Genomic DNA, 54652 nt, shown 5'->3' on the forward strand with positions numbered 1-54652 from the left:
CGAGCGCAGCCCGTAGTCGGCGATGATGTCCCAGCAGCTCATGCGCCCGCCCTGCGTTTCGCATCGCCGCCGCTGATGGCCTGTCCGACCGACAGGCGGCGCATCAGGCGATCGAGCACGATCTCGGATATCCGGGTGAACACGAGGTAGAAAACCAGAAGCGCGAGGAAATACCACATCCGCCAGTCGCCGTGCGGGTAGTCGGTGAAGCGCGGGGTTTTCGCGCCGCCCAGATCGCGTGCCCAGTAGACGATATCCTCGACCCCCAGAAGAAAGAGCAGGGGCGTGGCCTTGATCAGCACCATCCACAGGTTCGACAGCCCCGGCAACGCGTAGATCCACATCTGCGGCACCAGCACGCGCCAGAAGGTCTGCCGTTGGGTCATGCCGTAGGCGGCGGCGGTTTCAAGCTGATCGTGCGGCACGGCGCGCATGGCCCCGAAGAGCACATTGGCGGCAAAGGCGCCGAAAACGATGGCGAAGGTGATCACCGCCAACGCAAAGCCATAGGTTTCGTGCAACCACTGCGGCGCGCTGCCGGGGGGCACCTTGGCGGCCTGACAGACGATGAAATCGCTGCCCTGGCGGATTGGCTCATCCCACTCGGGGCATTTCGCCTTGTGCATGAGCCATTCCAGCGCCTGATCGAGCGCGATGACGAAGAAGAGGAAGAAGGCGATGTCGGGCACGCCGCGCACCAGTGCGATATAGGTCTTGCCCAGAAGCGAAGCGGGCAGGAAGCGCACCCGCGCCAGCATCGCGCCGCCGAAGCCGAACAGCAGCGCCGTGGGCGCGGTGATCGCCAGCAAAAGCAGCACGGTGCCGAAAGAGCCATAGAAGGCCATATGCTTGCCCGTGGTCAGGTAGCATGACAGCCATTTCAGGCCGAACAGCATTTCGGGGTTGGCGCAATAGCTGAAAATCGCGGGCCTCGTCGGGGTGATGCCGGAGGTCGGAAGGCGGGCCGGGCGCGGTTTGGGCGCCCGGCCCCGGGATCATCGGTGATCAGAAGGTGGAGGACACCTCCCACTTCCGGATCAGTTCATTGAGGCTGCCGTCGTCCTTCATCGACTGGATCGCCGCGTTGAAGGTTTCACGCAGCTCCGGATCGGATTCGCGAATCCCCATGCCGACACCCCCGCCAAGCGGCACGTCGGGACCGACGAACATCAGGTCGGGATCTTCCTCGGCCAGCGGCGCGAGGTAGGATTTGTCGGCGAGCACCGCGTCCGCCTCGCCGTTGCGGACGGCGGCGATGGTTTCCTCGGGCGTGGCGAACTCCACCAGCGTGGCGCCGGAGTCGGCCACATAGCCTGCCTGAATCGTGCTGGCCTGCGCGGCGATCACGCCGCCCTCAAGGTCCACGCCGTCCGACAGGGCCAGATAGGCCGACGGGTCGGGCGGGGTGTAGTTCTGGGTAAAGTCGATCACCTGATCACGCTCGTCGGTGATCGACATGCCGGCGATGATCGCGTCGTAGTTGCCGGACACCAGGTTGGGGATGATCGAATCCCAGTCGTTGGTGACCCATGTACACTCCAGTTCGGCGCGGCGGCACAGTTCATCCCCGAGGTCCTTTTCGAAGCCGTCGATGTCTCCGGCGTCGTTGATGAAGTTCCACGGGGGATAGGCGCCCTCGGTGCCGAGGCGGACGGTATCGGCGGCAGAGGCCGTGGCGGCCACGGCCAGCGCGGCGGCGGATAGCAACAGTTTTCTCATGGGTATGCTCCCTGTCAGTTTGATTGTCATGCTTGGACGGTCGAGCTCAGAAATTGCCGCAACCGTTCCGATTTGGGCGCGCCGAAGAGATCCTTGGGCGCGCCTTCCTCCTCGATCAGCCCCTGGTGCAGAAACACCGTGTGGCTCGATATGTCGGCGGCCATCTTCATGTCATGGGTGACGATGAGCATGGTCCGGCCTTCGGCCGCGAGATCCTTGATCACGCGGATCACCTCCTGTTCCAGCTCGGGATCGAGCGCGGAGGTGGGTTCGTCGAACAGAAGCGCCTCCGGCTCCATGCAGAGGGCGCGGGCGATGGCGGCACGCTGCTGCTGTCCGCCGGACAGCTGCGCGGGGTAGGCGTCGTGTTTTTCGCCGATACCCACCTTGTCGAGATAGGCGCGGGCGGCGGATTCGACCTCCGCGCGCGGGCGGCGCAGGACGGTGAGCGGCGCCTCCATCACGTTTTGCAGGATGGTCATGTGGGACCAGAGGTTGAACTGCTGGAACACCATCGACAGGTTGGTGCGGATGCGCAGCACCTGCCCGAAGTCGGCGGGGTGGCGGTGCAGCCCCGTGCCCCTCCATTTCACCGGCTCGCCCTTGAAGATGATCTCGCCCTGCTGGCTGTCCTCCAGCAGGTTGGCGCAGCGCAGGATGGTGGATTTGCCCGACCCCGAGGAGCCGATGAGCGAGACGACATCGCCCTTGCGCGCGGTGATGTCCACGCCCTTGATCACCTCAAGATCGCCAAAGGCCTTGTGCAGATTGCGGATTTCGAGAACGGGTGTCGTCTCATCGGTCACGGGGGCGATTGTCCTCTTGCTGTCGGCTGTGCGCCCGGCGGGCGCGGGGTCAATGGTAATCAGGGCTGAAAAAATGCGCAAATGCAACTTTCAATCCGGGTGACGCCGGGTGAATGGGGCCAATTCGCACGGCCCCGCCGCCCGAATGGGCGCGGGTTGCGCGCGGGGCGCCTATGGGGCGGGCGGGGTCGGCACGGCCAGATAGGTGGACGCGGGGATCGTCACGATGGCGCGCAGGTGCAAGGTGTCCCGGTCAGCCGGCGACAGCGTATCCACGGCGGCAGAGAGCGCGGTGCGCAGTGGCTCCGGGTCCCGGTTGCGCGCGGTGATATAGGGCAGCGCCGGGGTGGGATCGGTGCGCGCGATCTCCACCAGATCGGCGGCAAAATCGTCGTGGCGGCGGATCATCTCCCATGTCAGCGCATCGAGCCCGGCCAGATCGGCGCGCCCCTCGGCGACCGCCCGTGCCGAGGCGCGGTGCGCGCCGGTGGGCACAAGCGTCCCCATGCGTAGCCCGGCGGCGTCCATATGCGTGCGCGGCGCGGCCCAGCCCGAATGCGACAGCGCCTCGTTATAGGCAAAGCGCGCGCCCGCAAAATCGGCAAGCGCCGCGTCCGCGCGGGTGCGGTGCGCCACGAAGACGGAAGTGTAGTGCCCCGGCGGGCAGCCCGGCAGCCCGTGGTCGGGGGTGGCCACAAGCGTGACGCGGGGGTGAAGGCGGCTACGGAAGGGCAGGCCGCAGGTCTGCGCCAGCAGCAGATCGGGGCTTTGCCATGCCTCCCAGAGGGGGGTGTCGCGGTCAAGCCGCTCCGGCCCCTCGCCCAGATGCCCGCGAATGGCGGCCCAGAAGCGATCCGTCGCGGCGGCGGTTTCGGGCCTGTCATACATCGCGAGCTGCGCGATCATCCCTCGTCTTCGACCCGCTTGCGCGCAAGGTTGCTGTCGCGGTCGTTGATGCCCAGCAGGTTGGCGGCGAGGCGGACGATCGCATCCTCGTGCGAATCGCGCTCTCCGTCGGCCAGCACCACCGCCCAGAGCGTTTCGATCACCGCCACCCGTTCCTCATGGGGGACCTTGTCCTTGATGGCGCGGGTGAAGCGGACGGTATCGGGGGCCTCGGATTCCAGCGTCTCGCCGTCATTGCGCAAACTCAGGGCATCGGTCTGTGAGAGCCCGTAGCGCGTGACGAGTATTCGCTCGATCCGGTCGGCCTCTTGCAGATCGTAGTGACCGTCGGAGCGGGCAATGCGCACCAGAAGCGCGGTGAGCGCCAGCCGCGCGTCACCGTCGGGAAGCGTTTGGGTTTCGGGGGCGGTGAGCCGTTTGAGAAAATTCGCGAACATGGGATCAATCTAGGTCAGGGAGAGGCAAAGTGCCAGAGGGGCAGGGCACCAGAGCGCCCCGCCGAGCGAAGGTCAGCGGGGGACAGGGCTATCCCCGGGGTCGATGGCAAGCGCGCGTTCGATCTCGTGCAGGGTGGCGTCCTCTTCGGGAGTATCCATCCCGTCGGCCATGATCACCCGCCAGAGCGCGTGCACCATGTCGAGCCGGTGGGGGTAATCCACGGTCTGCACGATGATTCGCGCGAAATCGGCCGTGCCGGGAGCCTGTTTTTCCAGCTTTTCGCAGGTGGCGCGCATTCTGGCGGCCTCGACCGGCTTGAGGTTGAAGGAGGCGGCGAGAATGCGGTCGATCTCACCGATCTCGGTGGCGTCATAGTGCCGGTCGGACTTGGCCACCCGCACCAGAAGCGCACCAAGCGCGAGCTGGTGATCGGGTTCGGGCAGGGCCGGGGCGGGGTTGTGTCCGCGCAGACGATTGAGCAAACCCTCCCACATCAGCCGTCATAGCCTTCGACAATGACGATGTCGCCGGTCGAGACCGGATCGCGGATCGCCTTGGCCGCCTGATACCCGTCCGAATGATAGCACTCGAGCGCGGCCTGATAGGAGGGGAATTCGATCACGACATTCCGGGCCCGGGCGGTGCCTTCGGCAAGTTCGAACGGCCCGCCGCGCACGAGAAAGCGCGCGCCGTACTCGGCAAAGGGCGCGGCGTTGGCGGCCACGTAATCCTTGTAGGTTTCGGGGTCATCCACGTCGATGCGACCGATCCAGTAGCCTTTGGGCATTGCGCGCTCCGTTGTTGTGTCATTCCGTCCGACTCCACGATAGCGGGCGCGCGGAAAATGTCATCCCGCGCGGGTGCCGGGCCGGCATTTTCCGGATGGAGTGCGCTTGCGTGCACACAGGGCGCGCCTTGTCCCGCCTTATGGGCGCGGCAAAGCCGGTGCGGCGGATCAGACGAGGCGCGAGTTGTCCTTGGCCGCGCGGATGAAGTCGCGGAAGAGCGGATGCGGATCGAAGGGTTTGGATTTCAGTTCCGGGTGAAACTGCACGCCGATGAACCACGGATGATCGGGCCATTCGACGATCTCGGGAAGGCGGCCGTCGGGGGACATGCCGGAAAACACCATGCCCGCTTCCTCGAGCTTCTCGCGGAACTTGATGTCCACCTCGTAGCGGTGGCGGTGGCGTTCGTCGACCCGCGTGCTGCCATAGATCCCGGCCACGCGGCTGCCCTCTTTCAGGATCGCGTCATAGGCGCCGAGGCGCATGGTGCCGCCCTTGTCATCGCGCAGGGAGCGTTCCACGGTGTGATTGCCCCGCACCCATTCCTTGAGATGATACACGACAGGCGTGAAGCGCTTCTCCCCGGCTTCATGGTCGAATTCCTCGGAGCCGGCGTCGTGCAGGCCGGCGAGGTTGCGCGCCGCCTCGATCACCGCCATCTGCATCCCGAGGCAGATCCCGAGATAGGGCACCTTGCGTTCGCGGGCGAACTGGGCGGCCTTGATCTTGCCTTCAGTGCCGCGCTCTCCGAAGCCGCCGGGCACGAGAATGGCGTCGAAGCCTTCGAGATAGGGGGCGGGATCCTCGGTGTCGAAAATCTCGGCATCGACCCATTCCACCTTGACCTTCACACGGTTGGACATGCCGCCGTGAGTGAGCGCCTCCGCGATGGACTTATAGGCGTCCTCGAGTTGGGTGTATTTGCCGACAATGGCGACCTTCACGGTGCCTTCGGGGTTGTAGATCCGGTCGGCCACGTCGTCCCAGCGTGTGAGGTTGGGTTTCGGGGCCGGGGCGATGCCGAAGGCGTCGAGCACCGCCTGATCGAGCCCTTCGCGGTGATAGGCCAGCGGCGCCTCGTAGATCGACTTGAGATCGAGCGCGGCAATCACCGCGTCGGGGCGCACATTGCAGAAAAGCGCGAGCTTGTCGCGTTCCTTTTGCGGAATCGGGCTTTCGGAGCGGCATACGAGGATGTCGGGCGCGATGCCGATGGAGCGCAGTTCCTTGACGCTGTGCTGGGTCGGCTTGGTCTTCAGTTCTCCGGCGGCGGCGATGAAGGGCAGAAGCGTGAGGTGGATGAAGATGCACTGTCCGCGCGGCTTGTCCTGAGAAAACTGGCGGATCGCCTCGAAGAAGGGCAGCCCCTCGATGTCGCCCACGGTGCCGCCGATCTCGCAGAGCATGAAATCGACCTCGTCCTCGCCGATAGACAGGAAATCCTTGATCTCGTTGGTGACGTGCGGAATGACCTGAATGGTCTTGCCGAGGTAGTCGCCGCGACGCTCTTTTTCCAGCACGTTCATATAGATACGGCCCGAGGAGACGGAATCGGTCATCCGGGCGGGCACGCCGGTGAACCGCTCGTAATGGCCCAGATCAAGATCGGTTTCCGCGCCGTCATCGGTGACGAACACCTCGCCATGTTCGAACGGGGACATGGTGCCGGGATCGACGTTGAGATAGGGGTCGAGCTTGCGCAGGCGGACGGTGTAGCCGCGCGCCTGCAGAAGCGCGCCGAGCGCGGCGGAGGCAAGCCCCTTGCCCAGCGAGGAAACGACGCCACCCGTAATGAAAATGAACCGTGCCATCGGCTGGCAACCCCCGTGATTGTCGTGTTTCTGCTCGCCCCGCGCCAGTGAAACGACGCAGCATCACGGGATTTGAGACATACAGGATTCGCATGACCTTGGCAACCGGACCGCAAGATGCTGTTGCGGCCCTGAAAGGTTGCTCAAGCTATGGTGGCGATCAGTCGGCGCGTGGAACGAGCGGCGTGTCGTCGCCTTCGCTCGGCGGGAGCAGATCGGAGGCGGGCGGGGCGGTGTCGCCCTCTTGCGCGGCGGGGGCGTCGCGCAGCCTGTCCACCACGGACGAGCCCGCCGATTTCTGCGCCGCCATGATCGTCAGCGCGATCGAGGTGCAGATGAAGGCGATGGCGAGAACCCAGGTCAGCTTGCCCAGGGCGGTTGATGCGGAGCGCCCGGTCGCGGCGCCGCCGCCCCCGCCGCCAATGCCAAGTCCCCCGCCTTCGGAGCGCTGCATGAGCACGATGCCGATCAGCGCCAGCGCGAGAAGAAGGTGGATGATGAGGACTACATTTTCCATGGGGACCCGTCAGTTCGCCAGTGTTGGATATATCAGCGCGCTGTGTAGGGAAGTTTGGCCGACGGGGCAAGGCGGTTTCAGGGGCAGGGCCGTGACCGGCAGGAGTGCGCGTGCCGCGCACGCCGTTTTTCCTGGCGCTCAGGCCGCTCAGGCCCCTGGGCTCTGCCCCGGACCCCGAGGTATTTCACCCGAAAAGAGGCAGCGGGGATCTGGACTTGGGCCCGGTGTCGCGGCAGGGTGGTCCCATGCCACATGATCATGACCATCCCCACGCCCTGTTGCCGCCCGACCCCGCGTTGCGGGTGAAGGCGCTTGAGACGATCCTTGTCGGCAAGGGGCTGGTCGATCCGGCCGCGCTCGACGAGATCATAGACATTTATCAGAACCGGATCGGTCCGCAGAACGGCGCGCGGGTTGTGGCGATGGCCTGGAGCGATCCCGGGGTGAAGGCACGGCTGCTGAGCGATCCGGTGCCGTTCTTGCAGGAGCTAGGCTATTATGGACGGCAGGGGGAGCATGTCACCGTGGTCGAGAACACGGCCGCGGTGCACAACATGATCGTCTGCACGCTATGTTCCTGTTATCCTTGGCCTTTGCTGGGTATCCCGCCAGGGTGGTACAAGTCCGACGCCTACCGTGCGCGGGCGGTCCGCGCCCCGCGCGCGGTGCTTGCGGAGTTCGGGGTGCGCCTGCCGGAGGGCAAGGCGGTGCGGGTCTGGGATTCGACGGCCGAGATGCGCTATCTCGTGCTGCCGGAACGGCCTGCGGGCACCGAGGGCTGGCCGGTGGAGGCGCTGGCGCGGCTGGTGACGCGCGACAGCATGGTGGGCACCGGGCTGGCGCGGGAGCCGGGGACGTGAGTATGAGCCGGCTGCATGACATGGGCGGGCGCATCGGGGATGGCGCGGTGAACCCGGCGGACGATACCCCGTATACTCAGGATTGGCAGGGGCGTGCGCTGGCGCTGACGATGGCGACTGAGGAGCTTGGGACATGGAGTATCGATAGCTCGCGCCATGCAGGAGAGCGGCTCATCCCCCACGATTACATGAATTTCTCCTATTTCGAGAAGTGGCTCGCGTCGCTGGCCGATCTTCTGGTGGCGCGCGGGCTTGTGAGCGAGGCGGAGCTGCGCCGGGGCGCGGCGGCGGGCGTGTCCGGGTTGGCGGACAGGATGCTGAAACCGGGGGATGTGGGGGCGATGGCGGCGTCGGGCGCGCCGAGCGAACGCAGCCTGAAGGCGCCTGCGCGATTTGCCAACGGTGAGCGGGTGAGAACGCGGAGACCGGCGCGAAATATCCTAGTGGATCAGGGGCATACGCGGCTGCCGTCCTATGCGGCGGGCTGCGTCGGCGAGGTGGTCAATTGCCACGGGGCGCATGTTCTGCCCGACAGCAATGCGCATGATCTGGGCGAGGCGGCGGAGCCTTTGTATTCTGTGCGCTTTGCCGCGCGGGAACTATGGGGACGGGCGGAGAATCCCGACGACGCAGTGACGCTCGACCTGTGGGAAAGCTATCTGGAGCCGGAGGCCGGGGCATGAGCCGGCTGCATGACATGGGCGGGCGGATCGGGGATGGCGCGGTGAACCCGGCCGATAACGCGATCTATGCGCGGGACTGGCACGGGCGGGCGCTGGCGCTCACGCTGGCGGCGGGGGCGCTCGGGGCGTGGAACATTGATATCTCGCGCCATGCGCGGGAGCGGCTAAGCCCCCGCGATTACATGAATTTTTCCTACTACGAGAAATGGATCGCGGCGCTTGCGGACCTGTTGGTGGAGCGCGGGCTCGTGAGCGAGGAAGAGTTGCGACGGGGCGCGGCGGCGGGAGCCTCCGAGGCGGCGGATCGGGCGCTCAGGGCGGATGATGTGGCTGCGGCGCTGGCGCGGGGCGGGCCGAGTGGGCGTAGCATCGAGGCGCCCCCGCGATTTGCCGTCGGAGAGCGGGTGAGAACGCGGAGACCGGCACGAAATATCCTGGTGGATCAGGGGCATACGCGGCTACCGTCCTATGCGGCGGGCTGCGCGGGGGAGGTGGTGATCTGCCACGGGGCGCATGTTCTGCCCGACAGCCATGCGCATGATCTGGGCGAGGCGCCGGAGCCGCTTTACGCCGTGCGCTTTGCCGCGCGGGAGCTTTGGGGACGGGCGGAGCACCCCGGCGACACGGTGACGCTCGACCTTTGGGAAAGCTATCTGGAGCCGGAGGCATGAGCGATGCGCCGGAGCCGGTTTTCGAGGCGCCGTGGCACGCGCAAGTCTTTGCAATCACTGTCTCTTTGAACGAGGCGGGGCTGTTTTCATGGCCCGAGTGGACGCAGGTTTTCGGCGCCACGCTGGCGCGGCATGGGCTGGCGAAAGAGCTCAACGGCGGGGAGGATTACTTTGCCGCATGGCTTGAGGCGCTGGAGGCGGTCCTGGCCGAAAAGGGGATCGCGGCGTCGGGGGCGGTGGAGGCGATGCGTGCAGCCTGGGAGGAAGCGTATCTGTCGACCCCGCACGGCACGCCGGTGAAATTGCGCGAATCGGGTTAATCCCCTGATTATGAAGAAAAACCCCTGTCGGTAAAACGTCGGTATCGCGTCGGTGGCGGTGTCGGGATCCTGCCCGGTTAACGGGGCGTTCGGCGCGAGAGTGTGAAGATCGGGTTACGAAACGGGTTGATCGCGTCCCCCCGGCGCGTCCGGGGGGCGGCGTGCTTGCGCGCGGCGGCGGCGTTATTCGTCCACGTCGTCCATGTCGGCCTGCCCCGAGAGCCGGCGGCGCACGTGGCTCCAGCTCAGGCCGATGCCGAGCACCAGCGACAGCGCGAAAATGCCCAGCCATGTGTTCATCTCGCGGTTGCCGAGTGTCAGCAGACCGTAGTCGTAAAGCACCCAGAGCAGCGCGGCGACCAGCGAGAGCACCAGAAACATGCCGAAACCGCCGATCGAGCGCAGCGTGGCGCGCAGGTAGATGATGTAGCCGATCATCAGCAGCAGCCCCAGAAGCACGGTCAGGGGCAGCTCCTCTGTATAGTTCACGGCGGACCAGCGGATATAGTTCCAGTCCGTCGGGTTGAAGGTGGTCGAGAGCAACCCGAATGCGAAAAGCCAGCGCAGGAAAAACCCCATTCATACCCCCCCGGGAAAAACCATGGCCCGTATTGGCGCAAAAGGGCGGTGCCTGTCCAGTGCCCGGCATGAATTTGCGGTTTCACCGGCAGGGCAAGATCGCTACAAGGGCGCGGGTTTGGCAAGGCAAGGAACCGGACATGGCCAATGTTGTCGTCGTGGGCGCCCAGTGGGGCGACGAGGGAAAGGGCAAGATCGTCGACTGGCTCAGCGAGCGGGCCGATGTGATCGCGCGGTTTCAGGGCGGGCATAACGCGGGCCATACGCTTGTTATCGACGGGGCGGTCTACAAACTGCATGCGCTGCCCTCGGGCGTGGTGCGCGGCGGCAAGCTTTCGGTGATCGGCAACGGGGTCGTGCTGGACCCCTGGCATCTTGTGGGCGAGATCGAGACGATGCGCGGGCAGGGGGTTACGATCAGCCCCGAAACGCTCATGATCGCGGAGAATACGCCGCTGATCCTGCCGATTCACGGCGAGTTGGACCGCGCGCGCGAAGAGGCGGTCGGCGTGGCCCGTATCGGCACCACCGGGCGCGGGATCGGCCCGGCCTATGAGGACAAGGTGGGGCGCCGGTCGATCCGGGTGGCCGACCTGGCCGACGACGAGACGCTGGAGCGGCGGGTGGACCGGGCGCTGGCGCATCACGACGCGCTGCGCCGGGGGCTGGGCCTTGAGCCGGTGGACCGCGCCGCGCTTATCGCCGGGCTCAAGAAGATCGCCCCGGAGATCCTGCCCTATGCGGCGCCGGTGTGGAAAGTGCTGAACGAAAAGCGCAAGGCCGGCAAGCGTATCCTGTTCGAGGGGGCGCAGGGCGCGCTTCTGGATATTGATTTCGGCACATACCCGTTCGTCACCTCGTCGAACGTGATCGCGGGGCAGGCGGCGACGGGCACCGGGATCGGGCCGGGGGCGATCGATTTCGTTCTGGGGATCGTGAAAGCCTATACCACCCGCGTGGGCGAGGGGCCGTTTCCGACAGAGCTTGACGACGACGACGGGCAGCGGCTGGGCGAGCGGGGGCATGAATTCGGCACCACCACCGGACGCAAGCGGCGCTGCGGCTGGTTCGATGCCTGCCTTGTGCGCCAGACCTGCGCCACCAGCGGGGTGAACGGAATCGCGCTGACCAAGCTGGACGTGCTGGACGGGTTCGAGACGCTGAAGATCTGCGTGGGCTATGATCTGGACGGGGCGCGGCTCGACTATCTGCCGACGGCGGCGGACCAGCAGGTGCGCTGCGTGCCGATTTACGAGGAGATGCCGGGCTGGAGCGAGAGCACCGAGGGCGCGCGCAGCTGGGCGGAGCTTCCGGCGAATGCGATCAAATACGTGCGCCGGGTCGAGGAGCTGATCGATTGCCCCGTGGCGCTTCTGTCCACCTCGCCGGAGCGGGAGGACACGATCCTCGTGACCGATCCGTTCTCGGACTGAGGGGCGGGGGTTGACCACCGGGGGCGCCCGGTTATGTCCGGCATGAGAGGGGGGAGGCGCGTGGCACTGAGCTACAAGGCGCGGCGGCGGTGGTCGCTGGTGATCCTGCTGATCGGGCTGCCGGTCTATATCGTGGTGGCGGCGACGCTGGTGGGTCTGCTCGACCGGCCGTCCCTGCTTGTGGAACTGGGGATTTATGTCGGGCTGGGCATCCTCTGGGTGCTGCCTTTCAAGGCGGTGTTCAAGGGGATCGGACAGGCGGACCCCGATGACGATGGGCCGGATCAGCCCAATCCGTAGGAGCCCAGGAAACGGTCGACCGCGCGCTCTATCGCCTCTGTCGGGTCTTCGGGGGTGGGCATCTGGTAGATGTGGCGCCGGATTCCGATGTAGACGATCCCGCCGTGCAAGTTCCAGATGTCCTCCATCTGCGGCAGCGCCGGGCCAGGGGCGCTGGCGTGGAGTTCTTCCAGCAGGGGCCGGAGAATCACCGTGCCTAGATGATGCAGGTAGCGGCGGTTCAACTCGGCCCCCGCCAGACCCGAGAACATGAAGATCCGCATCCAGTTGTATTCGAAGATCAGCCGGCTGTATTCGCGGTAGAACGTCAGAATTCGCGCGCGCAGGGGGTGCGATCTGTCGGTCAGGAAATGCGGCCAGTCGTCGGAGAGCCGGTCAAGGTAGACGTGCTCGTAGACCGCCTCCAGTATCTCTGCCTTGTTGCTGAAATAATTGAATAAAAGCGACTGCGTGATGCCCAGCCTGCGGGCGAGGTCACGGGTTGTCCCGTCCAGTCCGACATCGGCGAAAAAGGTCACCGCGCCCTCGACGATCTGGCGGCGGCGTTCGGCGGGGGGAAGCCGGCGGCGTTCCGGCGCGTCGGGCGGGGTCTGTGTGGCTCTATCGGTCATATGCGTATCTCTAACGGCAACTGCCGGAAAAATTCTACTTGCAATATCATCTAAATAATAGATCATCTGATCAATAAGGTTGATCGACTGATCAGCAAGCGCCCTGGGGAGAGGGCGGTGAACGGGAGGATTTTGCCATGAAGGCTTTGGCGGGCGGCTATGCCCAGGCCCGGGATTTGCGTCACGCGCTTGACCTGCTGGGGCAGGCGGACGGGATGGGGCGTGTGCTTGCGGGCGGTCAGAGTCTGATCGCCGCGATGAACATGCGGCTGACCAGTGGCGATTTGCTGGTGGATATTTCCCGCATCGCAGAGCTGCGTGGGGTCGCGCTTGACGGCGGCTGGCTGCGGATCGGGGCATTGACGCGCCATGCCGAGATCGGGCGCGACGCCCTGATCGCGCGTCATGCGCCGCTGCTGACCCGGGCGGTCGGGCATATCGCGCATTCGGCGATTCGCAACCGGGGCACCATCGGCGGATCGCTCGCGCATGCCGATCCGGCGGCGGAGTTTCCCGCCTGCGTGCTGGCGCTTGAGGCGGTTCTTCACCTCGACGGGCCGGACGGGCGCCGCGACGTGGCGGCGGAGGATTTCTTCCTCGGGGTTTTCGAGACTGCCATCGAGGAGGGCGAGATCCTGACCGGGATCAGCGTGCCGGTGGCGCAGGACGGGGAGCGGCATGTCCTGCGTGAGGCCGCGCGGCGGTCGGGCGATTACGCGCTGGCCGGGCTTTGCCTTCTACGCCGGACGGCGGGGCATCGCCTTGCGGCCTTCGGTGTGGGCCCGTGCCCGATTCTGGCGCGCGGCGCGATGGAAAAGCTCGATCACGGAGATATCGACGGCGCGGTTGCCGCCCTGTCGGGCGAGATCGACCCGCCCGGCGACACGCAGGCCAGCGCCGCCTATCGCCGCCATCTGGCCGGGGTGCTGTTGCGCCGCGCGCTTTCAGACCTTGAAGGAGAGCAATCATGAGCGATGCCTTCCGCGACCGTATCGACATCGCGTTGACGGTGAACGGTGAGCCCGTGGAGGCGCGGGTGCCTGCCGGCCGTCATCTGGTGGATTTCCTGCGTCTCGATCTGGGGCTGACGGGATCGCACGCGGGGTGCGAGCACGGGGTGTGCGGCGCCTGCACGGTGAAAGTGGATGGCGAGGCCGTGCGCGGCTGCCTCATGCTGGCGGCGCAGGCCGACGGGGCGGAGGTCTGGACGCTGGAGGGGCTGACGCAAAGCGGTGTGATCCGCGATTTGCAGGACGCCTTCGTGGCGCGCAATGCGCTTCAGTGCGGCTATTGCACGCCGGGGATGCTGACCTCGATCGAGGAGCTTCTCAATCGCGGCGGCGTGCCGGAGCGGGCCGAGATCCGCGAACACCTGTCGGGCAATTACTGCCGGTGCACGGGATACGAGGCGATCGTGGATGCGGTCGAAAGCGTGGCGCGCGCGCGCGCCGAAAAGGGGGCCGCATGACCATTTCCTTTGGCAATCCCGACCGTCCCAACAGCTATATCGGCAAGACGGTGCCGCGGCCCAACGCGCCGCGCCTCGTGCAGGGGCGGGGCAAATACGTGGACGATATCGTGCTGCCGCGCATGGCGCATGTCGCCTTTGTGCGCAGCCCGCACGCCCATGCGACCATCGGCGCGATCGACACCGCCGGCGCGAAAGAGGTCAAGGGGGTGTTGCGCATCTTCACCGGCGCGGAGATCGCGGAGGTCTGCACACCGTGGGTGGGGGTTCTGGCGCATCTCAAGGGATTGAAGTCGCCGCCGCAGCACGCGCTGGCGGTGGACCGGGCCTGCTGGGTCGGCGAGCCCGTGGTCGCGGTGGTCGCCACATCGCGCGCCGCCGCCGAAGAGGCCGCCGCGCTGGTCGATGTGGACTATGACCCGCTGCCAGTCGTCACCGACATGATGAGCGCGCTGGACGCCGACACGCCGGTGCTGCACGCGGATATGGGCGACAACCTCGCGTTTCGCCGCCTGCACGAGGAAGGCGATGTCGATGGGGTCATGGCCACCGCGCACAAGGTGGTGTCGGCCCGGTTCAAGACCGCGCGCCACACCGGCGTGACGCTCGAGCCGCGCTCCATCCTTGCCGACTGGAACCCCGCCGAGCAGCAGCTGACCACGTGGAACGCGACGCAGGCGCCGCATATGATCCAGACGGTTCTGGCGACGCATCTGGGCCTGCCGGAAGGGCGGGTGCGGGTCATCTGCGACGATGTGGGCGGCTCTTACGGGATCAAGGTGCATGTCTATCCCGACGAGGTGGCGACAGCGGCGATCTCGAAGATCATGGAGCGCCCGGTGAAATTCGTGGCCGACCGGCTTGAGAGTTTCAGCACCGACATTCACGCCCGCGATCACGAGATCGAGGCGAAGATCGCGGTGGACGCCGAGGGCAGGATCCTTGCCATCGATGTGGACGACTGGACCGCGATCGGGGCCTATTCGGTCTATCCGCGCACCTCGGCGATCGAGGGCAACCAGGTGGTCAACCTCTGCGGGGGCCCCTATGATTTTGCCAATTACCGGGCGCAGACCACTGTCGTGTTCCAGAACAAGACGCCGACCTGCCAGTATCGCGCCGTGGGCCATCCCATCGCCGTGGCGGTGACGGAGGGGCTTGTCGATCTGGCGGCGGCCGAGCTGGGCATGGACCCGGTCGAGATCCGCCGGCGGAACATGTATGCCGATGACGTCTATCCGGTGACATCACCGGCGAAGATGAAGTTCGAGGGGCTGTCGCATCACGCCAGCCTGAACAAGCTGCTGGAGTTGATGGACTATGACGGGCTGCGCGCGGAGCAGGCCGCCTTGCGGGGCAAGGGCATACATCGCGGCATCGGCATCGCCAGTTTCATCGAGCTGACCAACCCGTCGCCGTTCATGTACGGGATCGGGGGCGCGCGCATCTCGGCGCAGGATGGCTGCACCGTGCGGATGGACCCGGACGGATCGCTTGTGGCGCTGTCGGGTGTCACCGAACAGGGGCAGGGCACCGAGGCGATGCTGTCGCAGATCGTGGCCGAAGGCGTCGGGGTCAGCCCCGACCGCGTGCGGGTGATCACCGGCGATACGCAGGTGACGCCCTATGGCGGGGGCACATGGGCCTCGCGCGGCGCGGGTATCGGCGGCGAGGCGGCGCTGCAATCGGCGCGGGCGCTTCGGGGGGCGATCCTTGAGGTCGCGGGCGCGATGTTGCAAAGCCCGGCCGAGGCGTTGGACATCCGCGACGGTCAGGTGGTGGACGCCGCGTCCGGCGAGGTGCGGATGCCGCTGGAGGAGTTGGGGCGCATCGTCTATTTCCGGGGCGACACGCTTCCAAAGGGGGTGCCGCGCGAATTGGTGCAGACCCGGCATTTCATCACGTCCGATTATCCCTTCGCCTTCACCAACGGGGTGCAGGCGTCCTATCTCGAAGTCGATACCGAGACCGGGATCGTGACGCTTCTGAAGCATTGGTGCGTGGAGGATTGCGGACGAATCATCAATCCGCAACTTGTGGATGAGCAGATCCGGGGCGGTATCGTGCAGGGTCTTGGCGGGGCGCTGTTCGAAGAGATTCACTATGACGCGGAGGGGCAGCTTCTGAACGGGTCGATGGCCGATTATCTCGTGCCGATGGCCGCCGAGATGCCTGACATGGTCGTGGGCCATGTCGAGACCCCCACGATGGAAAGCGAGCTTGGCGCCAAGGGCGCGGGCGAGGCGGGCACCGCCGGGGCCCCGGCTGCGGTGATGAACGCGATCAACGATGCGCTGCGCCCGCTGGGCGGGCAGGTCACGGCGATGCCGTTCACGCCGGAGCGCATCCTGCGCGCACTGGGACGGATTACGGATTGAAACCACTGGGCCCCGGAGGAGGGGTCCGAACTCAGGGAGGACGACGAATGAAACATGCAACCCTTACCGCCGCCACCGCACTGGCGGTCTTTGCCGGCGGCTGGGCCGCCGCGCAGCAGAGCGTGACGGTCAACATCGGCTCCAGCCACCCGGAGGCGAACATCTGGGTCTATGCCATGAAGAACACCTTTCAGCCGGAGGTGGACCGGATTCTGGCGGAATCGGGCGAGTATGAGGTGAACTGGAACGAAGCCTACGGCGGCACGCTTTACAAGTTCACCGACACGCGCGAGGTGGTGATGGACGGGATCGTGGATGTCGGGATGGTCGGCACCGTCTGGGAAGGGTCCACAATGCCCTTGCAGAACGTGACCTATTTCACGCCCTTCGCCACGCCCGATCACAAGCTGATCATCGAGATCTTCGACGAGTTGAGCGAGGAGCTGCCGGAGTTGCGCGACAGCTGGGCGGAGAACAACATGGTGCACCTGTCGTCGCTGATCACCGACAGCTATGACATTTACGCCACCTTCCCGGTCAATACGCTCGACGATCTTCAGAACCGCAAGCTGAACGCGCCGGGCACCTCGGCCAACTGGCTGCGCGGGACGGGGGCCACGCCGGTCGACGGGGCGCTGACCACCTACTACACCAATATCCAGACCGGGGTGACGGAAGGCACGCTGTCGTTCGCGTCGGGCATCCTGCCGACCCGTGTCTACGAGGTCGCGCCGGAGCTGACGCGCGTCGGGATCGGGTCGATGTATTTCGGCGGGATCGCGGCGAACATGGATTTCTTCGACGGGCTGCCGGAGCCGGTGCAGTCGGCCTTCCGGCAGGCGGCGCAGGCCACATCTGTGGCGCACGGCGATTATGTCGAACAGCTTGCCAACCGCGCGCTTGACGAGATGCAGGAGGCGGGGCTGACCATCCATGAGCTGCCCGAGGCCGAGAAGACCGCCTGGGTCGAAGGGCTTCCCAATATCGTGGAGCCGTGGCTGGAGCAGACCGGCGAAGATGGTAAGGTCGTGCTGAGGGCCTATTTCGACGCGCTGCGAGAGCGCGGGGTCACGCCGCTGCGCAACTGGGACGAGGGACTCTGATCCATCGGCCTGAATGACGAATGCGCCCGCCCGGTTTCGGCCCGGCGGGTGCGATGTTGCAAGGGAGACGGGCAAGGGATGACTGAACAGAGCACCAACGGCGGGTCGGGCCTTCCGCCCTTTTCGCAGGCGCCGGTGGGGGCGACCCTCGGGCTTGTTGCGGCGTTCCTGTCTTCGGTTGGAACGATCTGGATCGGGCTTTTGATGTTGCTGATCGTGGCCGACGTGCTGGGCCGCAACTTTCTCAATGCGCCGATCACCGGCGTGTCGGAGATTGCCGGGCGGTCGGTCGTGGCGATCGTGTTTCTCCAGGTGTCCGCGGCGATCATGCAGGGGCGCCTGACGCGCGCCGATTTCCTGATCCGCCGGATCGGACGCTGGCGTCCCGAAGCGGTGCAGACGCTGGAAACGGTCTTTGCGCTGACCGGGGCGCTGGTTTTCGCGCTGATCGTCTGGGCGTCGTGGTCCAAGACGCTGGTGAGCTGGACGAGCGCCGAGTATTTCGGTGTGCAAGGCGTCTTTACCATCCCGACCTTTCCGTTTCGCGCCATCACGGTGATCGGGGCCGGGATCGCGGTGCTGGCCTGTCTTTACCGCACCTCCGAAACGATCAGACACTTTCGGAGCGCCGACAGATGACAACGCTCACCATTGGATTTCTTCTGATCGGGCTGCTGATCGTCATGGTCCTGATCGGGATGCAGATCGCCTATGCGCTGTTCAGCATCGCGTTTCTGGGGATCTGGCTGATCCGCGACAGTATCGGCCTTGCCTTCCGCATGCTGGAGTTGACGGCCTACAGCGGGATTGCCGATTACCTGTTCGCCACCATTCCGCTTTTCGTTCTGATGGGGCTGATCGTCAGCGTGTCGAACGTCGGGCGCGATACCTTCGAGGTGGCCGAAGAGCTGCTGCACCGGATGCTCTGCGGGCTTGGGGTCGCCACGGTGGCGGCGAACACGATCTTCGCGGCGGTCACGGGCGTTTCCATCGCCTCGGCGGCGGTGTTTACCCGCGTCGCGGTGCCCGAGATGACGCGCCACGGCTACCGGCCGGCATTCAGCGCCGGCACGGTGGCGGGCAGTTCGGTTCTGGGTATGCTGATCCCGCCGAGCCTGCTTCTGATCATCTATGGCGTTCTGGCCGAGGTGTCGATTGGCGGCATGTTCGTTGCCGGGATCATTCCGGGCATTCTGCTGGCGCTTGGTTTCGTCGTGATGCTGATGCTGATCACCCTTCTGTTTCCGAATTTCGTGTTCAGCGACGCCGAGGCCGCCCGCTCGCGCCGGTTGCAGCGCGATGGAGAGCGGATGCCTCTGAGGGTGATGATGGCCAAGCTGGTGCCGATCGTCCTGCTGGTGATCCTTGTTCTGGGCGGGCTTTACAGCGGGTATTTCACCCCGACCGAAGCGGGCGGCGTCGGTGCGTTCGGCGCGCTTGTGGTGGCGCTGGTCAAGCGCAGGCTGAACCGTCACCGGCTATGGGAAGTGATGAAGCAGACCGGCACGATTTCCGTGTCGATCCTGCTGCTGCTGATCGCGGCCAGCTTCTATTCGCGGATGCTGTCGATTGCGGGGTTGCCCAATGCGATCGCCGATCTGGTTCAGAGCGGTGGCTTCAGCCCGATGGGGTTCCTGTTTCTCTACGCGGTGATCATTCTGCTGATGGGGATGATTCTGGACAGCACGTCGATCCTTCTGATCATGGTGCCGATTGCCGCGCCGATCGCCCAGAGCCTCGGGATAGACCTGATGCAGTTCGGCATCGTCACGGTGATCGCGGTTGAAATCGGGCTTCTGACACCGCCGTTCGGGATATCGGTCTTCACGGTACACAATACGCTCGACGATGCCTCGGTGCCGGTGGAGAAGATATTTGCCGCCACCTTGCCCTTCATCGCGGTGATGCTGGTGGTTCTGATCCTCGTTGCGACGGTTCCGGCGGTTGCCACTGCATTGTTGTAGGGACAGAGGCCAGAGGCCGGCGCCGGGCGACAACTATGCCACACTTGGCGGGGGCTGCCGGGTCGTGGTTTAAGGGCGGCAAGCAGATCACGACCCCCGGCCCGAAAAGCGATCCCATATGCCCGATGCGGAACGGCCCGTCTTGCCATTGACCAAGGACGATCACCGTTCGCTGCGGCGGGTGGGCGCGCTGAACTTTGGGGCGGGTCTTCTGTGGCCGGTGCAGGCGGCGGCGATTGCCGGGGCGATCTCTGGCTGGGTACATGGCGCGCCGGAGCTGACAGCGGTTTTTGCGGTGGTGTTCCTGCTTGCCGGGCTGCTCCGGGCGCTTCTTGACCACCGTGCGGGGGGGATCGCCTTTCGCGTGGCCAACCGGATCGAGCGGGAGGCGCGCGACAAGGTGCTGAGCGCCGAGGCGCATGTGCTGCGGGACGACGTGTCCTCGGCGGAGATTGCGGCGCTGCTGACGCAGAAGATCCCGCTGCTGGCCCCCTATGTCACCCGGTACCGTCCGGCGATGCACAAGGTGCGGGTGCTGCCGCTCGTTCTTCTTGCTCTGGTGTTCAGCCAGTCCTGGGCGGCGGGGCTGGTGCTTCTGGTCTCCGGTCCGCTGATCCCGGTGTTCATGGCGCTTGTCGGTCTGGCCGCCAAGGAGGCCAGCGAGCGCCAGATGGCCGAAATCGGTGATATGAACGCGCTGTTGATCGACCGTATCGCGGCGCTGCCGGATGTGCTCTTGCTGAATGGGGCGGGGCGGTCGCGGCGGGTGTTCGAGATGGCGGCGGACCGGCTGCGGAGCCGCACCATGGCGGTCCTGCGGGTGGCCTTCCTGTCGTCCACCGTGCTGGAGTTGTTTGCCGCCATCGGGGTGGCGATGGTCGCCGTTTACGTGGGGTTCTCGCTTCTGGGAGAGATCACCATAGGCACATGGGGCGCGCCGCTGACGATCTTTCAGGGCGTGTTCATCCTGCTTCTGACGCCTGAATTCTTCCAGTATCTGCGCGATCTGGCGAGCAGTTGGCACGACAAGGCCGCCGCCGACGCGGTGCTTGCAGATCTCGACCGGCTGGAGCGCAGCCGCCCCGAGGGTATTTTCGGCGCGGCGCAGGTCGCCCCGGCGCTGGACGGCCCCGCGTGCGTGCGCGTCAGCGGCGCGTTCGTGCGCCGCGGGGCGCGCGTCCTGCGCCTTCCGGATGTGGAAGTGGGGCCGGGGCAGAGCCTTGCCGTCGCCGGGCCGAGCGGGACCGGGAAATCCACGCTTCTCGATCTGGTCGCCGGGCTGGTGCGAGCCGAGCGGGGCGAGGTACGGGTGGCCGGCCGGGTGCTGGACGAGGCGACGGCGGACCACTGGCGCGCGCGCTGCGCGCTGGTGCCGCAGATCATGCATGTGCCCGATCTGACGCTGGCGGAGTTTCTCGACCCGCATGGCACGGTGGCCGATCCGGCACCGGCGCTGGCGCAGGCCCATGCGGACGGTATCCTGCGCGCCCTGCCCGATGGCCTTGCCACACGGCTTGGTGAGGCGGGGGCGGGCGTGTCCGGCGGGGAGATGCGGCGCCTTGCGCTGGCGCGGGCCTTTCTGAGCGGTGCGGATGTGATCCTGGCCGATGAGCCGACGGCGGATCTTGACGCGCGGAGCGCGGCGCTCATCATCGAGGCGCTGCGGGCGGCGGTGGCCGGGGGGCGCACGCTGATCGTGGCGACCCATGATCCGGCGCTGATGGCGGCGATGGACCGGACCGTGCATCTGGAGCCTTCGGAATGAGCCGCCTCTGGCGCGCCACCCGGCTCTTGTGGTCGGCGGACCCTTGGGCGATGACGCGCGGTGCGGCGGCGGCGGTGGCGGTCTTGGCGATGGGGGCGGCGCTGCTGGGCCTGTCGGGCTGGTTCATCACCGCGACGGGCGCGGCGGGGCTGGCGGGCATCGGTATTGCTTTTGACGTTTTCCGCCCCAGCGCGGGGGTGCGTTTTCTGGCGCTGGGGCGGGCCGGGGCGCGCTATGCCGAGCGGCTTCTGACCCATGATGCCACCCTGCGCGCGCTCACGCGGTTGCGCGTGGTGCTGATGCGGCGGCTTGAACGCTGGCCGGTGCCGAAGTTGCGCCGGCTTCGGGGGGCGGTGGAGCTGACCCGGATCACGGCGGATGTGGACGCGCTTGACGGTCTCGTCCTGCGTCTGGTGCTGCCGCTGATGGCCGGGGCGCTGACGCATGTCGGGGTTTTCGCGGTTCTGGCCTGGCTGAGTTCGCTTCCGGTCGCGCTCACCATCGCGGGGGGCTATTCCCTCGGGGCCGCGGTCATCCTGTGGCGGGTCGCGCGGCGCGGGTTTGCCCCGTCGGCCGAGGCGGAACGCCGGATTCAGGATCTCGCACGGGAGGCGATCGGCCTGTTCCGGGGGCAGCGCGACGTGCTGTTGCAGGCGCGGTTGCCGTCGGTTCGGGGCCGGATGAACGACGTCGAGGCGAAGCTCTGCTCAGCGCAGAAGAGGCTGGACCGCCTGGACCGCGACGGAGCGCTGGCGCTGACGGGGCTGATCACGCTGGTGACAGGGGCGACACTGCTTCTGTCGGGCGTGCTGGTCGGGCAGGGGGATGTTTCGCCCGCGCTGGCCGCGCTCGGTGTGTTTGTCGCGCTGGCGCTGGGGGAGAGTGTTCTGCCGCTGCGGCGGGGGCTGGCCGAACTGGGGCGGATTCGGGACGCGGCGGACCGGGTTTTCGAGGATGCGCGGCCGTCCGCGCCGGAAGAGGCCACCAGTCCGCCGGGGCAGCCCGATCCCGAAGCGGGGCTTTGCCTGCGGGGGATCGCCATTGCGCGGGCGGGGCGGGCCGATCCCTTGCTGACAGGTCTCGACCTTGATCTAAGGCGCGGTGAGACGGTTGCCCTTCTGGGGGTGAGCGGGATGGGCAAGAGCACGCTTCTTGATGCGATTGCCGGGCTGGTCGCAGTATCGGAGGGGGGTATCTGCGTTCTGGGGCTCGATCTCGAGGACTGGCCCGGGCATGCCTTGCGCGAGCGCTTGACGCTTGTGGCCCAACGATCTGCGCTGATCGGCGGAGCGATCCGGGACAACCTTTCCCTCGCCGGGGACGATCTGGACGACGCGGCCATGTGGGACGCCCTGCGCGCAGTGCGACTCGATGGGGTTCTGGAAGGGCGCGGCGGGCTTGACGCGACGCTCGGCGAAGGCGGGCGCGGGCTTTCCGGCGGGGAGGCGCGGCGGCTCGCGCTTGCCCGTGCTCTGCTGCGGCGTCCAGATGTCCTGTTGCTCGATGAGCCGACGGAGGGGCTTGACGATGCGCTTGCGCGGCAGGTTCTGAACGGTATCCGAGATTTTCTCCCCCACGCGGCGATCCTGACCGCCTCGCATCGCAGCGCCGAAACGGATGCAGCGGATCGCGTGGTGAATCTGGAAAGATGTATTCCAAATAATGAATATAGTTGATCCAGATCAAATCGTGCGCCTAGCGTATGTAGTTACAAGGGCGAAAAGCTGAGTCTCTCAGATAGGTTTAGCTGTGCCCTGAATAGAACTCCGTGCTGCCCTATGCGCGGAGCAGCCAAAGGAGTTGGCGTCATGGAACTTGATATTGTTGAGCTGTCCCGCCTGCAATTTGCGATGACGGCCATGTATCACTTTCTTTTTGTTCCCCTGACGCTGGGTCTGTCGGTCATCGTGGCGATCATGGAGACCGTCTATGTCATGACCGGACGCCCGATCTGGCGGCAGATGACCAAGTTCTGGGGCCTGCTGTTCGGGATCAATTTCGTTCTCGGCGTCGCCACGGGGATCACCATGGAATTCCAGTTCGGCATGAACTGGTCTTACTATTCACACTATGTGGGGGACGTCTTCGGTGCGCCGCTGGCGATCGAGGGATTGATGGCCTTCTTCCTCGAAGCCACGTTCGTGGGGCTGTTTTTCTTCGGTTGGGACAAGCTGTCAAAGGTCGCGCATATGATCGTGACTTGGCTTGTCGCCATCGGGTCGAACTTCTCGGCGCTGTGGATCCTGATCGCCAATGGCTGGATGCAGAACCCGGTCGGGGCGCAGTTCAACCCCGAGACCATGCGCATGGAGATGACAAGTTTCTTCGATGTGGTCTTCAACGAGGTGGCGCAGGCCAAGTTTGTGCATACGGTTTCGGCGGGCTATGTCACTGCGGCTGTTTTCGTGCTGGGCGTGTCGGCGTGGTATCTGCTCAAGGACCGGCATGTGGAACTGGCGCGGCGCTCCATCGCGGTGGCCTCGGCCTTTGGCTTGGCGTCGGCGCTATCGGTTGTCGTGCTTGGTGACGAGTCGGGATATTCGGCCAGCCATACCCAGAAAATGAAGCTCGCCGCGATCGAGGGAATGTGGGAAACGCATAAGGCGCCCGCGCCGTTCTCTGCCATCGGTTTTCCCGACAAGGAAGCGCGCGAGACGCATTACAAGGTCGAGGTTCCGTGGGTCATGGGCCTGATCGGCACACGGTCGCTGACCGAGGAGATCCCCGGTATCAACGATCTGGTGGCCGAGGCCGAGGAGAAGATCCGCTCCGGTCTGATCGCCTATGACGCGCTGATGGCGATCCGTGCGCAGCGCGCCGAGACCCCCGAAGAGGTGCGCGCGACCTTCGAGGAACACTCCGGCAACCTTGGATTCGCGTTGTTGTTGAAACGCTATGTCGACGATCCGCGCGAGGCGACGGAGGCACAGATCGCGCAGGCCGCCGACGACACGATCCCCGGTGTGGCGCCGCTCTTCTGGGCGTTCCGCATCATGGTGGGACTGGGCTTCGGTTTCATCGCGGTGATGCTCTATTTCTTCTACCGCGCCAGTTTCCGGGCGATGCAGTTTCCCCGATGGGCGCTGCGTGGGGCCGTGATCATCATTCCGGCGCCGTGGATCGCGGCGGAACTTGGCTGGTTTGTCGCCGAGTACGGGCGCCAGCCCTGGACAGTGGACGGGGTGCTGCCGACCGCGCTTTCGGTCTCGCATCTGGGGGTGGCCGATCTTCTGATCACCCTGGCGGGGTTTGTCACCTTCTACACGATCCTGTTCATCATCGAGATGGGGCTGATGCTGAAATACATCCGCAAGGGTCCGTTTGAGGATGTCGAGGAAACGAATGCCTGGGTCGAGCGGCACGAACATCGTCTGCGCACCCACGATGGCAAGGGCCCGTTTGCGGCCAATCCGGCGGAGTAAGAGCCATGATTCTACATGAACTCATAGATTTCGAAATCCTGCGTGTGCTCTGGTGGGCGCTTCTGGGTGTGTTGCTGATCGGGTTCGCGTTGACCGACGGCTTTGACATGGGGGTGGGCGCGCTTTTGCCGTTCGTCGCCAGGACCGATGTCGAGCGCCGCGTCGTGATCAATACGATCGGCCCTGTCTGGGAGGGCAACCAGGTCTGGTTCATCCTTGGGGGCGGGGCGATCTTCGCCGCATGGCCGCCGCTTTACGCCGTCAGCTTCTCAGGCTTCTATCTTGCGATGTTCGTCATTCTCGCGGCGCTCATCCTGCGGCCGGTGGGGTTCAAGTACCGCTCCAAGCGGGAGTCCCTCGCATGGCGCAGCGGATGGGACTGGGCGCTGTTCATTGGCGGTGCGGTTCCTGCGCTTCTGTTCGGGGTCGCCGTGGGCAACGTGCTTCTGGGCGTGCCCTTCTATCTGACCGAAGATCTCATGCCGATGTATGACGGCAGCTTTTACGGGAAGTTCTTCGGCCTGTTGCGTCCCTTTGCGCTTCTGGCGGGGGTTGTGTCGATCTCGATGTTGCTGATGCACGGGGCGGCGTGGCTGAGCCTGAAGGCGGAAGGGGCCGTGGCGGAGCGCGCGCGGCGGATCGGCACCACGGCGGGCCTTGTCGCCGCCGGCGCCTATGCGCTTGCCGGTCTCTGGCTGGCCTTCGGGATAGACGGTTTTGCCCTGATGGGCGAGGTCATCCCTCACGGGCCCTCCAATCCGCTTTACAGCGAAGTCTCGCGCGGCGGAACATGGCTTTCGGCCTATGCCGAGCGGCCCTGGATCGTGATCGCCCCGCTCATGGGGTTCGCCGGGATCGCGCTTGCGGTGCGCGGGCTGCGCGCGGGGCGCGAGGTTTCGACCCTTTTGTGGTCGAAGATGGGGATTACCGGAATCATCGCCAGCGTCGGTCTGACGATGTTCCCCTTCATTCTGCCCTCCACGGTGAATCCCTCGAGTTCGCTGACGGTGTGGGACTCCTCGTCTTCGCATCAGACGCTATTCGTGATGCTGGTCATGACCGTGATCTTCATGCCGATCATCCTCGCCTACACCGCCTGGGTCTACAAGGTGCTCTGGGGCAAGGTGACAGAGGCCGACGTGACCGACTCTGACAGCGCCTACTGAGAAAGGAACGACAGATGTGGTATTTTGCGTGGCTCCTGGGCCTTCCACTGGCGGCAATGTTCGCTGTCCTCAACGCGATCTGGCTTGAGATGCGGGAGGATGCGCGGATCATCGATGAGGCCGACGAACCATAGAGCCGCGGCTGACCCCCGACACCGGCGCGCCGAAAAGGGTGGGCCCGGTCCGCCCGCGCGTCTCGAAAATCCCAACCGAACCATAGGAGACATCCATGAAACGTATTCTGACCGCGGCGTTGCTCGCCGCGACCACCCTTTCTGTGCCGGCTGCCCACGCGGAGGCGCCGAAAACGCTTGTGACCGTGCTGACCGCGCCCGAGCCGCAGACCCAGCTCATGGCGATGGTTCTGACCCTGCAGGCCGCCAAACAGGGCAAGACCCCGCATATCCTGCTCTGCGGTCCGGCCGCCGACATGGCGTTGAAGGACGCCCCGGAAAGCGCAACGGCAGGTCAGCCGCCGCGCGACATGAGCCCGCAGGGCCTGATGCGGATGATCATGGCCGAGCCGGGCGCGAAGGTCGAGGTTTGTGCGATCTACCTGCCGGGCAAGGGGGCCGATCCTTCGGTTCTGCTTGACGGTGTTGGTGTTGCCAAACCGGGAGAAATGGCCGCCGCGATCATGGCCGAAACCGCACGGGTGATGAGCTACTGATACGCCCTGCGCCCCGCCCCGATCCGGGTGGGGCGTTGCTCCGGACGCCCGCGACATCCTTGATCTGCGTCAAGGCGCAGGATGCTCGGGAAGCTCATCATCGACCATCTGCGTGGAGGACCGCTATGACCCAAGATTTCCTATTCAATTCGACGCGCCGGGGCTTCCTCGGGCTGGCGGCCGGTGCCGGTGCGCTGCTTGCGACCGGGGCCGCTCAGCAGGCGGCGGCGCAGGTCGCGACAAACGCGAATATCCTGATCCTCGGGGCCGGGGCTGCAGGCACGACGCTTGCGAACCGGCTGGTTCATCGACTTGATGGCGCGCGTATCACCCTTGTGGACGGACGCGAGGAGCATTGGTATCAACCGGGTTTCTCGCTGATCGCCACCGGGCTGAAGCCGAAGAACTACGCCGTCAGCCAGACGATGGATTGGCTCCCGTCCGGGGTGACGCTCAAGAAGGACTGGGCCGCGAGCATCGACCCCGAAACGCGCAAGGTCGCGCTGCAGTCGGGGGAAGTTCTGGACTATGATTATCTGATCGTCGCCACCGGGCTGACGCTCGATCACGATGCGATCGAGGGGTTCAGCCTCGATCTGGTGGGACGCGACGGCATTGGTGCCCTGTATGCAGGGCCGGAGTATGCCGCGCGCACGTGGCAGGCGGTGTCGGCGTTCACGGAGAGCGGCGGAACCGGGCTGTTCACCCGACCGGCAACCGAGATGAAATGCGCGAGTGCGCCGCTCAAACATGCGTTCCTGACAGATGACCTCGCGCGCAAGTCAGGCATGCGCGGTCGGATGGATCTTCATTACATGTCGAACAATGCCAGCCTGTTCGGCGTGCCCATCGTGTCCGAAAAGGTGCGGATGCTGTTCGAGGATCGCGGCATCGCGCCCGATTACAGCCATGTGCTGCGGTCCATGGACCCCGGCGCGAAGCGCGCCACCTTCGACACCCCAAACGGTCCCGTCGAGCGCGATTATGATTATATCCACGTCATCCCGCCGCAGCGTGCGCCCGATGTCATTCGCCAGTCGGGGCTAAGCTGGGCCGACAAGTGGACGGATCAGGGCTGGGTCGAGGTCGACATGCACAGCCTGCGCCACAACCGCTATCCCGAGGTGTTTGCCGTGGGCGATGTGGCCGGTGTGCCCAAGGGCAAGACCGCCGCCTCCGTCAAGTGGCAGGTGCCTGTGGTTGAAGAGCATCTTGTCGCGCAGATCGCGGGCGATACCACGGATGCGAGCTACAATGGCTACACGTCCTGTCCGCTGATCACGCGGGTCGGACGCGCGATGCTGATCGAATTCGACTACAACAACAACCTGACGCCGAGTTTCCCCGGAATCATCGCCCCGCTGGAAGAACTGTGGATCAGCTGGCTGATGAAGGAGGTGGCCCTCAAGGCGACCTACAACGCGATGCTGCGCGGCAAGGCCTGAGGAGGACACCATGAAAGAACTGACATTCGAAACCCTGATCGCCGTTTTCGAAGAGATCTTCGGGCGCGGCCTCTTCTGGGTCATGGTCGCGGTGGCGGTAGTCGTCACCCTGGCCTATCTCTATGTGCTGATCCGCGATCGCTCGGTTAGCTGGCGCAAGTTCCTCTGGGCGCAGCTTTCCATGCCTGTCGGGGCCGTTCTCGCGGTGCTGTTCGTCCTGCGCATGACGCGATCGGGTGTGTCCGACATGGGCGGGCCGATCGACGTGATCGTTCTGCTTGGGGTGGCCGCGGCCGGGGCGGTGGGGCTTGCCATCCTTGTCTATACGGTCGAATCGCTCATCCGCCCGAAGCGGGACGAAAGCTGACAGCGGCACCGGGGCGGCTATTGACGGCACATGGCCCGCACGGTTGGTGCGGGCCGTTACACGACCGCCGCCTTCTCAGCGTGCCCATTCCCCGGCGCGGAAGACCGGAACCCTTGTGCCGCCCGGTGTGATCCCGTCGATGTCCGTCTCCGGTCCGCCGATCATCCAGTCCACATGGATCATGCTGGCGTTCCCGCCGCGTTCGGCGATCTCGTCGACGCCGAGAGTCTCGCCGTCGCGGAAGCATTTGGCGTAACACTGGCCAAGCGCGATATGGCAGGCGGCGTTCTCGTCAAAGAGCGTGTTGTAGAACAACAACCCCGATTGCGAGATCGGCGAGGAATGCGGCACGAGCGCCACCTCTCCCAGTCGGCGGGCGCCCTCGTCAGTGTCGAGAAGTTCGTGCAGCACCGCCTCGCCCCGGCTGGCGCGGGCCTGTGTGATGCGCCCGCCCTCGAATGTCACCTCGATGCCGTCGATCAGGCTGCCCTGATGGGACAGCGGCTTGGAGGCGCGGGCGGTGCCCTCCACGCGCTCTGCATGGGGCGTGGTGAAGACTTCTTCGCTGGGGATGTTGGGGTTGCAGATCACGCCGTTGTTGGCGAGCGACGCGCCGCCCTGCCATTCGTGATCGTCGGCCAGCCCCACGGTCAGATCGGTGCCCGGCCCGGTGAAATGCAGCGCGGCGAACGCCTGCTCGTTGAGCCAGGCCTTGCGCAGATGGAGCGCCTCATTGTGCGCTGTCCACGCCGCGACGGGATCGTCGAGGTCTACGCGCGAGGCGGCGAAGATCGCCTTTGCCAGACGGGCCACGGCCTCCTCCTCGGGCAGGTCGGGAAACACGCGGCGGGCCCATGAGGCGCCGGGGTAGGCGGCGATTGTCCAGTTGATGTCGAAATTCGCGATCTTTTCCAGCGCAGGGCGGTAGGCGGCGGAATTGGCCTTGCCCGCGCGGGAGACATGGGCGGGATCTTCCTGCGCCAGAAGCATGGGATCGTCGCCGACAATCGCCATGCGTGCCGCGCCATCCCCGAACGCGCGCGCCATCCCGTCGTAGAGCCAGTCCGGCGCGCGGTCGAAACTTTGATCCGGGGCGTTTTGATAGCGCGCCAGCGTCACCTCCTCGTCCGAAAGCAGCGGCGTGACCAGCCCCGCCCCGGCGCGATAGGCCGCCGCGACAACCCTGCGCACCAGTGGCAGGGCGGAGGTCGGCGCGGTCAGCACCAGATCCTGCCCCGGTTGCAGGTTCAGACCCACGCGCACGGCGGTTTCGGCTAGGCGGTCGAGGTGCTGCGGGTCGATGCTCGGCTGTGTCATGGGAGTCTCCTGATTCACTGGGCGAGACGGTCAACCAAGCCGCGTGGAAGGTCAAGCCGTGGGGGCGGCCAGCGCCGCGATCTCTTCGGGCGGAAGATGGCGCACAGCGTCCCATGCCCGCGACTTGCCCATGTTCAGCAACCCCTTGGGGTCCATGCGTTTTTTCAGAGCGAGGTGACGGTAATCGGGCTTCATCCCGCCGCCTTCGATCTCATTTGTGTGGGCGTCGTAGACGGTGCAGCCGTTGGCGGCATAGAGCCTGTCGGTCTGCCGCAGATGGTCTTCGCCTTCAAACCAGATGATCGGAAGATCACTGGCTGTCACCCTGCCATCGTAGCGCGAGAATTCATGGTGCATCCAGACCCGGTCGCCCAGCTTGTCATGCAGCGCCTCGATCCCGGCGGCATCGGCGGGATCGTTGACGCCGTATTGCTGATAGGTTGCGGTCCGGTCCGCCTTCAGCACCTGAAGGGTCGTATGATTCCATGCAAATTCAAAGACATGCGGGATGTTGAGCGCCTCGCGCTCCGCCTCTTGAAGGGTCAGGTCCGGATACCCGCCCTGCGCCGCGATCAGGGTGCGGAAGGCGTCCAGATCCTCGCGCGGGACAAGACTGACGAGCAGGTGCTTGCCGGGGCGGATATGGCCGGTGAGGCGAGGGAAATAGCCGGTGATCCGGGCGTCGACCACGCTGGCCAGCTTGCGGTCGATCCGTGTGGATTCGGCTAGGGCCAACCCTGCCCGATAGGCCGCGCCGTAGCTGTCGAACGTGGCCATGCAACTGATCCAGTCGCGGCGTGGCACGGTGCGCAGCGTCACCTCCGATATCACGCCATTGAGTCCCCAAGCGTGATGAATCCGAAGCACATCGGAGCCGCCGAACACATGTTCCACGGGTCGTTCCTCAACAGAAAAAGCTTTGATTTGCAATATGTTGCCGGTTTGGCGCAGCGGGCCGTTGGCAACCGATCCGATCCCGGCGGAGCCGCCGGCGACAAAGCCGCCGATGGTAGCGATGTCCTGTGTGGAGGGGAACATCGCCATTTCCTGCCCCGCGTCCGCGAGCGCGGTGTTCACATCCGCCATCAGCGCGCCCGCCTCTGCCCGGACGAAATCCGGCCCGATCTCAAGAACGCGGTTCAGATCCGTCGTCTCGACAATCAACCCGCCATGGAGCGGAACGCTTTGCCCGTAGTTGCCGGTGCCGCCGCCGCGCAGGGTGACGGGCGCATCGTGCCGCCATGCCACGGCGAGGCAATGCGCCAGTTCTGCGCGCGTCTTGGGGCGCGCAACGAGATCGCCGAAGCACGTTCGCAGCTTTTGATTAAGAATCGGTGAATACCAGAAGAAATCGCGCGAGCGTTTCTTCACCAGCACGGGTTCGGCGATGGTCTCCACAGGCGCCAGCGCGGCGGCGAAGGCGGGCCAGTCAATGTCGGACTTGCCGGAAATGGAAGGCTGTTCGGTCATGCGAGCGGCTCTCCTGGCGGGGCCGGTTGCACGGTGGGCGGACAGCGCGATGCCGTCCGGTTCGGCCCTTGTGATCTGTGCCAGAGAATTGCCAGAAGTCTGGCAGGATCGCGTATCGGGCGCAAGACGATTGCGCGGGCGGGGCTTTTGCTTTGGTCCGCGTGGTGCCACTATGGTGAAACGGGACGCGGGGCGCATGGGGCATCAGATGATCGAAAAATCCTTTCTCACCAATCTGTTCGAGGCGGCGGTGCAGGCGGCCGACCCTTTGGAGGCGCTGCGCCCGCATATGCCCGAACGGCCCGGGGGACGCACCGTCGTGATCGGCGCGGGCAAGGGGGCGGCGCAGCTTGCCCGTGCGTTCGAGGCGCTGTGGGACGGGCCGCTTTCGGGCGTTGTGGTCACGCGCTATGGCTATGGCGCGCCCTGCGCGCAGATCCGCGTGATGGAGGCGGCGCATCCGGTGCCCGATGAAGCCGGGCTGGCCGCCAGCGAGGCGCTTTTCGAGGCGGTTTCGGGGCTGTGCGAGGATGATCTGGTGGTGGCGCTGATCTGTGGCGGGGGATCGGCGCTTTTGCCGGCCCCGCCGGAGGGGCTCACGCTGGACGATGAGCGGGCGCTCAATTCCGCGCTTCTGGCCTCTGGCGCGCCGATCTCCGCGATGAACGCGATCCGCAAACATGTCAGCCGGATCAAGGGCGGGCGGCTCGCGGAAGCGGCGCATCCGGCGCGGGTTCTGTCGCTGGTGGTGTCGGATGTGCCGGGCGACGATCCGGCGCAGGTCGCCTCCGGCCCGACGGTGCCGGATGCGGTGAGGCGGCAGCAGGCGCTTGACTTGATCAGGGCGCACAACATTGAATTGCCAGAAAAAATCATGGCCCACATCGCGCGGGAGGAGGCCGCCGCGCCGCGCCCGGACGCCTCCGGTTTCGCCCGTAACGAGGTGCGGGTGATCGCGTCTGCCGCGCTGTCGCTGGAGGCGGCGGCGCAGGCGGCGGAGGGGCAGGCGGTGCCGGCGGTGATCCTGTCGGATGCGATCGAGGGCGAGGCGCGGGAGGTGGCGCGGGTGCATGCGGCCATCGCCCGGCAGGTCGCGGCGAAGGATCAGCCCTTTGCCAAACCCGTGGTGATCCTGTCGGGGGGCGAGACGACGGTGACGCTTCGCGGGAAGGGCCGGGGCGGGCGGAACAGCGAGTTCCTCTTGTCTTTCGCACTTGAAATTCAAGGGGTTGAGGGGATCTGCGCATTGGCCGCCGATACCGACGGGATCGACGGGTCGGAGGAAAATGCCGGCGCCTTTGCCGATGGGCAAAGTGCGGCGCGGATGCGGACGGCGGGGCGCGATCCGGTGGCCGATCTGGGCAACAACGATGCCTATGGTGCGTTCGAGGGGCTGGGTGACTTGTACTCGCCCGGGCCCACGGGCACGAATGTCAATGATTTCAGGGCGATATTGATCCGTTGAGTGGGCGGCGCGCGGTATGGGCACCGCATGGGCAACGAATCAGGGTTAACGCCTTGATTTCGCTGAAAATGGCAATTCGGTAAAACGTCGGTATTTTGTCGGTATCGCGTCGGTGGCGGTGCGGCGGATCGGGCCGGACGAGGCGTGGTGAACGGGGCGGGCGTTGCTTTTGAGTATTTCGGGAACAGAGAAAGGGCAGGGCGCGGCTGGTCCGGTGCCGCGGGCGGACGGGAGCCCTTTCGGTGGCATAGCCTGGACCCGATCAGGCGCACTGTCCCCGGTGCGTCAGAACAGCACCCCGGGCAGCCATGTCGCGATGGGCGGCAGCGCCCAGATCAGGATCATGCCGATGGCCTGTAGCCCGATGAACGGGATCACGCCGCGATAGATCTGCGTGGTGCGCACCTCTTCGGGGGCGGCGCCGCGCAGGTAGAACAGCGAGAAGCCGAAAGGCGGCGTGAGGAAGCTGGTTTGCAGGTTGATGGCGATCAGGACGCCGAGCCAGATCGGATCGTGGCCCATCACGATGAGCGTGGGCGTGACCAGGGGCAGCACGATCACCGAGATTTCCACGAAGTCGAGGAAGAAGCCCAGGATGAAGATGAAGATCATCGAGAAGACAAGCGCGCCGGTGGCCCCGCCCGGAAGCTGCGACAGGATGGCGGCGACCCGCTCTTCCCCGCCAAGGCCGATGAAGACCAGCGAGAAGATGCCCGCCGCGAGAATCGTGGCGAAGATCATCGCGGTCATGGTCAGCGTCGAATTGAGCGCCTCGTGGATCACCCGCTCGCGCAGCATGCCGCGCAGGGCGAGGGCGACCGCGACAAGCCCGATCAGCGCCAGCGCGATATAGGCGGCCCCGGCGGCATAGGCGGCCGGGCTCAGGTCGCTGCGTTGCAGGCGCACCGGGAAGGCGCCCGCCGCCACCCCCAGAACGATGAGCGCGACCGCACCGGTCACGATGATCCGGGGATTGACGCCGATGCGGTGCCCGGCCATGAGCATGGCCCCCACCGCGCCGACGGAGGCGGCCTCTGTCGGGGTGGCGACGCCGCCGAGGATGGCGCCCAGCACCGCGAAGATCAGCAGCACCGGCGGCACGATGGCGCGAAACACCTCTGCCATGTCGGGGCGGGCGGCCATATCGGAGGCGGGGGGCATGTCCTGCGGGCGGATCAGGCCGCGCAGCAGGATATAGACGAGGTAAAGCCCCACCAGCATCAGCCCCGGCATCAGCGCGGCGGCGAAGAACTGCCCGACAGACAGCGTTTCGACCGAGAACTTGCCCTGTTCGTATTGCGCCTGCTGATAGGCGTTGGACATCACGTCCGCGAGGATGATCAGAAGCGTGGAGGGCGGGATGATCTGCCCCAGCGTGCCGGCGGTGCAGACGATGCCCGAGGCCACGCGCGCGTCATAGCCCGCGCGCAGCATGGCTGGCAGCGCGATCATGCCCATTGCCACCACGGTGGCGCCGACAATGCCGGTGGAGGCCGCCAGAAGCGTGCCCACCAGCACCACGGAGATACCGAGCCCGCCGCGCAGCCCGCCGAAGAGGCGGCCCATCGTGCTGAGCAACTCCTCCGCGATGCGGCTTTTCTCCAGCACCGCGCCCATCAGCACGAAGAGCGGGATGGCGATGAGCACCTGATTGCTGATCAGGCCGAAGACCCGTTGTCCCAGCGCGCCCAGAAGCGACAGGTCCATCACGCCGAGCGTCCACCCGAGAAAGGCAAAGCCGATGCCCACGCCCGCGATAGCGAAAGAGACCGGAAAGCCCGTAAGGATCGCCGCCATCAGCCCGGCAAACATGATCAGGTCGAGATGTTCGCTCATGCCGCGCGCCCTTGTCCGAGAAGGCGTATCAGCAGTGACAGCGATTGCAGGATCACCAGGACGCAGAAGGCCGGTATCAGGGATTTGAGAAGAAAGACCGCCTCGATCCCGCCGACGGAGAGCGAGCCTTCGAAGATCTTCCAAGAATTGCGCACCGAGGGCCACGACCAGTAGAGCAGCGTGGTCATCGACGGCAGCAGAAGAAACAGGTGGCCGAAAATGTCGATGCGGCGGCGGGTCTCGTCGGTGGCGCGGGAATAGAACACGTCAACGCGCACATGCTTGTCCACCAGAAGCGTATAGCCGGCCCCGAGCATGAACAGCGTCGCATGCAGGTAGAGCACGCTTTCCTGTGCCGCGATCGAATTGACACCGAAGACATAGCGCCCGAGCACGATCACGAACTGGATCAGCACCATGAACAGCGCCAGCCAGCGGATCACGGATGCCACGGCGCGATTCACGCCGTCGCACAGCCAAGTCAGCCTGTTCATCGACCTTCCCCCGAGTAGCAGACAAAAAAAGACGCGCGGGGGATCGTGTGGCCCCCCGCGCGCATGATAGCCGGTATCAGTAGCCCATGACACCCGCGCGGGCGTTCATCTGCCCATTGTCAGCATAGGTCATGTAGGCGCCGACGCTGTCACGGTAGGTGACGAAGCTTTCGGTGATGCGGCGCACCAGCTCGTCATCATCCTCACGCAGGTCGGCGATGACCTCTTTCGCGGCCTCGCCCATGGCGGCAATCACCTCATCGGGGAATTTCTTCACCTGAACGCCATGTTCGTCCACGAGGGTACGCAGCGAACGCGCGTGCTTGGTGGTGTATTCCGTCCAGACCGGGTTGTAGAGGCTTTCGCACGCGAAGCTGACCGCCTGTTGCAGGTCATCGGGCAGGTCGTTGAACACCTCCTGGTTGACGCCGCATTCCTCGGCCGAGGACGGCTCACCCACGCCGGGCCAGTAGTAGTTCTTGGCCACCTGATAGAAGCCGAGGGCGGAATCGGTCCAGGGGCCGATGAATTCGCCGGCGTCGAGCGCGCCGGTTTGCAACGCCTGGAACATGTCGCCGCCGCCCATGGCCTGCGCGGCCATGCCCAGCTTGGACGCCATTTCGGAGGCCAAGCCCGTGGTGCGGAACTTCAGGCCCTTGAGATCCTCTGCGGAATTGATCTCGTCGCGGAACCAGCCGCCCCACTGCGGGCCGGAGTTGCCGCACAGGAACGGCTTGATGCCGAAGCGGCCATACATCTCGTCGTAAAGCTCCTGGCCGCCGCCATGATAGAGCCAGCCCACCTGTTCGTCCGCGCGCAGACCGAAGGGCTGCGAGCCGAACAGCAGGATGCCCTTGGATTTGGAGCCCCAGTAGGCGGGCACCGCGTGGTACAGTTCCGCCGTGCCTTCGGACACCGCGTCGAAGACGCCCGGTCCGGGCACCAGCTCGCCCGCCGCGTAGAGCCTCACCTCGATCCGGCCGCCGGAGAGGGTTGTGATGCGGTCCGCCAGCATTTGCGCCGCGACGCCGGGGCCGGGCAGGTTCTTGGGCCATGCGGTGACCATCTTCCACTGACGCACGTCCTGCGCGATGGCAGGGGTGGCGAGTGCGGCGGCGGTGGCGCCAAAGGCGCCTGTCTTGAGGAATGAACGTCTTTGCATTGGGATACCTCCTTGTTGATCCTGTTGTCGGTCGGTCATGTGCCGATGCCGCCCCCTCCTTACGCCGTGTTGCGGGCATTCGATCGAGAGAGGGTCGGGCGACGATCGGTCATGGGTTGCTTTGCGAAAGTATGTGCATAAAATTAATATGTAGCTACATAAAATTGTCAACGGATGCTGCTGCGCGATATTTATGTATGCAAGACAGTGACTTGATCTGGTGAGACGGTCGGTCCGGGGAGGTGGGAGAGGCCGAATCGCCCGGCGCGCGGCCGATCAGGGGGCGGATGACGGTGGGAGGAGACACTGTGACAGAGGTGGTCAGGCTATCGTGGAAGGACGTGCGCGACCGGGTGCATGGCCGCGTGCTCGACGGCACCTATGCGCCGGGCGACCGTCTGCCGCGCGACGAGGATCTGGCCGAGGAGTTCGGCTGCGCGCGCAGCACGGTGCAGCGGGCGATGCAGGATCTGTCGCTGAGCGGGATCGTGGAGCGGCGGCGCAAGGGCGGCACCCGCGTGCGGCGCGATCCGGTGACGCGCGCGACGCTCGATATTCCGATCACGCGCAACGAGGTGGAAAACCGTGGCGCGGTCTATGGGTATCGGCTTATCGGGCTGACCACCGAAGCGGTGCCCCCGCCGGTCACGGCGAAGTTCGAAATGGCCGGTTCCGAAGAGATGCTGCGCGTGCGGGCGCTTCATCTGGCCGACGGGCACCCCTTTGTTTTCGAGGATCGCTGGGTGTCGTTGCGCACGGTGCCGGAAATCCTCGAGATCGACCTTGCCGCGCAGAGCGCGAATGAATGGCTGGTGCGCAACAAGCCCTATACGCGTTGCGATCTGCGGTTCTATGCGATGAACGCCGATGCCGAGACCGCCGCCATTCTTGAGACCGGGGAGGGGGCCGCGCTGATGGTGATCGAGCGGACCACGTGGATCGGCCTTGACCCGATCACATCAGTCAAGGCGGTGACGGCGCCGGGCTACGAGATCCTGACCCGAAGCTGAGGCGGGCGGCGCGCGGCCCTTGTGTCCGCCGGGAAAATTTCGTCAACCTGAACGCATGAGCCGCGAGACAGAAACTCCCGCCCTGCGCATTCGCATCGTTTTCGGCGAAACCGGGATGATGGGGCCGGGCAAGGCCGAACTGCTGGAGCGTATTGACGCGACCGGCTCCATCGCCGGGGCCGGGCGCGCAATGGGGATGAGCTACAAACGGGCCTGGATGCTGATCGAAACGTTGAACGACATGTTTGCCCGGCCCGTGGTGGAAAGCACCCGTGGCGGATCGGGGGGCGGCGGGGCCGTTCTGACCGAGACGGGGCGGCAAGTGCTGACCCTCTACCGCGCGTTCGAGCGCGAGGTCGCCGAGGCCGGAGCGGATCGGCTCGGTGAGATGCAATCGCTGCTGAGGGATATTTCCGAAAGGGAATAACGGTTGACAGGGTGTGCCGTCGAAGCCGATATGTTCCTGAAAACATATCAAAGGAGTTGCCAATGTTTTTCTGGTCCCGCCGCGCCGTTTGTGCGGCAGTTCTCGCGCTTTCCACGGGTGGTGCGCCCCACGCATCCGCAGCGCAGGACGATGCGCCAGTTGTCGCCGCCGCCTCGGATCTGCAATTCGCGGTGGCCGAAATCGCCGAGGCGTTCGAGGCCGAGACGGGCATGAAGGTGCGGCTCAACTTCGGCTCTACCGGCAATTTCGCGCGCCAGATCCGCGAAGGCGCACCATTCCAGATTTACATGGCGGCCGACGAGAAGTTCATCGCCGACCTGCACGCCGACGGGCTCATCCCGGATGAAGGCGATCTTTACGCCCTTGGCCGAGTCGTCATTATGGTGCCGAACGGTTCGACCCTGACGCCCGACGCGGAAATGAACAACTTGGCCGAGTTGCTGGGCGAAGGCCGGATCACCCGCTTCGCCATCGCGAACCCTGACCACGCACCCTATGGGATGCGGGCGCGCGAATCGCTGATCGCAAAAGGGATCTGGAATGACCTGCAAGACGTGATCGTTCTGGGCGAAAACGTCAGCCAGGCCGCGCAGTTCGCGCTGTCGGGTAATGCCGAGGGGGGCATCATCGCCTATTCGCTGGCCTTGGCCCCCCGGATCGCGCCGCGCGGAACATATGAGTTGATCCCCGAGGACTGGCACGAACCGCTGCGCCAACGTATGGTTCTTCTGGAGGGCGCGGGTAAGGTCGCGCAGGCCTTCTATGCCTATATGAAGCAGCCGGCGGCCCGCGAGATCATGGAACGCTATGGGTTCGTGTTGCCCGTGAAAGGATGATGCGGTGGATTGGACGGCGCTTGCCCTTTCCCTGCGGCTGGCGGGCTGGACGGTGGCGATTCTGCTACCGATCTCGATCCTCGCGGGCCGGTTTCTGGCCTATCGGCGGTTTGCCGGCAAAGGGCTGATCGAGGCGCTGGTGATGCTGCCGCTGATCCTGCCGCCGACGGTGTTCGGCTTCTATCTTCTGGTGGCCTTCGGGCGCAATTCGCCCATCGGCGGGATCTGGCAGGAGATGTTCGGCCATCAGCTCGTGTTCAGCTTCGAAGGGCTGGTGGTCGCCTCGGTGATCTTCAACCTGCCCTTTGCGATCCAGCCCGCGCAGCGCGGGTTCGAGGCGGTCGGGGAACAGGTGCGCGAGGCGGCCGCCTGTTGCGGGATGTCGCCGCTGGCATCCTTGCGTCAGGTGGAGCTGCCGCTGGCCTGGCCCGGCATCCTGACGGCGATGACCCTGACCTTCGCGCATACGCTGGGCGAATTCGGGATCGTGCTCATGGTCGGCGGCTCCATCCCCGGGGAGACCAGAACCATTGCCATCTCCATCTATGACAGGGTGCAGGCGTTTGACGATCAGGGCGCGGGGATCATGTCGGCGGTGCTTGTGGGGATCTCGCTTGCGACCATCGCCGTGACCTATGCGCTGTCGGCCCGTATCGGGCGGAGGCTGGGCTGATGGCGCTGGAGGTGATGGCGCGCAATGCCGCGCCCATCCCGCTCGATGTCCGGTTCCGGGTGGAGCCGGGGGAGCTTCTGGCGCTGGTGGGGCATTCTGGATCAGGAAAGACGTCGCTCCTGCGCGCCATCGCGGGGCTGTGGCGGCCCGATACCGGGCGCGTCACGGTGGACGGGCAGGTGTGGCTGGACACCGATGCGAGGGTGAACCTGCCGCCCCACCGCCGGCATGTGGGAATGGTGTTTCAGTCCTACGCCCTTTTCCCGCATATGTCGGCGGCGCAGAACATTCAGGCGGCGATGGCCGGGGCCTGTGCCGAAGAGCGGCGGGCGGAGGCGGGGCGATTGCTCGATCTCGTCAACCTGTCGGGGCTGGGCGGGCGCAGGCCCGCGCAGCTTTCGGGCGGGCAGCAGCAGCGTGTCGCACTGGCGCGCGCGCTGGCGCGCCGTCCCCGGGCGCTTTTGCTCGATGAGCCGTTCTCCGCCGTGGATCGGGCGACGCGGGAGCGCCTGCATGCTGAGATCGTCGCACTGCGGGCGCATCTGAACATGCCGGTCGTTCTGGTCACGCATGACATGAACGAGGCGCAGATCCTTGCCGACCGGATCGCGGTTCTGTCCAAGGGCGTGATCGTGCGCGAGGGAAGCACCCCGGAGCTGATGTCCGACCCGGTCGCCCTTCGGGCGATGGGTCTGCGCGAGGTGGCCGCGATGCTGAGCGCCCGCGTGGCCGGGCAGGAGGCGGACGGGCTGACACGTCTGGACACGGCGGGGGGCGCGATCCTGCTGCCGCGGATCGAGGCGGAGAGGGGCGTGCCCATACGGGTGCGTATTCTGGCGCACGAGGTGATCCTTGCGCGTGCGCGGCCCGAGGGGCTTTCGGCGCAGAACATCCTTGCGGGCCGGGTGCGCCGCATCGTGCCGGGTGAGGGGCCGGGGGTGATGGTCTATCTGGCGATCGGCGACGAGGAGATCGTCTCCCGCATCACCCGCCGGGCGGCGGAGTCGCTTGCGCTGGCGCCGGGTGATGAGGTGTTCGCCATCCTGAAGTCGATGTCGGTTGCGCGTGATCACGTCGGGCGGGCGCCCTCTGCCCGCTCCGAAATGTGACGGCGCCGCTGTCTGCCGGGTTAGCGCCGGGTGGCAACGTCGATCAGCGCCGCGCCCTTGCGGGCGGTCACGTGAGCGAGGGCCTCGGCCAGCGCGGATGAAAACTCCGCGTGGGTGGTCGCGCGCAGGCCAAGGGCGCGCGAGGCGCGGGCGATGGCGCCGAAATCCGGGCTGGGGGCCAGCCCGGTCAGGGGCATGTCGTTGGTCTGCGCGGCGTGGCCGTCGGGGTAGAGCCCGAGCACCGATTGCCGCACCGCGCCCCAGTCGGCATTGTTGAGAACCACTATCAGGATCGGCAGGCGGAGCGCCTCGGCGATCTGGTGGCAGGCGACAGGGTTGGCGAACATGTAGGAGCCATCCCCCATCGTCGCGACGACAAGCCGGTCCGGATCGGCCAGTTGCATCCCCATCGCGGCGGGAAAGGACCAGCCAAGGCCCCCGGCGTGCGGTTCTTGATACCATGCCTGATGATGCGAAAGCTGCATAGGCGCCATGGGCGCGCCAAGCTCTGACAGAACGATCGCATCGCGCCCGGCAAGCGCGTCTGAAAGCGCAAGCGCGATCTGCGCCTTTGTCATGCCGTCACCATCGTCCGGGGCCGCGGCATCCAGCACCCGCGCACGAGCGGAGGTGTTGGCGGCGGCCATGCTCTGGTGGCGGATCGCCACGGCCGGGCCCGGGGTGTGCCCGTTCAGCGCCGACGCCAGCGCGACAAGCCCCGGCTCCAGCTCGCAGGCAATGGAGAGGTCGGCGCGAAAACTGCGGATCGGGGTGCGCGTGGACAGCGGGTCCGGCCCCATGTGGACCACTGTGGCATCGGGGTGCGGGGCGTGCGCATCGGGCATCCACGGGGCGAGCGTGTCAAGGCAGATCACGAGATCGGCCTTGTCAAGAAGGGGTGCGGGGTCTGCCGGGGCGGCCATCGGGTGATCGGTGGGCAGGGCAAGCTGCACCGCCCAATACTGGCAAACGGGGATCGCCCAATCCTCGGCAAGGCGTTGCAGCGCCGCGAAACCGTCGGCCCCGCCCGCGCCGTGCTGGGCGAAGATCACCGGCGATTGCGCCTCTGCGATCAGGCGTGCGAGCCGGGCGATGGCCTGAGGGCCCGGTTCGGCATCGGGCGCGCGCATGGCGGGTGGGGCGTCGAGTTCGGTGGCGGGGCAAGGCTCGCACAGCACTTCGCGCGGGAGCGAGATATAAACCGGCCCGCGAGGCGTCGTCGTGGCAATGGCCAGTGCCCGGTCGACAAGGGCCGGAGCCTGTTCGGGAAAGCGCAGCTCATAGTCCCATTTGCTGGCCTCGCGCACCAGCGCCGTCTGGTCGCGCATTTCCTGTCCCCAGCCGATGGGAACGGTGCGCGCGCCGAAGCGCCCGGCCTCGGTGGTCGGGGTGCGCCCCGAGAACAGCAGGACCGGCACATGTTCCACGTGGGCGTTGATCGCGCCGATGGCACAGTTGGCCAGCCCGACATTGGTATGCGCCATCACCGCCTGCGGCCGTCCGGTGGCGAGGTAGTAGCCATGCGCCATACCCATCGCGGCATGTTCATGCGGAATGGTCAGGGCGTGGGGCAGGGGCATGTCGGTCGCCGCGGCCTCCGCCAGCCCTTCGATGATGGGCGGAAAATCGGTGCCCGAATTGGCGAAGATGTAATCCACCCCCACGGATCTGAGGCGCGAGAGCAGGGCGGCCCCTGCCGATACGGTTCTGGTCATCTGGCGATCCCTCCCATGACGCGGTGATCTGCCCTTGTCGGGTCCGGGCATTGTGCCGGGCGAGACGGCGAGATGGAACACAAACCTGACACGAGATGACGCGCGGGACCGATATGAGGTTGACGCACCGCGCGGCGGGGCGCGCAGAGGCCGGGGCATATCCGGGCAAGCCGTTGTTAACGCGAAAGAACCGCTGTGCGGTATCACGTCGGTATTACGTCGGTATCGCGTCGGTGCCGCCGCGTGCCGGACGGGTCTTCGGGCGGGATGTGTTAACTTTTGACCGCGTAGGTGATGCAGGCGCGGTGCAGAGACCGAAAACCGTACCGGGAGATCTTGTGGTCGGCTTTGCGGTCATGCGAAAGACCCGATGGGGCTCTTTCGGGGAAAGCTGACGCAAGGGTCGTGGCGCCGGGTTGGCCTTGCGCGGCGGGGCGCACGTCGAAAAGGGGCAGGGATGGAAGCCATCGTTCAATCCGCATTCGGTGAGGTCGCGGTTCTGCTGGTCATGGCCGCGGTGATCGGGCTTCTGGGGCTGATTCTGCGCCAGCCGCTGATCGTCAGTTTCATCGCGGTGGGTCTGCTGGCCGGGCCGTCGGCGCTTGATGTGGTGCACGCCGATGAACAGATCGACCTTCTGTCGGAGCTGGGAATCGCGGTTCTGCTCTTTCTGGTGGGGATCAAGCTCGACGTGAAGCTGATCCGCTCTCTGGGGGCGGTGTCGCTTCTGACGGGTCTGGGGCAGGTGGCCTTCACCTCGATCTTCGGCTACCTCATCGGGCTGTCGCTTGGCCTTGGCCATATCACAAGCGTCTACGTCGCCGTGGCGCTGACGTTCTCCTCGACCATCATCATCGTGAAGCTGCTGTCGGACAAGCGCGAGATCGATTCGCTGCACGGGCAGATCGCGCTCGGGTTTCTGATCGTTCAGGATCTTGTCGTCGTTCTGGCGATGATCGTGCTTTCGGCCATCGGGATCGGCGCGGGCGAAGGGGACGGCGGTGAAAGCTCCGGCTCGGTGCTTCTGGTGCTGGCGTCGGGCGTGGCGATGGTGGCGCTTGTCATCCTTTTCGTGCGCTATGTCGCCAACCCGCTGACGGAGCGGCTGGCCCGCGCGCCGGAACTGCTTGTGATCTTTGCCATCGCACAGGCGGCGATGTTCGCGGCTATCGGGGATTTCGTCGGTCTGGGCAAGGAGGTGGGGGGCCTTCTGGCGGGGATCTCTCTGGCCTCGACCGCCTACCGCGAGACGATCGCGGCGCGTCTGGCGCCCTTGCGTGACTTTCTGCTTCTGTTTTTCTTCATCGCGCTTGGCGCGACGCTCGACCTGTCTCTTCTGGGGGCGCATGTCACCGGCGCGATCGTCTTTTCCCTTTTCGTGCTGATCGGGAACCCGCTGATCGTGCTGGCCATCATGGGGGCCATGGGCTACCGCAAGCGCACCGGGTTTCTCGCCGGGTTGACGGTGGCGCAGATCAGTGAGTTTTCGCTCATCTTCATCGCCATGGGGGTGTCGCTGGGGCATATTCCCCAGAATGCGCTTGGCCTTGTGACCATGGTCGGGCTGGTGACGATCGCGGCCTCGACCTACATGATCACCTATTCCCATCACCTTTACGCTGCGCTTGAGCCGCTTTTGGGCATATTCGAAAGACGGGGCACGCCGCGCGAGCCCAGCGAGGCGGGCGCGCATCAGGAAGGCAAGTACAGCGTCGTGATCTTCGGTCTGGGCCGGTTCGGCACGGCGATCGGCATGCGACTTCACAAGCGGGGCATCAAGGTGCTCGGCGTGGATTTCAACCCACAGGCGGTGCGCCGTTGGCGCCAGATGGGCCTTGATACGGAGTTCGGCGATGCGAGCGATCCGGAGTTCATTGCCGAATTGCCCCTCAGGCGGGCGGAATGGGTTGTCTCCACCGTGCCGATACACCCCAAGGGGCTGAGCTATGAGGATACCAGAACCACGCTGATACAACTGACCCGCACGGCCGGATTTCAGGGGCGTATCGCCGTGGCTTCGCATAGTCCGATGGATACCGAGGACCTTATCGGCGCGGGGGCCGATATCGTGATCGAGCCGTTTCAGGATGCCGCCGACCGCGCCGTGGAGCTTCTGTGCGGTGCGCCGGAGGAGGAACGCACCGAGATTCCGCAGATCGAGACGGAAGAAAAGCAGATGTAGCGCCTCGATGCGCGGCCTGTCTTGCGCATGGCGTGAATATGAGAAAGCCTGCGGCGGGCGCAGCACAAGAGGGTATCGTGACAGTCATGCACAGGTCAGGCGGGATTCAACCGCATCTTTGGGTTCTCGTCCTTGTGCAGGGGGTGGTCTCCGCCGCGTCGCTGGTGGTGGAGATCCTCGCCGGGCGGATGCTGGCGCCGCATGTGGGCATGTCGCTTTACACCTGGACAAGCGTGATCGCCATCGTTCTGGCGGGGTTTTCGCTGGGGCATTGGTGGGGCGGACGGATCGCGAACCGGCCGATTGAAGAGGCGCTGCGGATCACCGGATGGACGTTGATTGGCGCGGCGCTCACCACGGCGGCGGCGGCATGGCTTCTTCGGCTGGCGGCGGGGCCGGTGCTGGGCACGGTGGAGCATCCGATCTGGGCCATCGTGGTGTTGTGTTCGGCGGTGTTCTTTCTTCCCTCGCTCTTTGCCGGGGTGCCCGCGCCGGTTCTGGCGCAGGTGGCCGTCGTCCGGTCGGAGCGGTCGGGCGAGGCGCTGGGGGCGATGTTCGCCGCCGGCGCTGTCGGCGCCATCGCCGGAACCCTTCTGGCGGGGTTCCTGTTCATCTCGTGGCTGGGCACGGCGGCGACGCTGGCGGTGGTCACGGCGGTCTATGTCCTCGCCGCGCTGGTCTGTTTCGCACTGTCGCGGCGCGTCACGGCGCGATTGGGGGCGGCCCTTGTGGTGATCGGCGCGGGGCTGACGGGGCTGCCGCTTCTGGCGCCGCCGCAATGTGATCACGAGAGCGATTATTTCTGTATCCGGACGGTCGATCTGTCGGCCGATCCGGCGCGGCCTGTGCATCTCATGGTGCTTGACCATCTTGCCCACGGGATCGGCGCGCGCGACGTGCCGCAGGTGATGTTCACCGAACATGCGGCGATGCTACTGGAGCTGTCGAAGCGGCGCGCGCCGTCGCCGGAGGCCACCAGCTATTTCATCGGCGGTGGCAGTTACTCGGTGCCGCGCGCGCTGGCCGATGCGGGCTTTGGCGAGATCACGGTGTCGGAGATCGACCCCATGGTGACCGAGATCGCGGAGCGCGATTTCTGGCTCGACCGCTCGGAGATGGTCATTTTCCACGAGGACGCGCGGCGCGCCCTGCTGAGCCGGCCGGAGCGCCGCTATGACCTGATCGTGGGCGATGCCTTCACCGATGTCGCGGTACCCGCGCATCTGATCACGCGGGAGTTCATGCAGCTTGTGGCGGGCCGGCTGACGCCCGAGGGCAGTTACCTGATGAATGTCATCGACTACGAGGGGCGGTTGCGGGCGCTTGCCAGCATGGTGGCCACGGCGCGCGAGGTGTTCCCGCATGTCGAGGTCTGGACCCGCACGGACAGGCCCCCGCCGGGCGAGCGGGCGGTGTTCGTTCTGGTCGCCGGGCGCGCGCCCGGCGGGCAGGGCGGTTTTGTCGTGCCCGCGCCCGAGCCGGTGCGTTTTGCCGCGCTGCCGCAGGAAGCGTTGGCCCGGCTTGCCGAGACGCGCGGGCAGATCCTCACGGACGATTTCGCCCCGATCGACCGGCTGATGGGGCGGATGGACTGAGTTCCCCGCGCGCGGCGCGCTATACCAGCGCCGCCCAGAGCACGAAGAGCGCCATGGCGATCACGAAGAGCGAGCCGATGGTGTAGAAGGAGGCGCGCACCTCGTGGTTCTGTGCGGTGAGATAGGCCGCCGCATGGGCCAGCCGCGCCGCCACGAACCCATAGAGCAGCAGCGATGCCAGCCAGCCCGGCGGCGCGGCGATCACGAAGATCAGCCCGATGGCGAGAAAGGCGGGGATGTTCTCCAGATCGTTGCGGTGCATCCGGCGCGAGCGGTCGACGTAATCGTTCAGGTCAAGCTGTTCCGGCCGCGGGTCGGGGTTGAGCGGCGTGGCGCGCAGATCCTCGGGGTTGACCAGCCCCGCGTTGCTTTTCATCATGCGGTAGACGGTCATCCAGCCCTGCCCCATGATCTTGAGCACCATGAGTGCGGCGGCGATGGCATAGGTGATGAACACCGGGTTGTCGAATGTCAGTGCGGTCATTGTCTTGTCCCTTCCGTCCTGTCCCTTTCCTTTCCGACCGGTTCGGCAGTCCCGTGGCTGCCTGCGCGCGACCGGCGATGAGGGGCAGTCTGGCGCATCGGGCATATACAAGTCACCCGAATTTCCGCTAAACCCCCAGTCGAGGTCACCAACAGACAGGATCAGCGCATGAAAATCGCGACCGCCGCCTATCCGCTCGATGTGCTGGAAAGCTGGGCCGCCTATGAGGACAAGATATTCAACTGGGTGAGCGAGGCCGCCGGGCAGGGGGCGGAGCTTCTGGTGTTTCCCGAATACGGCGCGATGGAGCTGGCGACGCTGGTGGGGCCGGAGGTGGCCGCGGATCTTGAGGCGTCGAGCCGCGCGGTCTCGGACCGGATCGAGGCGGTCGACGCGCTTTATGCGCATCTGGCGCTGGAGTTCGGGGTGCATATCCTCGGCGCCTCTGCGCCGGTATACGATGGCGGGGCGCGGCCGGTGAACCGGGCGCGGCTTTTCGCGCCGGACGGCAAGACGGGCGCGCAGGACAAGCAGATCATGACCCGCTATGAGCGCACGCCCTGGGACGTTGTGCCGGGCGGGCCGCTGCGGCTCTTCGACACGGCGCTTGGCCGGATCGGGGTTCTGATCTGCTATGACAGCGAGTTCCCGCTTTTCGGCCGGGCGCTGAGCGAGGCGGAGTTGATCCTCGTGCCGTCATGCACCGAGGCGCTGGCGGGCTACAGCCGGGTGCGGATCGGGGCGATGGCGCGGGCGTTGGAAAACCAGTGCGTGACGGTCATGTCCTCGACTGTGGGGGCGGCGCCGTGGTCGCCGGCAGTGGATGAAAACACCGGCATGGGCGGGGTGTTCGGTCCACCCGATCACGGATTTCCGCCCACGGGCGTGATCGCCGAAGGGCAGCTGAACCACCCCGGCTGGACCTATGCGGAGGTCGATCTGGCACGCGTGGCCGAGGTGCGCGCCGATGGCGGCGTGCTCAATCAGGCGCATTGGGCCGAGCAGGAGCCACGCGCGCAGGCGGTGGAGCGGGCGGCGCTGCGCTGACCAGCAGGCCGGCGCGCGCGGCGGGTGCGGGGGCCGAATAGGCCTTTGCGGCGCGAATCGAATCAGGCTTGAAAAACCCCCCGATTCCCCCCATTTAGGGGCAGCCCGCAGCTTTGGCGGGGGACAAACACAGGAGAGACCATGGCCAAGGAAGATACGCTCGAATTTCCCGGTGTCGTGAAGGAACTCCTGCCGAATGCGACATTCAGGGTCGAGCTTGAGAACGGCCATGAGATCATCGCGCATACGGCAGGCAAGATGCGCAAGAACCGCATCCGTGTTCTGGCAGGCGACAAGGTTCAGGTGGAAATGACACCCTATGACCTGACCAAGGGGCGGATCAACTACCGCTTCAAGTAAACCGCGCTCCCGGGGGGACCCCCGGGCACGGCCCAGATGCACGGGGATGCTCAACATGAAACTGATCCTCGGCTCCGGCAGCCCGCGCCGCCGCGACCTGCTTGCGCAGATCGGGGTTGTCGCGGATGAGATACGCCCCCCCGAGATCGACGAGACCCCCGCAAAGGGGGAGGTGCCGCGCAATTATGCGCGGCGCATCGCGTTGGAAAAGGTGCAGGCGGTGCCCACGGGCGGCGAGCATGAGATCGTGCTTTGCGCCGATACCACCGTCGCGATGGGGCGGCGCATCATGGGCAAACCCGCCGATGCGGGCGAGGCGGCGGCCTTCCTGAGTGCCCTGTCGGGGCGGCGGCACCGGGTGATCACGGCGGTGGCAGTCAAACGCGCGGGCCGGATCTGGACGCGCGACGTGCTTAGCGCGGTGAAGATGAAACGGCTTTCGGATCTTGAGCTGAACGCTTATCTGGCGACCGGCGACTGGGCGGGCAAGGCGGGCGGCTATGCCATCCAGGGGCCGGCGAGCGCCTTCATCCCGTGGATCAGCGGATCGCATTCGGCCATCGTGGGGCTGCCACTGGCGGAGACCGCGGCGCTCTTGCTGGCGGCGGGGTATCCACTTTATCACGGTCAGGGGGACGCATGAAGGGACGGCAGATCATTCTCGACCATCTGGAGGGGCGCGAGGCGGCGGCCCTGATGGTGGACGGGCGGTTGCAGGATCTGCTGGTCGATGGCGACGGGCCCCGCCCCGGCACGGTCTATCGCGCGATCGCCGACCGCCCGGTGAAGGGGCAGGGCGGCATGTTCCTGCGCACGCCTGAGGGAAGCGTTTTTCTGCGGCAGATCAGGGGGTTGAGCCCCGGTCAGCCGCTTCTGGTGCAGGTGACGGGCCATGCCGAACCGGGCAAGGCGGTGCCGGTGACACAAAAGATCCTGTTCAAGAGCCGCTATGCCATTGTCACGCCGGAGGCGCCCGGTCTCAACGTGAGTCGGACGATCAAGGACGAGGAGGAGCGCGAGCGCCTTCTGGAGATCGCGCATGAGGTGATGGAGGGCTCTGACATGGGTCTGATCCTGCGCTCTGCCTGCGCCGGGGCCGGGGCCGGGGAGATCGCCGAGGATATCGCCGAGATGCGCGCGCTGGCCGAGACGGCCGCAGCCGATCCCGAGGGCGAGGCCGAGGTGCTGACCACCGGGGACGGGCCGCACGTTCTGGCCTGGCGCGACTGGACCGATCCGGCGGAGGTGGAGACCGCGCCCGGCGGGTTCGAGCGGCATGGCGTTCTCGACGAGATCGAGGCGCTGCGGGGGGCGTATGTGCCGCTTGCGCAGGGCGCGGGGATCTATGTGGAGCCGACGCGTGCGCTTGTGGCGGTGGATGTGAATACCGGGGGCGATACCAGCCCGGCGGCGGGCCACAAGGCCAATATCGCCGCGGCGCGCGAGCTGCCGCGGCAGTTGCGGCTGCGCGGGCTGGGCGGGCAGATCACGCTCGACCTGGCGCCGATGCCGAAGAAGGAGCGCCGCAGTTTCGAAAGTGCGCTGCGCGCGGCGTTTCGGGGCGACGAGGTGGAGACGGTCTTTGCGGGCTGGACGCCGCTGGGCCATTACGAATTGCAGCGCAAGCGCGCGCGCGTGCCGGTTCTGGAGGTGCTGTCATGAGCTGTCCGATTTGCAAGAAGGAGACCGATCGCACCTATCGCCCGTTCTGTTCGCGGCGTTGTGCGGATATCGACCTGGGCAATTGGTTCGCGGGCGATTACGCGGTGCCGTCGCAGAACCCCGATGAGGCGCTGGAGGCCCTTGAAGCGCTGGAAAATGGCGCTTCGGACCCTTCCAAGCCGCATTGAGGCGGGCGGGATCCGGGTTCCGGCCAACGCAGGCCCATGTCAGTTTGCGTTCGGGCCATGCAGGCCCCGGGGCTCTGCCCCGGACCCCGAGGTATTTGACCCGAAAAAATGCACGGGGGCCGGAGTCTTGCGCGGTCAGGTGGCGGCGATGGCCTCGATTTCGACGAGAAATTCGGGGCGGGTGAAGCCCGACACGATCAGCAGGGTGGAGGCGGGCAGGGCCGCCAGCCCGCCGAGATAGGCATCGCGCGCCGCCATGTAGCCGGCCATATGGGCGCGGTCTGTGACATAGGCGTTGAGGCGCAGGATATTGGCGCGCGTCATGCCATCCTCGGCGAGAATCAGGTCTATGTTGGACAAGCAGATTTCGGCCTGACCTTGGGCGTCTTCGGGCACGATGCCATCCGGCGCGAGGCCGAGCTGACCGCTGGTGACCAGAAGGCGGCTCGCGGGGACGGCGATGCCGTGGCTGTAGGCGGCGAAGGGCGGGGCCAGTCCGGCAGGGGTGAGGGGGGTCATTGCTGTCAACTCCGTCGTGTGGGCTGGCGTTGCCGTGCAGGATGCCAGACTTTCCGGTGCGGGCAAGGCTGCGGTCAGGACTGCGCGGCGTCCTCCTCCTCGCGGTCCGCCTCGGCCTGTTCGGCGGCCCAAGTGCCCGCGGCCTCCACCGCCACGGTGGAGGTGGTGGGCAGAACGCCCAGATAGCTTTCGGTCTCGTCCACCGGCGCGGTCGCGCGTTGCGTCATGCGGTAGAGCGCATAGAGCGCGATCGCGGCGAAGGTCGCGCCAAGCACCAGCCAGAAGCCAAACGGGCCAACCCCTTCCATCGCCCAGCCGGTGACCATCGGACCGGCGATCGCGCCCAGCCCGAAGGTGAAGACCAGCCCGCCGGAGGCCGCCGGCATATCCTCGACCGGCAGCGAATCGTTGGTGTAGGCCAGAAACAGGGCATAAAGCGGCGTCGTCACACCGCCGGCAAAGAACGCGGCCGCCATCAGGGGCCACAGACCCCCGCCGGTGATCCAGCCCACGGCGCAGGAGGTCGCGCCGAGCGCGGCCGCCCCGAAGATCAGCTTGCGGCGGTCCATCCGGTCCGAGAGCCAGCCGATGGGGTATTGCATCAGCAGCGCGCCGGCGAAGAGCATCGCGACGAAGAGCGCGATCTGCGACGCCGTCATCCCGATTTGCGTGCCGAAGACCGCGCCCATGCCCGATTGCGTCGCATAGACGCCGCCCAGAAGGAAGATCCCCACGGTTCCCAGCGGCGAGCCGATGAAAAGCTGACGCAGCGACATCGGGCGCGCCACATCGACCGCCGGGACAGGGGTGGCCGACAGCAGGATGGGCGCGAAGGAGATCGACACGAGGATCGAGGCCCCGATGAAGAGCACCGACGTGCCCGCATCGCCCAGCGTTAGAAGCCCCTGCGCGCCGATGATGCCCAGCGTCTGCGCGATCATGTAGGCCGACAGCACCTTGCCGCGTGTCTCGTTGGTGGCGGCGTTGTTCAGCCAGCTTTCGGCGGCGACATAGATGCCCGACATGCAGAAACCCACCAGAACCCGCAGGATCGTCCAGGCCCAGGGGTCTGTCAGCAGCGGAAAGGCGATCAGCCCCGCCGACATGAAGCTGCCAAGCGCCGCGAAGACCCGCACATGCCCCACCCGGCGGATCATCAGCGGGGTGATCCGGGCGCCCGACAGGAAACCGAGAAAGTAGCCGGAGGTGACGATGGCCAGTTCGGTGGCCGAGAACCCCTCGATCCCGCCGCGCAGGCCGATCAGGGTGAAATGCATGCCGTTGCCCAGCATGATGAGCACGATTCCGAGCAGAAGGGCCCAGACCCCGGACAACACCTTGATCATGACATGACCCTTCGCGCGCTGAACACCTCGCTCCCTTTTAGGGATGTCGCACAGGTCTGACAACGCTGCCGTTGCCGCAGCGCCGCATTCGTGCCTGTTCCCGACACGCGGTCAGGGGGAAGGTCCGGCCTGGAATCGCGCGGCGAGCGCCCGTCACTAGCCGCCCTTGAGGCGCTGCATCAGGAACACCTCGCTGTCCGGTGCGATCGGCTCATCCTGCGCGCTGGCGATGATGCGGCCATCAACGGCGACCGACACGCCCGCGTCGATCGCCTCTTGCAGGCCGGGATGCTTTTCCACCAGCGCGTCGAGGAGGGCGCCGACGGTATCGGCCTGCACCTCGACCACCTCCTTGCCATCGGCCAGCGGGCGCAGGCCGGACCAGAGGTTGACCTCAACCATCGCGGGTCTGCTCTTCCAGCGCCTCCAGAATCCGGGGCGGCGACATGGGCAGTTGCCGCAGACGCACGCCCGCCGCCGCCGAGACCGCGTTGGCGATGGCCGCCAGCGGCGGGCAGATCGAGGTCTCGCCCACGCCGCGCACGCCGTAGGGGTGGCCGGGGTTGGGCACCTCGACGATCACCGTGTCGATCATCGGCAGGTCGGAGGCCACGGGGATGCGGTAGTCGAGGAAAAGCGGGTTCTGAAGGCGCCCGTCCTCTCCGTAGATGTATTCCTCGTTCAGGGCCCAGCCGATGCCCTGCGCCGCGCCGCCCTGAAACTGCCCCTCGACGTAGGTGGGATGGATCGCCTTGCCGGCGTCCTGCACCACGGTGTAGCGCACCACGGAGGTCTTGCCGGTCTCGGGATCGACCTCGGCATCGACGATATGGGTGGCGAAGCTGACGCCCGCGCCTTCGGGCGTGGCCTCATAGTGGCCGCAGATCGGCCCGCCGGTGGCGCCCATCTTGCGCGTGATCTCCGCGATCGGCATGGGGGGAAACTCGCCCGCGTTCGGCCCCGACGGCACCGCGCAGCCGTCTTCCCATTTCACCGCATCCTCGGGGATGCCCCATTTCGCCGCCGCGCGCGCGCAGAGCTTTTTCACCGCGTCCTCGGCGGCCTTGATCGTGGCCAGCCCGGAGGCGTAGGTCACGCGGCTGCCGTGCGAGATCTCGTTATAGCCCAGAGAGGCGGTATCGGCGATGATCACGCGGATGTTGTCATAGGGCACGCCCAGAACCTCGGCCGCCATGAGCGCAATCGAGGCGCGCGAGCCGCCAATGTCGGGGGTGCCGACGGCAAGCTGCACGGTGCCATCCTCCGACAGGGCTAGCGAGACGGAGGTTTCCCCGCCGTGGTTGAACCAGAACCCGCAGGAGATGCCGCGGCCCTGCCCCGGCTTCAGCGGGGCGGTGTAATGCGGGTGGGCCTTCGCGGCCTCCAGCGTCTCGACAAGGCCGATACGCTGGAACCGGGGGCCGTAGCTGGCCTTCGTGCCTTCGTGCGATGCGTTCCTGAGCCGCGTGTCGATGGGATCGAGGCCGAGCTGGTTGCACAGCTCGTCGATCACCGATTCCACCGCGAAGGCCGCCATCGGGGAGCCGGGCGCGCGGTAGGCGGCCTGCTTGGGCCGGTTGGTCATCACGTCATAGCCGATCTGATGCACGTTCTTGAGCGCATAGGGCGCGAAGGCGCACATGGCGGTCATGTCGGCGGGCGCGCCGGGGAAGGCGCCGCCCTGAAGCCGGAAGACGCCCTGCGCGGCGGTGATGGTGCCGTCCTTCTTCATCCCGATTTTCACGTCCATCGAGGTCGAGGAGGTGGGGCCGGTGGCGCGGAACACCTCCGCGCGGCTCATCACCAGTTTCACCGGGCGGCTGGCCTTGCGCGACAGGGCCAGCGCGACGGGTTCGATGAAGACCGCCGTCTTGCCGCCGAAGCCGCCGCCGATCTCGGAGGCGGTGACGCGCAGCTGACTGGTTTCCAGATCGAGCAGCGCGGCGCAGACCTTCTGCACGTTCCAGTGGCCCTGCGTGCAGCACCACAGTTCCCCCTTGCCGTCGGCGCCAAGCTGGGCGAGGCAGGCGTGCGGTTCGATATAGCCCTGATGGGTGGCCTCGGTGACGAAGTGATCCTCGATCACCAGATCGGCCTCGGCAAAGCCGGCCTCCACGTCGCCGTGGCCGCTTTCGTGATAGCCCGCGACATTGGGGTGCATCCCGTCGGGCACGGTGCCGGCGGCGACGCCCTCCCGGATCACCGGGGCATCGGGCTGCATGGCCTTGTCCACGTCGGTGACATGGGGGAGCGGCTCATACTCCACCTCGATCAGTTTGAGCGCGTCCTTGGCGGCGAGCGCGGAGGTGGCGGCCACCGCCGCGATGGCGTGACCGTCGTAAAGCGCGGTGTCGCCGGCCATGACGTTTTCGAGGATGTTCCAGTTCTCGCCCTTCATGCCGGGGGCCGGTTGCAGCGATTGCGTGAAATCGGCGCGGGTGACGATGGCCTTCACGCCGCGGGCCGCCTCGGCCTTCGACGTGTCTATGTTCAGGATGCGCGCATGGGCGTGCGGGCTGCGCAGGATGGCGGCGTGCAGCATCCCCGAGGCGTGGGCGTCGGCGCCGAAGCGGGCGCGCCCCGTCACCTTGTCGAGCCCGTCGGGCCGGTCGGGGCGGGTGCCGATGAACTTGAAGCTGCCTTTTTGGTCGTCCAGTGCCATTACGACGCCTCCCGCATGTCCTTGGCCGTGTCCATCACGGCGCGAATGATCTTGTCATATCCCGTGCAGCGGCAGAGATTGCCCGCCAGCCAGTAGCGCACCTCGGATTCGGTGGGGTCGGGATTCTTCTCCAGCAGGGACTTGGCCGCGACGAGGATACCCGGCGTGCAGATCCCGCATTGCAGCGCGGCATATTCGATGAATTTCTGTTGCAGCGGGTGCAGGGTTTCGCCTTCCGCGATCCCTTCCACGGTGCCGATCTCATGGCCCTCCGCCTCCACGGCGAGCACGAGGCAGGAGCAGACGAGCCGCCCGTCGAGCGTGACCGAACAGGCGCCGCAGTCGCCGGTGCCGCAGCCTTCCTTGGAGCCGGTGAGGTTGAGCTGGTCGCGCAGCACGTCGAGAAGCGTCTCGCGCGGGTCGCAGAGGAATTCGGCCTCGTCGCCGTTCACCTTCGTATTGACGTGGATCATGCTCATTTGCGGTCTCCCTTGGCACGGGCGTAGGCGATTCTGGCGGCGCGCTGAGCCAGAACGCCGGCCACCTTGGTGCGGAACTTGATGGTGCCGCGTCTGTCGTCGATGGGGTTGCAGGCGGCGCGGGCCGCCTCGGCGAGTTTGTCCAGTGCCGCGTCATCCAGCGTGGAGCCGACCAGCGCGGCGCCCGCCTCGGGCACGAGGCTCACGGTGGGGGCCACCGCGCCGAGGGCGACGCGCGCCTCTGTCACGGTGTCGCCGTCAAGGCGCAGGTTGACCGCCGCGCCGACCACGGCGATGTCCATTTCGGTGCGGGGAATGAAGCGCAGATAGGCATCCCCCGCGCTGTGCCCGCGCGGGGGCAGGTGCAGGGCGCTGATCACCTCGCCGGTCTCAAGGCAGGTCT

At 66.1% G+C, this 54652-nt stretch carries 58 protein-coding genes (2 of these 58 only partly in view); 33 read left to right on the plus strand and 25 right to left on the minus strand.

From position 1 onward, the window contains the following. The 10 genes from BMW66_RS08675 to secG form a co-directional block, all read right to left on the minus strand. A protein-coding gene (locus BMW66_RS08675; RefSeq protein WP_093117510.1) for an ABC transporter permease crosses the window boundary here: on the minus strand, positions 1 to 42 show its beginning. It extends 765 nt beyond the left edge of the window; the window shows 42 of its 807 coding nt (coding positions 1-42); it begins with the start codon at positions 40 to 42; its stop codon lies beyond the left edge, outside the window. Continuing rightward, positions 39 to 896, minus strand: a complete 858-nt coding sequence (locus BMW66_RS08680) for an ABC transporter permease (RefSeq protein ID WP_425441316.1) — start codon at positions 894 to 896, stop codon at positions 39 to 41. The genes BMW66_RS08675 and BMW66_RS08680 overlap by 4 nt, the downstream gene beginning before the upstream one ends. 109 nt (positions 897 to 1005) lie before the next feature. Continuing rightward, positions 1006 to 1719 (minus strand): transporter substrate-binding domain-containing protein, encoded by a 714-nt coding sequence (locus BMW66_RS08685; protein WP_093117514.1) that lies wholly within the window; start codon positions 1717 to 1719, stop codon positions 1006 to 1008. Positions 1720 to 1745: 26 nt separating this feature from the next. Continuing rightward, positions 1746 to 2525, minus strand: coding sequence for an ABC transporter ATP-binding protein (locus tag BMW66_RS08690; protein ID WP_093117655.1), 780 nt, complete (start codon positions 2523 to 2525; stop codon positions 1746 to 1748). Positions 2526 to 2696: 171 nt separating this feature from the next. Beyond that, positions 2697 to 3431, minus strand: a complete 735-nt coding sequence (locus tag BMW66_RS08695) for a phosphate/phosphite/phosphonate ABC transporter substrate-binding protein (RefSeq protein WP_093117516.1) — start codon at positions 3429 to 3431, stop codon at positions 2697 to 2699. After that, the gene (locus BMW66_RS08700; RefSeq protein WP_093117518.1) at positions 3428 to 3868 is read right to left on the minus strand and encodes a tellurite resistance TerB family protein; all 441 of its coding nucleotides are present in this window, start codon (positions 3866 to 3868) and stop codon (positions 3428 to 3430) included. The genes BMW66_RS08695 and BMW66_RS08700 overlap by 4 nt, the downstream gene beginning before the upstream one ends. A gap of 72 nt (positions 3869 to 3940) precedes the next feature. Continuing rightward, the gene (locus BMW66_RS08705; RefSeq protein WP_093117520.1) at positions 3941 to 4363 is read right to left on the minus strand and encodes a tellurite resistance TerB family protein; all 423 of its coding nucleotides are present in this window, start codon (positions 4361 to 4363) and stop codon (positions 3941 to 3943) included. After that, positions 4363 to 4656 carry a DUF1330 domain-containing protein gene (locus tag BMW66_RS08710; RefSeq protein WP_093117522.1) on the minus strand — a complete coding sequence of 98 codons (294 nt, stop codon included), beginning with the start codon at positions 4654 to 4656 and terminating at the stop codon, positions 4363 to 4365. Before BMW66_RS08710 ends, BMW66_RS08705 begins: the two co-directional genes overlap by 1 nt. A 168-nt stretch (positions 4657 to 4824) precedes the next feature. Next, complete coding sequence (locus BMW66_RS08715; protein WP_093117524.1) at positions 4825 to 6468, minus strand: CTP synthase; 1644 nt, start codon at positions 6466 to 6468, stop codon at positions 4825 to 4827. 160 nt (positions 6469 to 6628) lie between these two features. Next, positions 6629 to 6985 carry a preprotein translocase subunit SecG gene (gene secG, locus BMW66_RS08720; RefSeq protein WP_093117526.1) on the minus strand — a complete coding sequence of 119 codons (357 nt, stop codon included), beginning with the start codon at positions 6983 to 6985 and terminating at the stop codon, positions 6629 to 6631. A gap of 245 nt (positions 6986 to 7230) precedes the next feature. Between secG and nthA the strand changes: the two genes are divergently transcribed. From nthA to BMW66_RS08740, 4 genes are read left to right on the plus strand one after another with little or no spacing between them, the layout of a single operon-like run. Then, the gene (gene nthA / locus BMW66_RS08725; protein WP_093117528.1) at positions 7231 to 7845 is read left to right on the plus strand and encodes a nitrile hydratase subunit alpha; all 615 of its coding nucleotides are present in this window, start codon (positions 7231 to 7233) and stop codon (positions 7843 to 7845) included. A gap of 2 nt (positions 7846 to 7847) precedes the next feature. Further along, the gene (nthB, locus tag BMW66_RS08730; RefSeq protein WP_093117530.1) at positions 7848 to 8528 is read left to right on the plus strand and encodes a nitrile hydratase subunit beta; all 681 of its coding nucleotides are present in this window, start codon (positions 7848 to 7850) and stop codon (positions 8526 to 8528) included. Then, on the plus strand, positions 8525 to 9199 hold the full coding sequence (gene nthB / locus BMW66_RS08735; protein ID WP_093117532.1) for a nitrile hydratase subunit beta: 675 nt from the start codon (positions 8525 to 8527) through the stop codon (positions 9197 to 9199). The genes nthB (BMW66_RS08730) and nthB (BMW66_RS08735) overlap by 4 nt, the downstream gene beginning before the upstream one ends. Further along, entirely contained in the window at positions 9196 to 9519 is a 324-nt protein-coding gene (locus BMW66_RS08740; RefSeq protein ID WP_245729409.1) for a nitrile hydratase accessory protein, read from the plus strand. The genes nthB (BMW66_RS08735) and BMW66_RS08740 overlap by 4 nt, the downstream gene beginning before the upstream one ends. Positions 9520 to 9702: 183 nt before the next feature. On the opposite strand, the gene BMW66_RS08745 is transcribed toward BMW66_RS08740, so the two are convergent. Next, the gene (locus BMW66_RS08745; protein WP_093117536.1) at positions 9703 to 10098 is read right to left on the minus strand and encodes a DUF6524 family protein; all 396 of its coding nucleotides are present in this window, start codon (positions 10096 to 10098) and stop codon (positions 9703 to 9705) included. A gap of 140 nt (positions 10099 to 10238) precedes the next feature. Here BMW66_RS08745 and BMW66_RS08750 point away from each other — a divergent pair, with 140 nt between their 5' ends. Both BMW66_RS08750 and BMW66_RS08755 read left to right on the plus strand, forming a co-directional pair. Further along, positions 10239 to 11531 (plus strand): adenylosuccinate synthase, encoded by a 1293-nt coding sequence (locus tag BMW66_RS08750; protein ID WP_093117657.1) that lies wholly within the window; start codon positions 10239 to 10241, stop codon positions 11529 to 11531. Between the two features lie 60 nt (positions 11532 to 11591). After that, positions 11592 to 11831, plus strand: coding sequence for a DUF2842 domain-containing protein (locus BMW66_RS08755; RefSeq protein ID WP_245729411.1), 240 nt, complete (start codon positions 11592 to 11594; stop codon positions 11829 to 11831). On the opposite strand, the gene BMW66_RS08760 is transcribed toward BMW66_RS08755, so the two are convergent. Further along, the gene (locus BMW66_RS08760) at positions 11816 to 12442 is read right to left on the minus strand and encodes a TetR/AcrR family transcriptional regulator (protein WP_093117538.1); all 627 of its coding nucleotides are present in this window, start codon (positions 12440 to 12442) and stop codon (positions 11816 to 11818) included. The two genes, BMW66_RS08755 and BMW66_RS08760, sit on opposite strands and share 16 nt — an antisense overlap. 137 nt (positions 12443 to 12579) lie before the next feature. On the opposite strand from BMW66_RS08760, the gene BMW66_RS08765 reads away from it, so the two are divergent. The 14 genes from BMW66_RS08765 to BMW66_RS08830 all read left to right on the plus strand — a co-directional run bounded on the left by BMW66_RS08765 (position 12580) and on the right by BMW66_RS08830 (position 28190). Further along, positions 12580 to 13413 carry an FAD binding domain-containing protein gene (locus BMW66_RS08765; protein ID WP_093117540.1) on the plus strand — a complete coding sequence of 278 codons (834 nt, stop codon included), beginning with the start codon at positions 12580 to 12582 and terminating at the stop codon, positions 13411 to 13413. Next, a complete protein-coding gene (locus BMW66_RS08770; RefSeq protein WP_093117542.1) occupies positions 13410 to 13910 on the plus strand; it encodes a (2Fe-2S)-binding protein in 501 nt (166 codons plus the stop codon). The genes BMW66_RS08765 and BMW66_RS08770 overlap by 4 nt, the downstream gene beginning before the upstream one ends. Beyond that, positions 13907 to 16288, plus strand: coding sequence for a xanthine dehydrogenase family protein molybdopterin-binding subunit (locus BMW66_RS08775; RefSeq protein WP_093117544.1), 2382 nt, complete (start codon positions 13907 to 13909; stop codon positions 16286 to 16288). Before BMW66_RS08770 ends, BMW66_RS08775 begins: the two co-directional genes overlap by 4 nt. 47 nt (positions 16289 to 16335) lie before the next feature. Continuing rightward, positions 16336 to 17391, plus strand: a complete 1056-nt coding sequence (locus tag BMW66_RS08780; RefSeq protein WP_093117546.1) for a C4-dicarboxylate TRAP transporter substrate-binding protein — start codon at positions 16336 to 16338, stop codon at positions 17389 to 17391. A 78-nt stretch (positions 17392 to 17469) separates the two neighbouring features. Further along, positions 17470 to 18030 carry a TRAP transporter small permease subunit gene (locus BMW66_RS08785; protein WP_093117548.1) on the plus strand — a complete coding sequence of 187 codons (561 nt, stop codon included), beginning with the start codon at positions 17470 to 17472 and terminating at the stop codon, positions 18028 to 18030. Beyond that, entirely contained in the window at positions 18027 to 19355 is a 1329-nt protein-coding gene (locus BMW66_RS08790) for a TRAP transporter large permease (protein ID WP_093117550.1), read from the plus strand. Before BMW66_RS08785 ends, BMW66_RS08790 begins: the two co-directional genes overlap by 4 nt. 118 nt (positions 19356 to 19473) lie before the next feature. Beyond that, positions 19474 to 21120 (plus strand): thiol reductant ABC exporter subunit CydD, encoded by a 1647-nt coding sequence (gene cydD, locus BMW66_RS08795; protein WP_093117552.1) that lies wholly within the window; start codon positions 19474 to 19476, stop codon positions 21118 to 21120. Continuing rightward, complete coding sequence (locus tag BMW66_RS08800) at positions 21117 to 22796, plus strand: amino acid ABC transporter ATP-binding/permease protein (RefSeq protein WP_093117554.1); 1680 nt, start codon at positions 21117 to 21119, stop codon at positions 22794 to 22796. The genes cydD and BMW66_RS08800 overlap by 4 nt, the downstream gene beginning before the upstream one ends. Before the next feature lie 132 nt (positions 22797 to 22928). Beyond that, positions 22929 to 24542 (plus strand): cytochrome ubiquinol oxidase subunit I, encoded by a 1614-nt coding sequence (locus tag BMW66_RS08805; protein ID WP_093117556.1) that lies wholly within the window; start codon positions 22929 to 22931, stop codon positions 24540 to 24542. Between the two features lie 5 nt (positions 24543 to 24547). Further along, entirely contained in the window at positions 24548 to 25708 is a 1161-nt protein-coding gene (cydB, locus tag BMW66_RS08810; RefSeq protein WP_093117558.1) for a cytochrome d ubiquinol oxidase subunit II, read from the plus strand. A gap of 14 nt (positions 25709 to 25722) precedes the next feature. Further along, positions 25723 to 25842, plus strand: a complete 120-nt coding sequence (gene cydX, locus BMW66_RS08815) for a cytochrome bd-I oxidase subunit CydX (RefSeq protein WP_093117560.1) — start codon at positions 25723 to 25725, stop codon at positions 25840 to 25842. A gap of 95 nt (positions 25843 to 25937) precedes the next feature. Continuing rightward, the gene (locus BMW66_RS08820; RefSeq protein WP_093117562.1) at positions 25938 to 26378 is read left to right on the plus strand and encodes a DsrE family protein; all 441 of its coding nucleotides are present in this window, start codon (positions 25938 to 25940) and stop codon (positions 26376 to 26378) included. A 125-nt stretch (positions 26379 to 26503) separates the two neighbouring features. Then, positions 26504 to 27823 carry an NAD(P)/FAD-dependent oxidoreductase gene (locus tag BMW66_RS08825; protein WP_093117564.1) on the plus strand — a complete coding sequence of 440 codons (1320 nt, stop codon included), beginning with the start codon at positions 26504 to 26506 and terminating at the stop codon, positions 27821 to 27823. Between the two features lie 10 nt (positions 27824 to 27833). Continuing rightward, entirely contained in the window at positions 27834 to 28190 is a 357-nt protein-coding gene (locus BMW66_RS08830; RefSeq protein ID WP_093117566.1) for a DUF5368 domain-containing protein, read from the plus strand. Between the two features lie 75 nt (positions 28191 to 28265). Here BMW66_RS08830 and BMW66_RS08835 read toward each other — a convergent pair whose 3' ends face one another. After that, on the minus strand, positions 28266 to 29507 hold the full coding sequence (locus BMW66_RS08835) for an aminopeptidase (protein ID WP_093117568.1): 1242 nt from the start codon (positions 29505 to 29507) through the stop codon (positions 28266 to 28268). Positions 29508 to 29558: 51 nt separating this feature from the next. After that, positions 29559 to 30977 (minus strand): FAD-binding oxidoreductase, encoded by a 1419-nt coding sequence (locus tag BMW66_RS08840; RefSeq protein WP_093117570.1) that lies wholly within the window; start codon positions 30975 to 30977, stop codon positions 29559 to 29561. Between the two features lie 208 nt (positions 30978 to 31185). On the opposite strand from BMW66_RS08840, the gene BMW66_RS08845 reads away from it, so the two are divergent. Then, positions 31186 to 32442: a glycerate kinase type-2 family protein gene (locus tag BMW66_RS08845; RefSeq protein ID WP_093117661.1), complete on the plus strand. Its 1257-nt coding sequence runs from the start codon at positions 31186 to 31188 to the stop codon at positions 32440 to 32442. Positions 32443 to 32727: 285 nt separating this feature from the next. On the opposite strand, the gene BMW66_RS08850 is transcribed toward BMW66_RS08845, so the two are convergent. The 3 genes from BMW66_RS08850 to BMW66_RS08860 all read right to left on the minus strand — a co-directional run bounded on the left by BMW66_RS08850 (position 32728) and on the right by BMW66_RS08860 (position 35934). Further along, positions 32728 to 34278, minus strand: a complete 1551-nt coding sequence (locus BMW66_RS08850) for a TRAP transporter large permease (RefSeq protein ID WP_093117572.1) — start codon at positions 34276 to 34278, stop codon at positions 32728 to 32730. Further along, positions 34275 to 34772: a TRAP transporter small permease subunit gene (locus tag BMW66_RS08855; protein WP_093117574.1), complete on the minus strand. Its 498-nt coding sequence runs from the start codon at positions 34770 to 34772 to the stop codon at positions 34275 to 34277. The genes BMW66_RS08850 and BMW66_RS08855 overlap by 4 nt, the downstream gene beginning before the upstream one ends. A gap of 76 nt (positions 34773 to 34848) precedes the next feature. Continuing rightward, the gene (locus BMW66_RS08860; RefSeq protein ID WP_093117576.1) at positions 34849 to 35934 is read right to left on the minus strand and encodes a TRAP transporter substrate-binding protein; all 1086 of its coding nucleotides are present in this window, start codon (positions 35932 to 35934) and stop codon (positions 34849 to 34851) included. Between the two features lie 308 nt (positions 35935 to 36242). On the opposite strand from BMW66_RS08860, the gene BMW66_RS08865 reads away from it, so the two are divergent. The 5 genes from BMW66_RS08865 to modC all read left to right on the plus strand — a co-directional run bounded on the left by BMW66_RS08865 (position 36243) and on the right by modC (position 40010). After that, complete coding sequence (locus BMW66_RS08865) at positions 36243 to 36944, plus strand: histidine utilization transcriptional repressor HutC (RefSeq protein WP_093117663.1); 702 nt, start codon at positions 36243 to 36245, stop codon at positions 36942 to 36944. Between the two features lie 55 nt (positions 36945 to 36999). Next, entirely contained in the window at positions 37000 to 37371 is a 372-nt protein-coding gene (locus BMW66_RS08870; RefSeq protein WP_093117578.1) for a winged helix-turn-helix domain-containing protein, read from the plus strand. 62 nt (positions 37372 to 37433) lie between these two features. Further along, positions 37434 to 38228: a molybdate ABC transporter substrate-binding protein gene (modA, locus tag BMW66_RS08875; protein WP_093117580.1), complete on the plus strand. Its 795-nt coding sequence runs from the start codon at positions 37434 to 37436 to the stop codon at positions 38226 to 38228. A gap of 4 nt (positions 38229 to 38232) precedes the next feature. Continuing rightward, positions 38233 to 38901 (plus strand): molybdate ABC transporter permease subunit, encoded by a 669-nt coding sequence (gene modB, locus BMW66_RS08880; RefSeq protein ID WP_093117582.1) that lies wholly within the window; start codon positions 38233 to 38235, stop codon positions 38899 to 38901. Then, complete coding sequence (gene modC / locus BMW66_RS08885) at positions 38901 to 40010, plus strand: molybdenum ABC transporter ATP-binding protein (RefSeq protein WP_093117584.1); 1110 nt, start codon at positions 38901 to 38903, stop codon at positions 40008 to 40010. The genes modB and modC overlap by 1 nt, the downstream gene beginning before the upstream one ends. A gap of 20 nt (positions 40011 to 40030) precedes the next feature. Here modC and BMW66_RS08890 read toward each other — a convergent pair whose 3' ends face one another. Beyond that, positions 40031 to 41725 (minus strand): thiamine pyrophosphate-requiring protein, encoded by a 1695-nt coding sequence (locus BMW66_RS08890; protein WP_175483197.1) that lies wholly within the window; start codon positions 41723 to 41725, stop codon positions 40031 to 40033. 457 nt (positions 41726 to 42182) lie between these two features. Here BMW66_RS08890 and BMW66_RS08895 point away from each other — a divergent pair, with 457 nt between their 5' ends. Then, positions 42183 to 43907 carry a cation:proton antiporter gene (locus BMW66_RS08895; RefSeq protein ID WP_217639297.1) on the plus strand — a complete coding sequence of 575 codons (1725 nt, stop codon included), beginning with the start codon at positions 42183 to 42185 and terminating at the stop codon, positions 43905 to 43907. A gap of 38 nt (positions 43908 to 43945) precedes the next feature. Next, entirely contained in the window at positions 43946 to 45502 is a 1557-nt protein-coding gene (locus tag BMW66_RS08900; RefSeq protein ID WP_245729412.1) for a fused MFS/spermidine synthase, read from the plus strand. Between the two features lie 19 nt (positions 45503 to 45521). On the opposite strand, the gene BMW66_RS08905 is transcribed toward BMW66_RS08900, so the two are convergent. Beyond that, a complete protein-coding gene (locus BMW66_RS08905) occupies positions 45522 to 45986 on the minus strand; it encodes an MAPEG family protein (protein ID WP_093117588.1) in 465 nt (154 codons plus the stop codon). Between the two features lie 168 nt (positions 45987 to 46154). On the opposite strand from BMW66_RS08905, the gene BMW66_RS08910 reads away from it, so the two are divergent. The 5 genes from BMW66_RS08910 to BMW66_RS08930 all read left to right on the plus strand — a co-directional run bounded on the left by BMW66_RS08910 (position 46155) and on the right by BMW66_RS08930 (position 49243). Next, the gene (locus tag BMW66_RS08910) at positions 46155 to 47033 is read left to right on the plus strand and encodes a carbon-nitrogen hydrolase family protein (protein WP_093117590.1); all 879 of its coding nucleotides are present in this window, start codon (positions 46155 to 46157) and stop codon (positions 47031 to 47033) included. 141 nt (positions 47034 to 47174) lie between these two features. After that, the gene (infA, locus tag BMW66_RS08915; RefSeq protein ID WP_005978431.1) at positions 47175 to 47393 is read left to right on the plus strand and encodes a translation initiation factor IF-1; all 219 of its coding nucleotides are present in this window, start codon (positions 47175 to 47177) and stop codon (positions 47391 to 47393) included. A 55-nt stretch (positions 47394 to 47448) separates the two neighbouring features. Continuing rightward, the gene (locus tag BMW66_RS08920) at positions 47449 to 48036 is read left to right on the plus strand and encodes a Maf family protein (RefSeq protein ID WP_093117669.1); all 588 of its coding nucleotides are present in this window, start codon (positions 47449 to 47451) and stop codon (positions 48034 to 48036) included. Beyond that, positions 48033 to 49055, plus strand: a complete 1023-nt coding sequence (locus BMW66_RS08925; RefSeq protein WP_093117592.1) for a ribonuclease E/G — start codon at positions 48033 to 48035, stop codon at positions 49053 to 49055. Before BMW66_RS08920 ends, BMW66_RS08925 begins: the two co-directional genes overlap by 4 nt. Further along, a complete protein-coding gene (locus tag BMW66_RS08930) occupies positions 49052 to 49243 on the plus strand; it encodes a DNA gyrase inhibitor YacG (protein ID WP_093117594.1) in 192 nt (63 codons plus the stop codon). Before BMW66_RS08925 ends, BMW66_RS08930 begins: the two co-directional genes overlap by 4 nt. 135 nt (positions 49244 to 49378) lie before the next feature. Here the strand turns inward: BMW66_RS08930 and BMW66_RS08935 are convergent, their stop codons facing one another. The 6 genes from BMW66_RS08935 to BMW66_RS08960 all read right to left on the minus strand — a co-directional run. Then, a complete protein-coding gene (locus BMW66_RS08935) occupies positions 49379 to 49762 on the minus strand; it encodes a RidA family protein (RefSeq protein ID WP_093117596.1) in 384 nt (127 codons plus the stop codon). A gap of 74 nt (positions 49763 to 49836) precedes the next feature. Next, positions 49837 to 51108 carry an MFS transporter gene (locus tag BMW66_RS08940; RefSeq protein ID WP_093117598.1) on the minus strand — a complete coding sequence of 424 codons (1272 nt, stop codon included), beginning with the start codon at positions 51106 to 51108 and terminating at the stop codon, positions 49837 to 49839. A gap of 156 nt (positions 51109 to 51264) precedes the next feature. Then, complete coding sequence (locus BMW66_RS08945) at positions 51265 to 51510, minus strand: MoaD/ThiS family protein (protein ID WP_093117600.1); 246 nt, start codon at positions 51508 to 51510, stop codon at positions 51265 to 51267. After that, positions 51503 to 53770 carry a xanthine dehydrogenase family protein molybdopterin-binding subunit gene (locus BMW66_RS08950; RefSeq protein WP_093117602.1) on the minus strand — a complete coding sequence of 756 codons (2268 nt, stop codon included), beginning with the start codon at positions 53768 to 53770 and terminating at the stop codon, positions 51503 to 51505. The genes BMW66_RS08945 and BMW66_RS08950 overlap by 8 nt, the downstream gene beginning before the upstream one ends. Further along, the gene (locus BMW66_RS08955; RefSeq protein ID WP_093117604.1) at positions 53770 to 54249 is read right to left on the minus strand and encodes a (2Fe-2S)-binding protein; all 480 of its coding nucleotides are present in this window, start codon (positions 54247 to 54249) and stop codon (positions 53770 to 53772) included. The genes BMW66_RS08950 and BMW66_RS08955 overlap by 1 nt, the downstream gene beginning before the upstream one ends. Further along, on the minus strand, positions 54246 to 54652 hold the 3' end of the coding sequence (locus tag BMW66_RS08960) for an FAD binding domain-containing protein (protein WP_093117606.1). 460 nt of this gene lie beyond the right edge of the window; only the last 407 of its 867 coding nucleotides appear in the window; the start codon falls outside the window, past its right edge — the gene reads right to left on this strand; the stop codon is at positions 54246 to 54248. The genes BMW66_RS08955 and BMW66_RS08960 overlap by 4 nt, the downstream gene beginning before the upstream one ends.

It is taken from the genome of Salinihabitans flavidus, assembly GCF_900110425.1.
Classification (GTDB): Bacteria; Pseudomonadota; Alphaproteobacteria; order Rhodobacterales; family Rhodobacteraceae; genus Salinihabitans; species Salinihabitans flavidus.

Excerpts from the sequence above, each read along its gene's own strand:
- BMW66_RS08680 (WP_425441316.1), bottom strand. The coding sequence starts at position 896 with ATGCTGTTCGGCCTGAAATGGCTGTCATGCTACCTGACCACGGGCAAG.
- BMW66_RS08685 (WP_093117514.1), bottom strand. The coding sequence starts at position 1,719 with ATGAGAAAACTGTTGCTATCCGCCGCCGCGCTGGCCGTGGCCGCCACG.
- BMW66_RS08695 (WP_093117516.1), bottom strand. The coding sequence starts at position 3,431 with ATGATCGCGCAGCTCGCGATGTATGACAGGCCCGAAACCGCCGCCGCG.
- BMW66_RS08700 (WP_093117518.1), bottom strand. The coding sequence starts at position 3,868 with ATGTTCGCGAATTTTCTCAAACGGCTCACCGCCCCCGAAACCCAAACG.
- BMW66_RS08705 (WP_093117520.1), bottom strand. The coding sequence starts at position 4,363 with ATGTGGGAGGGTTTGCTCAATCGTCTGCGCGGACACAACCCCGCCCCG.
- BMW66_RS08710 (WP_093117522.1), bottom strand. The coding sequence starts at position 4,656 with ATGCCCAAAGGCTACTGGATCGGTCGCATCGACGTGGATGACCCCGAA.
- BMW66_RS08715 (WP_093117524.1), bottom strand. The coding sequence starts at position 6,468 with ATGGCACGGTTCATTTTCATTACGGGTGGCGTCGTTTCCTCGCTGGGC.
- secG (WP_093117526.1), bottom strand. The coding sequence starts at position 6,985 with ATGGAAAATGTAGTCCTCATCATCCACCTTCTTCTCGCGCTGGCGCTG.
- nthA (WP_093117528.1), top strand. The coding sequence starts at position 7,231 with ATGCCACATGATCATGACCATCCCCACGCCCTGTTGCCGCCCGACCCC.
- nthB (WP_093117530.1), top strand. The coding sequence starts at position 7,848 with ATGAGCCGGCTGCATGACATGGGCGGGCGCATCGGGGATGGCGCGGTG.
- nthB (WP_093117532.1), top strand. The coding sequence starts at position 8,525 with ATGAGCCGGCTGCATGACATGGGCGGGCGGATCGGGGATGGCGCGGTG.
- BMW66_RS08740 (WP_245729409.1), top strand. The coding sequence starts at position 9,196 with ATGAGCGATGCGCCGGAGCCGGTTTTCGAGGCGCCGTGGCACGCGCAA.
- BMW66_RS08745 (WP_093117536.1), bottom strand. The coding sequence starts at position 10,098 with ATGGGGTTTTTCCTGCGCTGGCTTTTCGCATTCGGGTTGCTCTCGACC.
- BMW66_RS08750 (WP_093117657.1), top strand. The coding sequence starts at position 10,239 with ATGGCCAATGTTGTCGTCGTGGGCGCCCAGTGGGGCGACGAGGGAAAG.
- BMW66_RS08760 (WP_093117538.1), bottom strand. The coding sequence starts at position 12,442 with ATGACCGATAGAGCCACACAGACCCCGCCCGACGCGCCGGAACGCCGC.
- BMW66_RS08765 (WP_093117540.1), top strand. The coding sequence starts at position 12,580 with ATGAAGGCTTTGGCGGGCGGCTATGCCCAGGCCCGGGATTTGCGTCAC.
- BMW66_RS08770 (WP_093117542.1), top strand. The coding sequence starts at position 13,410 with ATGAGCGATGCCTTCCGCGACCGTATCGACATCGCGTTGACGGTGAAC.
- BMW66_RS08775 (WP_093117544.1), top strand. The coding sequence starts at position 13,907 with ATGACCATTTCCTTTGGCAATCCCGACCGTCCCAACAGCTATATCGGC.
- BMW66_RS08780 (WP_093117546.1), top strand. The coding sequence starts at position 16,336 with ATGAAACATGCAACCCTTACCGCCGCCACCGCACTGGCGGTCTTTGCC.
- BMW66_RS08785 (WP_093117548.1), top strand. The coding sequence starts at position 17,470 with ATGACTGAACAGAGCACCAACGGCGGGTCGGGCCTTCCGCCCTTTTCG.
- BMW66_RS08790 (WP_093117550.1), top strand. The coding sequence starts at position 18,027 with ATGACAACGCTCACCATTGGATTTCTTCTGATCGGGCTGCTGATCGTC.
- cydD (WP_093117552.1), top strand. The coding sequence starts at position 19,474 with ATGCCCGATGCGGAACGGCCCGTCTTGCCATTGACCAAGGACGATCAC.
- BMW66_RS08800 (WP_093117554.1), top strand. The coding sequence starts at position 21,117 with ATGAGCCGCCTCTGGCGCGCCACCCGGCTCTTGTGGTCGGCGGACCCT.
- BMW66_RS08805 (WP_093117556.1), top strand. The coding sequence starts at position 22,929 with ATGGAACTTGATATTGTTGAGCTGTCCCGCCTGCAATTTGCGATGACG.
- cydB (WP_093117558.1), top strand. The coding sequence starts at position 24,548 with ATGATTCTACATGAACTCATAGATTTCGAAATCCTGCGTGTGCTCTGG.
- cydX (WP_093117560.1), top strand. The coding sequence starts at position 25,723 with ATGTGGTATTTTGCGTGGCTCCTGGGCCTTCCACTGGCGGCAATGTTC.
- BMW66_RS08820 (WP_093117562.1), top strand. The coding sequence starts at position 25,938 with ATGAAACGTATTCTGACCGCGGCGTTGCTCGCCGCGACCACCCTTTCT.
- BMW66_RS08825 (WP_093117564.1), top strand. The coding sequence starts at position 26,504 with ATGACCCAAGATTTCCTATTCAATTCGACGCGCCGGGGCTTCCTCGGG.
- BMW66_RS08830 (WP_093117566.1), top strand. The coding sequence starts at position 27,834 with ATGAAAGAACTGACATTCGAAACCCTGATCGCCGTTTTCGAAGAGATC.
- BMW66_RS08835 (WP_093117568.1), bottom strand. The coding sequence starts at position 29,507 with ATGACACAGCCGAGCATCGACCCGCAGCACCTCGACCGCCTAGCCGAA.
- BMW66_RS08840 (WP_093117570.1), bottom strand. The coding sequence starts at position 30,977 with ATGACCGAACAGCCTTCCATTTCCGGCAAGTCCGACATTGACTGGCCC.
- BMW66_RS08845 (WP_093117661.1), top strand. The coding sequence starts at position 31,186 with ATGATCGAAAAATCCTTTCTCACCAATCTGTTCGAGGCGGCGGTGCAG.
- BMW66_RS08850 (WP_093117572.1), bottom strand. The coding sequence starts at position 34,278 with ATGAGCGAACATCTCGACCTGATCATGTTTGCCGGGCTGATGGCGGCG.
- BMW66_RS08855 (WP_093117574.1), bottom strand. The coding sequence starts at position 34,772 with ATGAACAGGCTGACTTGGCTGTGCGACGGCGTGAATCGCGCCGTGGCA.
- BMW66_RS08860 (WP_093117576.1), bottom strand. The coding sequence starts at position 35,934 with ATGCAAAGACGTTCATTCCTCAAGACAGGCGCCTTTGGCGCCACCGCC.
- BMW66_RS08870 (WP_093117578.1), top strand. The coding sequence starts at position 37,000 with ATGAGCCGCGAGACAGAAACTCCCGCCCTGCGCATTCGCATCGTTTTC.
- modA (WP_093117580.1), top strand. The coding sequence starts at position 37,434 with ATGTTTTTCTGGTCCCGCCGCGCCGTTTGTGCGGCAGTTCTCGCGCTT.
- modC (WP_093117584.1), top strand. The coding sequence starts at position 38,901 with ATGGCGCTGGAGGTGATGGCGCGCAATGCCGCGCCCATCCCGCTCGAT.
- BMW66_RS08890 (WP_175483197.1), bottom strand. The coding sequence starts at position 41,725 with ATGACCAGAACCGTATCGGCAGGGGCCGCCCTGCTCTCGCGCCTCAGA.
- BMW66_RS08895 (WP_217639297.1), top strand. The coding sequence starts at position 42,183 with ATGGAAGCCATCGTTCAATCCGCATTCGGTGAGGTCGCGGTTCTGCTG.
- BMW66_RS08900 (WP_245729412.1), top strand. The coding sequence starts at position 43,946 with ATGAGAAAGCCTGCGGCGGGCGCAGCACAAGAGGGTATCGTGACAGTC.
- BMW66_RS08905 (WP_093117588.1), bottom strand. The coding sequence starts at position 45,986 with ATGACCGCACTGACATTCGACAACCCGGTGTTCATCACCTATGCCATC.
- BMW66_RS08910 (WP_093117590.1), top strand. The coding sequence starts at position 46,155 with ATGAAAATCGCGACCGCCGCCTATCCGCTCGATGTGCTGGAAAGCTGG.
- infA (WP_005978431.1), top strand. The coding sequence starts at position 47,175 with ATGGCCAAGGAAGATACGCTCGAATTTCCCGGTGTCGTGAAGGAACTC.
- BMW66_RS08920 (WP_093117669.1), top strand. The coding sequence starts at position 47,449 with ATGAAACTGATCCTCGGCTCCGGCAGCCCGCGCCGCCGCGACCTGCTT.
- BMW66_RS08925 (WP_093117592.1), top strand. The coding sequence starts at position 48,033 with ATGAAGGGACGGCAGATCATTCTCGACCATCTGGAGGGGCGCGAGGCG.
- BMW66_RS08930 (WP_093117594.1), top strand. The coding sequence starts at position 49,052 with ATGAGCTGTCCGATTTGCAAGAAGGAGACCGATCGCACCTATCGCCCG.
- BMW66_RS08935 (WP_093117596.1), bottom strand. The coding sequence starts at position 49,762 with ATGACCCCCCTCACCCCTGCCGGACTGGCCCCGCCCTTCGCCGCCTAC.
- BMW66_RS08940 (WP_093117598.1), bottom strand. The coding sequence starts at position 51,108 with ATGATCAAGGTGTTGTCCGGGGTCTGGGCCCTTCTGCTCGGAATCGTG.
- BMW66_RS08945 (WP_093117600.1), bottom strand. The coding sequence starts at position 51,510 with ATGGTTGAGGTCAACCTCTGGTCCGGCCTGCGCCCGCTGGCCGATGGC.
- BMW66_RS08950 (WP_093117602.1), bottom strand. The coding sequence starts at position 53,770 with ATGGCACTGGACGACCAAAAAGGCAGCTTCAAGTTCATCGGCACCCGC.
- BMW66_RS08955 (WP_093117604.1), bottom strand. The coding sequence starts at position 54,249 with ATGAGCATGATCCACGTCAATACGAAGGTGAACGGCGACGAGGCCGAA.